General features: G+C 67.9%; 53 protein-coding genes, 1 tRNA gene, 1 other RNA gene and 2 pseudogenes (2 of these 57 cut by a window edge). 33 read left to right on the top strand and 24 right to left on the bottom strand.

Annotated elements, in window-relative coordinates:
- Nucleotides 1-511: the end of a M13 family metallopeptidase gene (locus PW843_12410; protein ID MDE1147400.1), read on the top strand. The gene continues 1,532 nt to the left of window position 1, outside the view; 511 of the gene's 2,043 nt are visible here — the last part of the coding sequence; its start codon lies off the left edge, out of view; the stop codon is at nucleotides 509-511.
- A 57-nt stretch (nucleotides 512-568) separates the two neighbouring features.
- Here PW843_12410 and PW843_12405 read toward each other — a convergent pair whose 3' ends face one another.
- Nucleotides 569-1,252: a GntR family transcriptional regulator gene (locus tag PW843_12405; GenBank protein MDE1147399.1), complete on the bottom strand. Its 684-nt coding sequence runs from the start codon at nucleotides 1,250-1,252 to the stop codon at nucleotides 569-571.
- A gap of 76 nt (nucleotides 1,253-1,328) precedes the next feature.
- Between PW843_12405 and PW843_12400 the strand changes: the two genes are divergently transcribed.
- A complete protein-coding gene (locus PW843_12400) occupies nucleotides 1,329-2,513 on the top strand; it encodes a benzoate/H(+) symporter BenE family transporter (GenBank protein ID MDE1147398.1) in 1,185 nt (394 codons plus the stop codon).
- Nucleotides 2,514-2,617: 104 nt separating this feature from the next.
- On the opposite strand, the gene ykgO is transcribed toward PW843_12400, so the two are convergent.
- Complete coding sequence (gene ykgO / locus PW843_12395) at nucleotides 2,618-2,743, bottom strand: type B 50S ribosomal protein L36 (protein ID MDE1147397.1); 126 nt, start codon at nucleotides 2,741-2,743, stop codon at nucleotides 2,618-2,620.
- 97 nt (nucleotides 2,744-2,840) lie between these two features.
- Nucleotides 2,841-3,833 (bottom strand): methyltransferase domain-containing protein, encoded by a 993-nt coding sequence (locus tag PW843_12390; GenBank protein ID MDE1147396.1) that lies wholly within the window; start codon nucleotides 3,831-3,833, stop codon nucleotides 2,841-2,843.
- 239 nt (nucleotides 3,834-4,072) lie between these two features.
- On the opposite strand from PW843_12390, the gene PW843_12385 reads away from it, so the two are divergent.
- From PW843_12385 to ggt, 3 genes are all read left to right on the top strand, one after another.
- Entirely contained in the window at nucleotides 4,073-5,506 is a 1,434-nt protein-coding gene (locus PW843_12385; GenBank protein ID MDE1147395.1) for a sigma-54 dependent transcriptional regulator, read from the top strand.
- 292 nt (nucleotides 5,507-5,798) lie between these two features.
- Nucleotides 5,799-6,374, top strand: a complete 576-nt coding sequence (locus PW843_12380) for a cold-shock protein (GenBank protein MDE1147394.1) — start codon at nucleotides 5,799-5,801, stop codon at nucleotides 6,372-6,374.
- 273 nt (nucleotides 6,375-6,647) lie between these two features.
- Nucleotides 6,648-8,471, top strand: coding sequence for a gamma-glutamyltransferase (gene ggt / locus PW843_12375; GenBank protein MDE1147393.1), 1,824 nt, complete (start codon nucleotides 6,648-6,650; stop codon nucleotides 8,469-8,471).
- Nucleotides 8,472-8,652: 181 nt separating this feature from the next.
- On the opposite strand, the gene PW843_12370 is transcribed toward ggt, so the two are convergent.
- The 3 genes from PW843_12370 to PW843_12360 form a co-directional block, all read right to left on the bottom strand.
- Nucleotides 8,653-9,618 (bottom strand): RNA polymerase factor sigma-32, encoded by a 966-nt coding sequence (locus tag PW843_12370; protein MDE1147392.1) that lies wholly within the window; start codon nucleotides 9,616-9,618, stop codon nucleotides 8,653-8,655.
- 231 nt (nucleotides 9,619-9,849) lie between these two features.
- Complete coding sequence (locus PW843_12365; protein MDE1147391.1) at nucleotides 9,850-11,148, bottom strand: methyl-accepting chemotaxis protein; 1,299 nt, start codon at nucleotides 11,146-11,148, stop codon at nucleotides 9,850-9,852.
- The gene (locus PW843_12360; GenBank protein ID MDE1147390.1) at nucleotides 11,117-11,671 is read right to left on the bottom strand and encodes a PAS domain-containing protein; all 555 of its coding nucleotides are present in this window, start codon (nucleotides 11,669-11,671) and stop codon (nucleotides 11,117-11,119) included. The genes PW843_12365 and PW843_12360 overlap by 32 nt, the downstream gene beginning before the upstream one ends.
- 254 nt (nucleotides 11,672-11,925) lie before the next feature.
- On the opposite strand from PW843_12360, the gene PW843_12355 reads away from it, so the two are divergent.
- A complete protein-coding gene (locus tag PW843_12355) occupies nucleotides 11,926-12,678 on the top strand; it encodes an enoyl-CoA hydratase-related protein (protein MDE1147389.1) in 753 nt (250 codons plus the stop codon).
- A gap of 113 nt (nucleotides 12,679-12,791) precedes the next feature.
- On the opposite strand, the gene PW843_12350 is transcribed toward PW843_12355, so the two are convergent.
- A tRNA-Val gene (locus tag PW843_12350) sits at nucleotides 12,792-12,866 on the bottom strand.
- An 864-nt stretch (nucleotides 12,867-13,730) separates the two neighbouring features.
- Between PW843_12350 and glk the strand changes: the two genes are divergently transcribed.
- Nucleotides 13,731-14,717, top strand: a complete 987-nt coding sequence (gene glk, locus PW843_12345; GenBank protein ID MDE1147388.1) for a glucokinase — start codon at nucleotides 13,731-13,733, stop codon at nucleotides 14,715-14,717.
- Nucleotides 14,718-14,720: 3 nt separating this feature from the next.
- On the opposite strand, the gene PW843_12340 is transcribed toward glk, so the two are convergent.
- Complete coding sequence (locus tag PW843_12340; protein ID MDE1147387.1) at nucleotides 14,721-15,317, bottom strand: UbiX family flavin prenyltransferase; 597 nt, start codon at nucleotides 15,315-15,317, stop codon at nucleotides 14,721-14,723.
- A gap of 256 nt (nucleotides 15,318-15,573) precedes the next feature.
- On the opposite strand from PW843_12340, the gene PW843_12335 reads away from it, so the two are divergent.
- The gene (locus PW843_12335; GenBank protein ID MDE1147386.1) at nucleotides 15,574-16,662 is read left to right on the top strand and encodes an alkene reductase; all 1,089 of its coding nucleotides are present in this window, start codon (nucleotides 15,574-15,576) and stop codon (nucleotides 16,660-16,662) included.
- A gap of 230 nt (nucleotides 16,663-16,892) precedes the next feature.
- Here PW843_12335 and PW843_12330 read toward each other — a convergent pair whose 3' ends face one another.
- Nucleotides 16,893-17,522 (bottom strand): DUF1013 domain-containing protein, encoded by a 630-nt coding sequence (locus tag PW843_12330; GenBank protein ID MDE1147385.1) that lies wholly within the window; start codon nucleotides 17,520-17,522, stop codon nucleotides 16,893-16,895.
- A 222-nt stretch (nucleotides 17,523-17,744) separates the two neighbouring features.
- Nucleotides 17,745-18,734, bottom strand: a complete 990-nt coding sequence (locus PW843_12325; GenBank protein ID MDE1147384.1) for an NAD(P)H-quinone oxidoreductase — start codon at nucleotides 18,732-18,734, stop codon at nucleotides 17,745-17,747.
- Nucleotides 18,735-18,842: 108 nt separating this feature from the next.
- Between PW843_12325 and PW843_12320 the strand changes: the two genes are divergently transcribed.
- Nucleotides 18,843-19,028 (top strand): DUF1192 domain-containing protein, encoded by a 186-nt coding sequence (locus tag PW843_12320; GenBank protein ID MDE1147383.1) that lies wholly within the window; start codon nucleotides 18,843-18,845, stop codon nucleotides 19,026-19,028.
- A gap of 139 nt (nucleotides 19,029-19,167) precedes the next feature.
- Here PW843_12320 and PW843_12315 read toward each other — a convergent pair whose 3' ends face one another.
- Nucleotides 19,168-19,956, bottom strand: a complete 789-nt coding sequence (locus PW843_12315; protein MDE1147382.1) for a methyltransferase domain-containing protein — start codon at nucleotides 19,954-19,956, stop codon at nucleotides 19,168-19,170.
- Between the two features lie 132 nt (nucleotides 19,957-20,088).
- Here PW843_12315 and PW843_12310 point away from each other — a divergent pair, with 132 nt between their 5' ends.
- On the top strand, nucleotides 20,089-20,883 hold the full coding sequence (locus tag PW843_12310) for a helix-turn-helix transcriptional regulator (protein MDE1147381.1): 795 nt from the start codon (nucleotides 20,089-20,091) through the stop codon (nucleotides 20,881-20,883).
- On the opposite strand, the gene PW843_12305 is transcribed toward PW843_12310, so the two are convergent.
- From PW843_12305 to bioB, 3 genes are read right to left on the bottom strand one after another with little or no spacing between them, the layout of a single operon-like run.
- Entirely contained in the window at nucleotides 20,876-21,088 is a 213-nt protein-coding gene (locus tag PW843_12305; GenBank protein ID MDE1147380.1) for a ribbon-helix-helix domain-containing protein, read from the bottom strand. The genes PW843_12310 and PW843_12305 overlap by 8 nt on opposite strands.
- Nucleotides 21,085-22,383, bottom strand: a complete 1,299-nt coding sequence (locus tag PW843_12300) for an adenosylmethionine--8-amino-7-oxononanoate transaminase (GenBank protein MDE1147379.1) — start codon at nucleotides 22,381-22,383, stop codon at nucleotides 21,085-21,087. Before PW843_12300 ends, PW843_12305 begins: the two co-directional genes overlap by 4 nt.
- A 2-nt stretch (nucleotides 22,384-22,385) precedes the next feature.
- Nucleotides 22,386-23,420, bottom strand: coding sequence for a biotin synthase BioB (bioB, locus tag PW843_12295; GenBank protein ID MDE1147378.1), 1,035 nt, complete (start codon nucleotides 23,418-23,420; stop codon nucleotides 22,386-22,388).
- Nucleotides 23,421-23,828: 408 nt separating this feature from the next.
- Here bioB and PW843_12290 point away from each other — a divergent pair, with 408 nt between their 5' ends.
- The 4 genes from PW843_12290 to PW843_12275 all read left to right on the top strand — a co-directional run bounded on the left by PW843_12290 (nucleotide 23,829) and on the right by PW843_12275 (nucleotide 26,427).
- Nucleotides 23,829-25,010 carry an aminotransferase class I/II-fold pyridoxal phosphate-dependent enzyme gene (locus PW843_12290; protein MDE1147377.1) on the top strand — a complete coding sequence of 394 codons (1,182 nt, stop codon included), beginning with the start codon at nucleotides 23,829-23,831 and terminating at the stop codon, nucleotides 25,008-25,010.
- Entirely contained in the window at nucleotides 25,007-25,705 is a 699-nt protein-coding gene (gene bioD / locus PW843_12285) for a dethiobiotin synthase (protein MDE1147376.1), read from the top strand. The genes PW843_12290 and bioD overlap by 4 nt, the downstream gene beginning before the upstream one ends.
- Nucleotides 25,706-25,772: 67 nt before the next feature.
- Nucleotides 25,773-26,027: an AbrB/MazE/SpoVT family DNA-binding domain-containing protein gene (locus tag PW843_12280; protein ID MDE1147375.1), complete on the top strand. Its 255-nt coding sequence runs from the start codon at nucleotides 25,773-25,775 to the stop codon at nucleotides 26,025-26,027.
- A complete protein-coding gene (locus PW843_12275) occupies nucleotides 26,020-26,427 on the top strand; it encodes a type II toxin-antitoxin system VapC family toxin (GenBank protein MDE1147374.1) in 408 nt (135 codons plus the stop codon). The genes PW843_12280 and PW843_12275 overlap by 8 nt, the downstream gene beginning before the upstream one ends.
- 7 nt (nucleotides 26,428-26,434) lie before the next feature.
- Here the strand turns inward: PW843_12275 and PW843_12270 are convergent, their stop codons facing one another.
- From PW843_12270 to PW843_12240, 7 genes are all read right to left on the bottom strand, one after another.
- Nucleotides 26,435-26,842: a type II toxin-antitoxin system HicB family antitoxin gene (locus tag PW843_12270; GenBank protein ID MDE1147373.1), complete on the bottom strand. Its 408-nt coding sequence runs from the start codon at nucleotides 26,840-26,842 to the stop codon at nucleotides 26,435-26,437.
- Nucleotides 26,843-26,867: 25 nt separating this feature from the next.
- On the bottom strand, nucleotides 26,868-27,032 hold the full coding sequence (locus tag PW843_12265; GenBank protein ID MDE1147372.1) for a type II toxin-antitoxin system HicA family toxin: 165 nt from the start codon (nucleotides 27,030-27,032) through the stop codon (nucleotides 26,868-26,870).
- Between the two features lie 65 nt (nucleotides 27,033-27,097).
- On the bottom strand, nucleotides 27,098-27,328 hold the full coding sequence (locus PW843_12260; GenBank protein ID MDE1147371.1) for a hypothetical protein: 231 nt from the start codon (nucleotides 27,326-27,328) through the stop codon (nucleotides 27,098-27,100).
- Nucleotides 27,329-27,420: 92 nt separating this feature from the next.
- The gene (locus PW843_12255) at nucleotides 27,421-27,621 is read right to left on the bottom strand and encodes a hypothetical protein (GenBank protein ID MDE1147370.1); all 201 of its coding nucleotides are present in this window, start codon (nucleotides 27,619-27,621) and stop codon (nucleotides 27,421-27,423) included.
- Nucleotides 27,618-27,905, bottom strand: a complete 288-nt coding sequence (locus tag PW843_12250; protein ID MDE1147369.1) for a hypothetical protein — start codon at nucleotides 27,903-27,905, stop codon at nucleotides 27,618-27,620. Before PW843_12250 ends, PW843_12255 begins: the two co-directional genes overlap by 4 nt.
- 63 nt (nucleotides 27,906-27,968) lie before the next feature.
- Entirely contained in the window at nucleotides 27,969-29,360 is a 1,392-nt protein-coding gene (gene fumC, locus PW843_12245) for a class II fumarate hydratase (GenBank protein ID MDE1147368.1), read from the bottom strand.
- A 53-nt stretch (nucleotides 29,361-29,413) separates the two neighbouring features.
- Nucleotides 29,414-30,496 (bottom strand): TIGR00266 family protein, encoded by a 1,083-nt coding sequence (locus PW843_12240; protein MDE1147367.1) that lies wholly within the window; start codon nucleotides 30,494-30,496, stop codon nucleotides 29,414-29,416.
- A gap of 197 nt (nucleotides 30,497-30,693) precedes the next feature.
- On the opposite strand from PW843_12240, the gene PW843_12235 reads away from it, so the two are divergent.
- From PW843_12235 to PW843_12215, 5 genes are read left to right on the top strand one after another with little or no spacing between them, the layout of a single operon-like run.
- The gene (locus PW843_12235) at nucleotides 30,694-31,482 is read left to right on the top strand and encodes a molecular chaperone DjiA (GenBank protein MDE1147366.1); all 789 of its coding nucleotides are present in this window, start codon (nucleotides 30,694-30,696) and stop codon (nucleotides 31,480-31,482) included.
- Nucleotides 31,483-31,516: 34 nt separating this feature from the next.
- A complete protein-coding gene (locus tag PW843_12230; protein ID MDE1147365.1) occupies nucleotides 31,517-33,334 on the top strand; it encodes an ATP-binding cassette domain-containing protein in 1,818 nt (605 codons plus the stop codon).
- A 54-nt stretch (nucleotides 33,335-33,388) separates the two neighbouring features.
- Nucleotides 33,389-33,742 (top strand): type II toxin-antitoxin system RelE/ParE family toxin, encoded by a 354-nt coding sequence (locus PW843_12225; GenBank protein MDE1147364.1) that lies wholly within the window; start codon nucleotides 33,389-33,391, stop codon nucleotides 33,740-33,742.
- A 7-nt stretch (nucleotides 33,743-33,749) separates the two neighbouring features.
- Nucleotides 33,750-34,058: a Fis family transcriptional regulator gene (locus tag PW843_12220; GenBank protein ID MDE1147363.1), complete on the top strand. Its 309-nt coding sequence runs from the start codon at nucleotides 33,750-33,752 to the stop codon at nucleotides 34,056-34,058.
- A 9-nt stretch (nucleotides 34,059-34,067) separates the two neighbouring features.
- On the top strand, nucleotides 34,068-34,763 hold the full coding sequence (locus tag PW843_12215) for an N-acetylmuramoyl-L-alanine amidase (GenBank protein ID MDE1147362.1): 696 nt from the start codon (nucleotides 34,068-34,070) through the stop codon (nucleotides 34,761-34,763).
- 13 nt (nucleotides 34,764-34,776) lie between these two features.
- Here the strand turns inward: PW843_12215 and PW843_12210 are convergent, their stop codons facing one another.
- Together PW843_12210 and PW843_12205 are read right to left on the bottom strand one after the other, a co-directional pair.
- Nucleotides 34,777-35,739 (bottom strand): response regulator, encoded by a 963-nt coding sequence (locus PW843_12210; protein MDE1147361.1) that lies wholly within the window; start codon nucleotides 35,737-35,739, stop codon nucleotides 34,777-34,779.
- The gene (locus PW843_12205) at nucleotides 35,732-38,752 is read right to left on the bottom strand and encodes an ATP-binding protein (GenBank protein ID MDE1147360.1); all 3,021 of its coding nucleotides are present in this window, start codon (nucleotides 38,750-38,752) and stop codon (nucleotides 35,732-35,734) included. Before PW843_12205 ends, PW843_12210 begins: the two co-directional genes overlap by 8 nt.
- A gap of 267 nt (nucleotides 38,753-39,019) precedes the next feature.
- Here PW843_12205 and rnpB point away from each other — a divergent pair.
- The 3 genes and pseudogenes from rnpB to PW843_12190 all read left to right on the top strand — a co-directional run bounded on the left by rnpB (nucleotide 39,020) and on the right by PW843_12190 (nucleotide 42,040).
- Nucleotides 39,020-39,452: RNase P RNA component class A (gene rnpB, locus PW843_12200), an RNA gene on the top strand.
- 481 nt (nucleotides 39,453-39,933) lie between these two features.
- Nucleotides 39,934-40,800: pseudogene (locus PW843_12195) on the top strand (glycoside hydrolase family 3 N-terminal domain-containing protein).
- Between the two features lie 16 nt (nucleotides 40,801-40,816).
- Nucleotides 40,817-42,040: a glycoside hydrolase family 3 C-terminal domain-containing protein gene (locus PW843_12190; GenBank protein ID MDE1147359.1), complete on the top strand. Its 1,224-nt coding sequence runs from the start codon at nucleotides 40,817-40,819 to the stop codon at nucleotides 42,038-42,040.
- A gap of 48 nt (nucleotides 42,041-42,088) precedes the next feature.
- On the opposite strand, the gene PW843_12185 is transcribed toward PW843_12190, so the two are convergent.
- The gene (locus PW843_12185) at nucleotides 42,089-42,961 is read right to left on the bottom strand and encodes a LysR family transcriptional regulator (protein MDE1147358.1); all 873 of its coding nucleotides are present in this window, start codon (nucleotides 42,959-42,961) and stop codon (nucleotides 42,089-42,091) included.
- A 95-nt stretch (nucleotides 42,962-43,056) separates the two neighbouring features.
- Here PW843_12185 and PW843_12180 point away from each other — a divergent pair, with 95 nt between their 5' ends.
- The 11 genes and pseudogenes from PW843_12180 to murG form a co-directional block, all read left to right on the top strand.
- Nucleotides 43,057-43,992, top strand: a complete 936-nt coding sequence (locus PW843_12180) for an AEC family transporter (protein MDE1147357.1) — start codon at nucleotides 43,057-43,059, stop codon at nucleotides 43,990-43,992.
- A 657-nt stretch (nucleotides 43,993-44,649) separates the two neighbouring features.
- Entirely contained in the window at nucleotides 44,650-45,135 is a 486-nt protein-coding gene (locus PW843_12175; protein MDE1147356.1) for an MraZ family transcriptional regulator, read from the top strand.
- On the top strand, nucleotides 45,132-46,100 hold the full coding sequence (gene rsmH, locus PW843_12170) for a 16S rRNA (cytosine(1402)-N(4))-methyltransferase RsmH (protein ID MDE1147355.1): 969 nt from the start codon (nucleotides 45,132-45,134) through the stop codon (nucleotides 46,098-46,100). Before PW843_12175 ends, rsmH begins: the two co-directional genes overlap by 4 nt.
- A complete protein-coding gene (locus PW843_12165) occupies nucleotides 46,097-46,714 on the top strand; it encodes a hypothetical protein (protein MDE1147354.1) in 618 nt (205 codons plus the stop codon). Before rsmH ends, PW843_12165 begins: the two co-directional genes overlap by 4 nt.
- Nucleotides 46,711-48,459, top strand: a complete 1,749-nt coding sequence (locus PW843_12160; protein MDE1147353.1) for a penicillin-binding protein 2 — start codon at nucleotides 46,711-46,713, stop codon at nucleotides 48,457-48,459. The genes PW843_12165 and PW843_12160 overlap by 4 nt, the downstream gene beginning before the upstream one ends.
- A gap of 105 nt (nucleotides 48,460-48,564) precedes the next feature.
- Nucleotides 48,565-50,031, top strand: coding sequence for a UDP-N-acetylmuramoyl-L-alanyl-D-glutamate--2,6-diaminopimelate ligase (locus PW843_12155; GenBank protein ID MDE1147352.1), 1,467 nt, complete (start codon nucleotides 48,565-48,567; stop codon nucleotides 50,029-50,031).
- Complete coding sequence (locus PW843_12150) at nucleotides 50,028-51,491, top strand: UDP-N-acetylmuramoylalanyl-D-glutamyl-2,6-diaminopimelate--D-alanyl-D-alanine ligase (protein ID MDE1147351.1); 1,464 nt, start codon at nucleotides 50,028-50,030, stop codon at nucleotides 51,489-51,491. Before PW843_12155 ends, PW843_12150 begins: the two co-directional genes overlap by 4 nt.
- A gap of 10 nt (nucleotides 51,492-51,501) precedes the next feature.
- A pseudogene (gene mraY, locus PW843_12145) lies at nucleotides 51,502-52,589 on the top strand (phospho-N-acetylmuramoyl-pentapeptide-transferase).
- Nucleotides 52,590-52,593: 4 nt separating this feature from the next.
- Nucleotides 52,594-54,012: a UDP-N-acetylmuramoyl-L-alanine--D-glutamate ligase gene (murD, locus tag PW843_12140; GenBank protein MDE1147350.1), complete on the top strand. Its 1,419-nt coding sequence runs from the start codon at nucleotides 52,594-52,596 to the stop codon at nucleotides 54,010-54,012.
- Nucleotides 54,009-55,133, top strand: coding sequence for a putative peptidoglycan glycosyltransferase FtsW (locus PW843_12135; protein ID MDE1147349.1), 1,125 nt, complete (start codon nucleotides 54,009-54,011; stop codon nucleotides 55,131-55,133). The genes murD and PW843_12135 overlap by 4 nt, the downstream gene beginning before the upstream one ends.
- Nucleotides 55,130-55,649, top strand: the start of a protein-coding gene (gene murG / locus PW843_12130) for an undecaprenyldiphospho-muramoylpentapeptide beta-N-acetylglucosaminyltransferase (GenBank protein ID MDE1147348.1). The gene runs 584 nt beyond the window's last position; only the first 520 of its 1,104 coding nucleotides appear in the window; its start codon is at nucleotides 55,130-55,132; the stop codon falls past the right edge of the window. The genes PW843_12135 and murG overlap by 4 nt, the downstream gene beginning before the upstream one ends.

Raw genomic sequence — 55,649 nt, 5'->3', positions numbered from 1 at the left:
CATCGGTGCCGTCATCGGCCATGAGATGACCCACGGCTTCGACGACCAGGGCCGCCAGTACGACAAGGACGGCAACCTGAAGGATTGGTGGACGGCAGAGGACGCGGCGAAGTTCAAGACCCGCGCCCAATGCGTGGTGGATGAGTACAACGGCTTCGTCGCCATCGACGACGTGCACCTGAACGGCCAGGCCAGCCTGGGTGAGAACCTGGCCGACAACGGCGGCCACGCCATCGCGCTGAAGGCCCTGCAAGCCACGCTGAAGGGCAAGAAGCCGGCCAAGGATGGGAAGTTCACGGAGGAACAGAAGTTCTTCCTGGGCTATGCCCAGGTGTGGTGCAGCAACGAACGGGATGACGAACGCCGCAACCTGGCCGTCACCGACGTGCATGCCCTGTCCGAGTATCGGGTCAACGGCGTCGTCTCCAACAACGCGGCGTTCGCCCAAGCCTTCAACTGCAAGGCCGGCACGCCGATGAACCGCGGCGACAAGGCCTGCAAGGTCTGGTGATCCTGTTCCCAAGTGCTGAATGAGAGAGCCCCGCCGAAGCGATTCGGCGGGGTTTTTTCATGCCCGGCTGGCGAAGAAGGCGGCGAGGGCCTCGGCGGCTGTGGCCAGATGCTGGCGCACCACCGCCACCGCCCGCTCGACATCGCGATCACGGCACGCCGCCAGCAGGGCGCGGTGTTCGTCCTGGGACATGTGGTCGGAACCGTGGGCCGCCAGGTGGAAGCGCAGGTAACGGTCGAAGGAAGCCAGTTGCCCTTCCGTCAGGGCCAGCAGCTTGGGATGGCCGGCGGCACCATACAGCGTCATGTGGAAGCGGCGGTTCAGTTCGCCCATGCGACCCGGGTCTGGTTCATTATCGATCTCGGCGATCAGATCCTCGGCGCGCTGGAAGTCGACCTCCGTCAGGTGGGGGATGGACAGGGCCAGGGCCGCCGGTTCCAGCGCCTGGCGGATGGCGTAGGTGTCGGCGGCGTCGGCCGCCGAAATCTCCGTCACCACCGCCCCCTTGTGCGGCTGGAAATCCAGCAGGGCCTGCGACTCCAGCTGGCGCAGGGCCTCGCGCACCGGCATGCGGCTGACGCCGAAGGCCGCCGCCAGATCCTCCTGCCGCAGGGGGGTACCGCCGGGCAGCCGGCCGGACAGGATGGCAACACGTAGGGTCGCCTCCACGAACTGGGTGGCGGTGCGGTGGCGCCCGCCGCTTTGCGCGATCAGGGCGTCGAGGTCGGAAAGATCGGACATCCAATATCCATTTGGCGATTGGATCCAATTCATGACATCACTGGAGTCGCTTGTCACCCCTTCCAGGATCCGGCCGATGCGCGACCCAGCCCCGCCCCCACCGTCCCGCGACCGGTTTCAGCCGCTGACGGCGGGCGTGCTGGCCGCGGTGGTCGGATTCGCCAGCACCTTCGCCATCATCCTGCAAGGCCTGGCCGGGGTGGGCGCCAGCCCGGCGCAGGCAGCGTCCGGCCTGCTGGTGCTGTGCGTGGTCCAAGGGGCTGTGGGCATCGGGCTCAGCCTGCGGACGCGCCAGCCCATCAGCATCGTCTGGTCGACGCCGGGGGCGGCCCTGCTGATGGGGCTGGGCGTGCCGCACGGCGGATTCGGCGTGGCGGTCACCGCCTTCCTGCTGACCGGGGCGCTGATCGCCGCGGCCGGCCTGTGGCGCCCGCTGGGCCGGGCGGTGGCGGCGATTCCCCTGCCCATCGCCAGCGCCATGCTGGGCGGCATCCTGATGGAAATTTGCCTGGCGCCGGTCCAGGCGGTGGCCCAGTTGCCGACGCTGGCCCTGCCCATCGTGGCGGCCTGGGCGCTGGGCTGGCGATTCGCGCGGCGCTACGCCGTGCCCATCGCCGTGCTGGTGACGGTGGCCATCGTGGGCGCCACGACGCCGATTCCCGCCGGCGCGCTGGCCCTGCCCCACCCCGTCCTTACCGCACCGGTGTGGAACCTGCTGCCGGCGGCAGGCATCGCCATCCCGCTGTTCATCGTCACCATGGCGTCGCAGAACGTGCCGGGCCTGGCCGTGCTGCGCACCAATGGTTATGAGGCGCCGGTGGGCGCGTCGTTCGTCTCGACGGGGATGGGCACCATGGCCATCGCTGCCCTGGGCGGGCACGGCATCAACCTGTCGGCCATCACCGCAGCGCTGTGTGCCGGGCCGGAGGCCGGGGCCGATCCCGCGCGACGCTATCTGGCCGCCATCGCGGCGGGGGCCACCTATATCGTGCTGGGCCTGTTCGCCGGATTCGCCGCCGCCTTCATCACGGCGTCACCGCCCCTGCTGATCCAGGCGGTGGCCGGCCTGGCCCTGCTGGGCAGCCTGGCGGCGTCGCTGCACGGCGCGCTGGCGGATGACCGGCACCGCCTGGCCGCCATCGTCACCTTCGTCACCACGGCATCGGGAATCGCCCCCTTCGGCGTGGGCGCGGCCTTCTGGGGCCTGGCCGCGGGCAGCCTTCTCCTGCTGCTGGAAAACAGCGGAAAGCGGCCAAAATGAAGCGCAGTGCCACAAAACGCCAAAACGAAAAACCGCGCCTCTGACGGGGCGCGGTTTTTAGTCCGATGGCCGGCGAGCCGGCTATCGGGCAGATAGACGCTCAATCAGCCCTGACGGGCCTTGAAGCGCGGGTTCTGCTTATTGATGACGTACACGCGACCCTTGCGGCGAATAACGCGGCAAGCCTTGTGGCGGGTCTTCATCGACTTCAGGGAGTTCACGATCTTCATGATTTGGACTCGGGCACTTGGATGGGATCACGGACGGAGGCCGGGAAAATAGTAAGGGCGGGGCCGACTGTCAACCTGAGTCATATCGTAAAAGTGATCAGCTGATATCCGCCGGCTTCAGAACGTAATAGCGATAGAGCCGAACACCGGCATCCAGCACCGCCACCCGGCGGGCCCACAGCTCCACCTCCTCCACCACCGCGACCTTGGTGGCGTGGTCCATGCTGTGCTGTTCCAGGTGGTTCACCAGGCTCTGGATGGCGGTCAGGATCAGGCTGCGCTGCAGGTCGGAGATGTCCTCGGTGATGCGGATGTCCAGGTTCCGCTGCTGCAGGCCCTGGGCGTACTGCTCGATGGTCCAGGGGTGCGGTTCCACCGGTTCATGTTCCAGCCAGCCCTTGAAGACCGGGCCGCTGGCTTTGGCCTTGTCCAGGACGTAGTCGGTGAACAGGAAATGGCCGCGCGGCTTCAGCGCCGCCTCGATGGCGTCCAGCAGCCCGTCCTTGTTGCGCACGGTGTAGAAACCTTCCTTGGCGAACACCGCGTCGACGCGCTTGGGCCAGGTGAAGGTCTCCGGATCGAACTGCTGGACGGGCGCCTGGCGCGCCAGGCCCGCCTTGTGCGAGCGGAACATGCCGGCCTCGGCCAGCACGGGATTGGCCTCCAGCCCCGTCACCCAGGCGCCGAACTGCGCCGCCATGGCGCGGGTGGACCCGCCCAGGCCGGCGGCCAGGTCCAGCACGCTCATGGCCGGGTTCAGGCCCAGGGGTTTCACCAGGGTGGGAATGTGGTCGTTGCCGCCGGGGGTGGCGTAACCGTCGCCCCAGATCTTTTCCGCCACCTGCACCCGGGTGGCGGTCCACAGGGGCTTGCCGGCACGGTTCATGCCGGCGCGCTGCTCCGCCGTGGAGCCGGGGCCGTGGGCCTGGCCGCCATAGCCACCGCCGCCATGACCGTCGGGGTCATCCTCGCCGCGCGGACGACGGCTCAGCAGGGTCGCCAGATCGTACCCTTCCCACCAGGCGACGAACCTGTCCTTGATGGTCGCCTGCGGCAGCGCCGCCCCCTTTGAGCCCTGGTGGGCAGCCATGCGTACAACCAGCCCCGTGGAACATTAATGCGGAAACATATTGTACAGACATTGCGCGGCGGTTGAAATGCCCATGCTGAATCGCGCGTGCGGCCAAGTGATGCCGTCCAACCGCGAAGAAGCCCGCCCAGCCCGTTCGGGACATTGCTTCCGTCCGTCCAATACGACACGATTCCAATGCCCTGCGTATCTTGTGCCACCCCCTTCCGCCACACCGCCGCCCAACACCGGATTGGCCCATGACCGAGTCGGACCTGAATCGGGTGCTGCTGGTGGAGGACACGGTGCCGCTGGCCCGCGTCTACACCGAATATCTGAGCACCGAGGGCTATGAGGTGGAGCACCAGGAAACCGGCACGCAGGCGCTGGCCAGCCTGCGCGCCCGGCCGCCCGGCGCCCTGGTCCTGGACCTGAAGCTGCCGGACATGGACGGGCTGGAGGTGCTGCGCGCCACGCACGAGGCCCATCCCGAGCTGCCCGTCATCGTGGTGACGGCCCACGGCTCCATCAGTGTGGCGGTGGCGGCGATGCGCGACGGCGCCTTCGATTTCCTAGTGAAGCCCTTTACCGCCGCCCGCCTGATCGTGACCGTGCGCAACGCGCTGGAGCGGCGGCGCCTGACCCGAATCGTGGCCCATTACCGCCGCGAACTGGACCGCGGCAGCTTCCACGCCTTCGTGGGCGCATCGGCGCCGATGCAGACCGTCTACCGCCTGATCGAAAGCGTGGCGCCCAGCCGCGCCAGCGTCTTCCTGACGGGGGAAAGCGGCACCGGCAAGGAGCTGGCGGCCGACGCCATCCACCGGTGCAGCCCCCGCCGCACCCAGCCCTTCGTGGCCATCAACTGCGCCGCCATCCCCAAGGATCTGCTGGAAAGCGAGATCTTCGGCCATGTGAAGGGCGCCTTCACCGGGGCGGCCGGCGACCGGGCGGGTGCCGCCCGGCAGGCCGACGGCGGCACCCTGTTCCTGGACGAGGTATGCGAGATGCCGGCGGAGCTGCAGGCCAAGATCCTGCGCTTCGTCCAGACCGGCACCTTCCAGCCGGTGGGCGGCACGCAGGTGGAGAAGGTGGACGTGCGTTTCATCTCCGCCACCAACCGCGACCCGCTGGCCGAGGTGGCGGCCGGGCGATTCCGCGAGGACTTGTACTACCGGCTGCATGTGGTGCCCATCCACCTGCCCCCCTTGCGGGAGCGGAACGGCGACATTTGCCTGATCGCCCGCCATTTCCTGACGGACATGGCGCAGGAGGAGGGCAAGGGCTTTCAACGCCTGGATGCCGATGCCGAATCGGCGCTGGCGGCCTATGACTTCCCCGGCAACGTCCGGCAGTTGCAAAACGTGCTGCGTAACGCCGTGGTGCTGAACAACGGGCCGGCGCTGACCCTGGCCATGCTGCCGGAAGCCTTGCGCACCGCCGTTCCCCCGGTGCGGGGGCCCCTGGCGACGGCCACGACGGCCCCCGTTTTCGCGCCCATTCCGACGCCCCCCGCCGCTGCCCACGATGAGGCGGGGGAAATCAAACCTTTATGGCAGCTGGAGAAGCAGGCGATTCAACGTGCGCTTGCGGCCACCGGCGACGACGTGCCGCGTGCCGCCGCGTTGTTGGAGATCAGTCCATCGACGATCTATCGCAAGCTTCAGCAATGGAAAATCAAGATAACGGGCTGATCAAAATGAAAACCCCACATTTGGGGGCCTGAGATCACCATTGCTACACGTTATTGCGGCAAATGCAGGTTGATGGCGCAATTGCCGCCACCATCGCCCCCCTACCCCTGAAACGACTTGATGGAACGGCATCGCATGGCTGGTGCAGTTACATTTTTTTAGGTATAAGCTCAAAGACAGGAGGAATTCCTGCGCACCCAAGTCCGGCTTGGGAGGGATGCGCGGCGGGTCCGTCCTTGCGACCGGTGCCCCCGGCCAAGTCACTTTATCGACTACGTTGAGTTCAAATCACATGTATGAGCGCCGTTCTCCGCAGAGCCCGCAGATCACCCGCCGGGGCGTCAACGCCACCGTCAAGTGGTACAATCCCACGAAAGGCTTCGGCTTCGTGACCCTGTCCGACGGGTCGCCGGACGCCTTCCTGCACGCCTCGGTCGTGCAGGCCTTCGGCCATGACAGCCTGGCTGACGGCACCACCATCACTTGCGACCTGTCGCAGGGCCAGAAGGGCCCGCAGGTCGCCGCCATCCACAGCGTTGACGAGTCCACGGCGGCCCCGGCCGGCGCTGGCCGTCGCGACAGCTTCGGTGGCCCGGCGCCCCGTCGCTCCGCTGGTGGCTGGGACCAGGGCGGCAGCAGCAGCAGCAGCAGCGGCCCGACCGAAACCATCGAAGGCACTGTGAAGTTCTACAGCGCCGACAAGGGCTTTGGCTTTGTGACCCCCGATGGCGGTGGGAAGGACGTGTTCGTCCACATCACCGCGCTTGAGCGTTCGGGCGTCCGCGCCCTGGCGCCGGAGCAGCGGGTGCGCCTGACGACCAGCATGGGTCAGAAGGGTCCGCAGGCCAATCGCGTGGAAGTCCTCTGATCCACCTGATCGGTAGAACGGGATTGACGGCGCCGGGCACCCCGGCGCCGGATTTCCTGTTTTCCTGATGGGGATCTGTCCTCGACCCGCTGGCGTTCATGACGCTGGCGTTGGGGAGCTTTATTTGCGGGCCGGAGACACGGAACGCGCCGTCCACATCGGGCGGCGCGTTTTGTTTTGGTAGCGGTCCCTCTTGTTGACAGCGCGTTCGCATCGCCCGCGCGTCTCGCCCAATGCGGTTCTCACCCGTTCCAGGCCATGCCATTGTCAGGCATGCACAACCCCGCCTGGCAGCACGCCCCCGCCCGCCCGTTCCGTCGCCCCCTGGCCGCCCTGCTGCTGGCCGGTGCGCTGGTTTTGCCCGGCATGGCCGGCGCGCAGATGCCGGATCCGGAACTGGCCTCGCCGTTCAATCCGCGACCGCTGGTGGAGGCCAAGTCCGACATGGTGGTGGCCGCCAATCCGCTGGCGGTGGAGGCCGGGCATGAGATGCTGCGCCAAGGCGGCAGTGCCGTGGATGCCGCCATCGCCGTGCAACTGGTGCTGGGCCTGGTGGAGCCGCAATCGTCCGGCCTGGGCGGCGGCGGATACATGATGATCTGGGACCCGGCGGCGAAGGCGTTGATCTCCCTGGATGGGCGGGAGACGGCGCCGGCCGGCGCGAAAGCCGACCGCTTCCTGGGCCCGGACGGCAAACCCATGCCCCTGATGCGCGCCTTCGATGGGGGCCGCGCCGTGGGCACGCCGGGCATCCCGGCCCTGCTGGCCGACGCCCATCGCCGCTTCGGCAAGCTGCCCTGGGCCACGCTGTTCCAGCCCGCCATCCGCCTGGCCCGCGACGGCTTCACCGTCACCCCGCGCCTGTCGCTGCTGCTGACCCAGCTGACGCCCCTGCTGAAAGACAGGCCCGACATGGTGGCCCTGTTCTTCCACAAGGGGCCCGACGGCGTGCTGACGCCCCTGCAGGCGGGGGAGACCTTCCGCAACCCCGCCCTGGCGCACACCATGGAAGTACTGGCGGCCCAGGGGGCCGACGCCTTCTACCATGGCGCGCTGGGCCACGACCTGACCCGGCATCTGGCCGACGGTGCCCTGCTGCCCACGCCGGCACGAGACGCGCCGGCCCTGGTCACCGACCAGGACCTGGCCGCCTACCAGGTCGAGGATCGCGAACCCCTGTGTGCGCCTTACCGCCAGTGGAAGGTGTGCAGCATGGGGCCCAGCAGCTCCGGCGGCATCGCCATCCTGGAGATGCTGGGCCTGCTGGAACATTTCGACATGAAGGGCCTGGGTCAGGGCTCACCCACCGCCTGGCACCTGATGGTGGAGGCCAGCCGCCTGGCCTATGCCGACCGCGACCTGTATGTCGGCGACCCGGCCTTCATAAAGGTACCCACCAAGGGCCTGCTGGACCGGGAATACCTGGCCGACCGCGCCCGCCAGATCGATCCCGCGCACGCGGCCCAGGGCCCGGTGGCAGCCGGCACCCCGCCGCAGAAGCAAGGCGCGCTCTACGGGCCCGGCTGGCAGGCGGACATCCCCTCCACCTCGCACATGTCGTTGATGGACAAGGACGGCATGTCCGTGTCCTTCACCACCTCGGTGGAGTTCGCCTTCGGATCGGGCATGGCGGTCGATGGTTATGTGCTGAACAACCAGCTGACCGACTTCTCCTTCATCCCCACGGCGGCGGGCACGGGGCTGCCGGTGGCCAACGCCGTGGCGCCAGGCAAGCGGCCCCGGTCTTCCATGGCGCCCACCATCGTCTTCGATCAGGCGGGCAAACCGGTGCTGGTGGTGGGCTCCCCCGGCGGGCCGGCCATCATCGGCTATGTCGCGGAAACCATCATCGCCGCCCTGGATTGGGGCCTGGATGCGCAGGCGGCCGTCAGCCTGCCACGCATCGTCAACCGCAACGGCACCACGGCCCTGGAGAGCGGCCCCTGGGCCCCGCCGCTGAAGGCGGGGCTGGAGGCACTGGGCCAGACGGTGGAACTGAAGTCCATGCCCAGCGGCCTGCACGTCATCAAACGCACGGCCACCGGCCTGCAAGGCGGCGTGGACCCCAGGCGCGAGGGCCTGGCAGCGGGGGATTGAAGAAAACTGATGCCTGCCGACAGGCGCCGAGGCCCAGTTCCACCTGGAACTGGGCTAGGCCGCAACTGCGGCCGCCGGAGATTTCCGGGGAGCCGCAGGCGGACTGGAAATCGAGGACAGCCAAGGGGCGGATGCCCCGCCGGCGCCTGAGGACAACAAACAAGCCTGAGGCCCTTGGGCCTCAGGCGGCCGAGCGTGCCGCCTGGACCATCAGGTCGTGGGCGTTGGGCACCCGGCCGACGCCGGACTTGGCGCGCTTGGCCGCCATGGGCAGGATGGGGGCGGCGGTGGTGCCGCCTTCCGCCGCGCGCCGCACGCACCGCGCCACCTTGCTGTAGGCACCGGTCTCGATCTGGCGGATGCGTTCCTTGCTGACGCCGTAGTGTTGCGCCAGGCATTCCAGGGTCACCGGCTCTTCCGCCAGGTTGCGCGAGATGAAGATGTGCCGCTCGCGGTCGCCCAGAGATTTCAGCGCGTCCATCATCAGGCCCTTGCGCTGACGCAGTTCACTGCCGTCGGCCAGCATGACCTCCACCGATTCGCTGTCGTCGGCCAGCAGGTCCATGGCCTCCTGGTCCCCCTCATCACCCATGGTGACGTTGAGGGAGGCGATGGGGGTGGCGAAGCGGTGCTCCATCTCCCGCACCTCCTCCACCGTGGCGGACATTTCGGTGGCGATGCGTTCCGCCTCCTCGTCCGTCATCATGCGGTCGTGGACGCCCAGGCGGCGCTGGGCCTGACGCAGGTTGAAGAACAGGCGCTTCAGGGCCGCCGTGTTGCCACCCTTCAGCATGGACCAGTTGTGCAGGACATAGGATTGCACCTCCGCCCGGATCCACCACAGGGCGTAGGTCGCCAGGCGGAAGCCGCGCGACGGGTCGAAGCGCTGCACCGCCTTCACCAGGCCGATGTTGGCTTCCGACACCAGGTCACCCACCGGCAGACCGGAGCGGGCATAGCGTGAAGCGATCTTGATGGCCAGGCGCATGTGGCTGTGCACCAGCTCATCGGCGGCGCGCTGGTCCTGGGCGTTCGCCCAGCGTAACGCCAGGTCGAGTTCGCGTTCGGGGGAAAGCATGGGGTAGCGGTTGGCCTGGGCAGTATAGGCCCGCAGCAGATCAACCGAATCGGAAGAGAATGAACCCATCGCCCGTCCCCTTTCAGTATGTCCGGGGCCGCCCGCGGCACCGGATCCGACGTGGTTTTCCGGACCGGCCCTGTCGCCGTCCCCAACACCACACTCCGATATTTTGCCGGGACCTCTAAAGATTGGGTTAACAGCCTTGAACAAGTGAACGACGTATCCAACACCCCCCTTGCCGCATTGTTCCATCAACCGCACATGGCGCAAGCCCGCGTCCCATCACACGAATTTGGCTTAAACCACCTCACGCAGGGCGGTGAGGAAAGCATTCAGGTTGCCGTTCACCGCGTCCGACTGGCGCGAAAGATCGTCAGCCGCCGTCAGCAGACGTCCGGCGGCGGTGCCGGCGCGGCTGGCGCTGTCGTTGACCGAGCCCATGCGGGTGGAGACGTCGGCCGCCCCCTGCGCCGCCTGGTCCACGTTGCGGGCGATCTCCGCCGTGGCGGCGCGCTGCTGTTCCATGGCCGACGCGATGGACACGGTGATGGCGTTGACGTCGTCGATGACGCGGGAAACGTCGGTCATCGAACCCACCGCCGCCTGGGTGGCGCTGTGGATGGTGCCGACCAGGGTGCGGATATCCTCCGTCGCACGGGCCGTCTGGTCCGCCAGGCCCTTCACCTCGTGCGCCACGACGGCGAAGCCCTTGCCCGCCTCGCCCGCCCTCGCCGCCTCGATGGTGGCATTCAGGGCCAGCAGGTTGGTCTGGCTGGCGATGCCGGTGATCAGGCCCACCATGGCGTCGATTCGGGCGGCGGCGTCCGCCAGCCCCGCCACCTGGCGCGTGGTGTCGCCGGTGCGGCGCACCGCCTGGCCGGCAATGGTGGTGGAGCGGTCCACCTGCTGCCCGATCTCGGCGATGGACACCGTCAGCTCCTCCGTCGCCGCCGCCACCATCTGGACGTTGCCGCTGGCCTGCTGGGCGGAACCCGCGACCATCAGCGACTGGTCCTGGGTGACATCGGCGGCGCGGGACATGTCGTGCGCGGCCTCCTGCACATGGCCTGCGGCCTGGGCCAGTCCCTGGCCCACGGCGCGCATGCCGGCCTCGAACCGCTCGGTGGTGGCGCGGAAGGCCGTGGCCTTGGCGCCCATGGCGGCGGTGGCGGCGTTGATGGCCTGGGCCGCCTGGCGGTAGGTGCCGGGCATGCCTTTCTCGATGACGCGGCGATAATCCTGGCGCCGGGTCACGGCCTGCAGGGCGGCCTGCGCCTCGCGGACGAAGGCGTCCGCCCGGTCGGCGGCGTCGTTCACCGCGTTCTGCAGGGCGCCCACCGGCCCCCGCTCGCGCACACCCACCACCCGACGCTCGAAATCGCCGGCGGCCAGCGCCTCCAGCACCGTACGGGCCCGCGCCATCTCGGCCACCAGCCGGCGCAGCTGCCACAGGGCCGACAGCACCAGCAGCGCGGCGGCAAGCACGATGCCATGATGGATGCCCGCTGACGGCCGCATCCACACGGCGGCTGCGAGCGCGACCAGGGCGCCCAGCGCCGCCGCCTTAGCCTTGCAGAGAGAACATGTAGCGGTCATAGTCCGTCTCCAATTCCGTAAGCGTGCGGTCCAGCAGGGCGGTGCCGGCGGCGATGGCAGCCGACAGGCTGGCCTGCCGCGCCTCTTCCTCCACCAGGTGGCGGTACAGTGGCGCCACCGACTCCGCGATGACGCGCGCGTCGGGCGCCCGCCGGTTGGAGTGATAGCCGGTGATCTCCCCCCCGGCGCCGAAGCTGGGCGTGACATGGGCGAAGACCCAGTAATGGTCGCCATGCTTGGCCCGGTTCAGCACGTAACCGAAGAATTCCCGCCCCTCGCCGATCATCCGCCACATCAGGTGGAAGGCGCTGCGCGGCATGCCGGGATGGCGCAGGATGCTGTGCGGCGCGCCCAGCGCCTCTCGCTCCGTGTATCCCGAGACGGTCAGGAAGGTTCGGTTGGCGTAGGTGATGCGCCCCTTCAGGTCGGACTTGGTGACGATGACCTCATCATCGCCGAAGCGGCGCTCGACGCCGGTAAGCGCCCTGTTTGGGGAAGGGAAAGCCGCCCTGGGCATGGACATGGGATTGTTTCTCTCCTGATTTCTTCCATCAGGCATATACCTGTCGCACAGGCCGGGAATTGATTTGGATCATGGGTGGTTCAGACGGCAAACGGCTGAATCATCGAACTTTTTGATAATTTTATAAGATTTGGTGACGGGGCCCGCCGCCGGCCTTGATGCCAACCCATGGCTGCGGCAGCATCATCGGATAAGCAATCACTAACCCCAGGGGTGTCCGCACCTCGGCCGGGGCGATAACGGGAGGGTACAAGATGAGTCACGCGGCGGTCCTGGTGGAGGATGGAAGCGGGGTGCGCACCCTGGTGTTGAACCGGCCGGAAAAGCGCAACGCCCTGACCGGCGCCATGTACACGGCCCTGGCCGACGCGCTGGCGGGTGCCGCCGGTGATGAGACCATCGGCGCCGTGGTCATCCAGGGCGAAGGCGGCAGCTTCACCGCCGGCAACGACCTGGCGGATTTCCTGGCCACCCCGGCACTGGGCGCCGACAACCCGGTGATGCGTTTCCTGCGCACCCTGGTCACCTTCCCCAAACCCATCGTCGCGGCGGTGGAGGGGCACGCGGTGGGCATCGGCACCACCCTGCTGATGCATTGCGACCTGGTCTATGCCGCCCCCACCGCCCATTTCGCCATGCCCTTCGTCAGCCTGGGCCTGGTGCCGGAGGCGGGATCCAGCGTGCTGGCCGCCCGCCTGATGGGCCACCCGCGCGCCGCCGCCATGCTGATGCTGGGGGAGGCGTTGACCGCCGACGCGGCGGAGGCCGCCGGCCTGATCAACGCCGTGGTGCCCACGGAAACGCTGTACGCCCACGCCGCCGCCAAGGCCAAGGCGCTGGCCGCCAAGCCGCGCAACGCCATGGCCCAGACCAAGGCCCTGATGCGCCACGACACACCCCAGGTGCTGGAGACCATCGCCAAGGAGGCGGCCCTGTTCGCCCAGGCGCTGTCCAGCCCGGAGGCGCGCGCCGCCTTCCAGGCCTTCCTGTCCAAGTCCAAAGGCTGAGGACCACATGTGGCAGCCCCGCGCGGCATGGCGCCGCGCGGCCGGCGACCGCGCATACGAAAAGGGCCGGCAGAACGCCAGCCCTAAAACATCAATGACTTCTGGGGGAAGGATGGTGGGCGCGACAGGGATTGAACCTGTGACCCCTACCATGTCAAGGTAGTGCTCTCCCGCTGAGCTACGCGCCCATCCTTCAAATCCACCGATTTTTGCGGGGCCTGGCGAACCAGGGCATCGGCGTGGGCGGGTGTTTAGCACCGCCCACCGTGGCTGGCAACCCTTCTGTTTCATCAATCCGAAATTTTTCCGGGTACCGCGCGGGGGGGGCGATTCCAGCGGCAGTCTTGCCATGGACGCTATCGCCTTCATGGGCCCGTAAATGCGCGCACGTGAGGGCGGAGCCATCCCGCGCACGCGCCATCAGCGCCCTTCGATAAAGGGGCACCTGGAAATGCAGTTTACGTCACCTGGGATTTTGCAAAGGCCGCGGGGTTCACCCCGGTCGGCCCGGCGCCGAATCATCGGCCGGCCCCATCCTGGAACGGGGTTCCAGGGCTGTTCCAACCCCGGAAATAAAGAAGGCCGCGCCAAACGGCGCGGCCTTGAGTTTAGGGAGGAAACGCCCAAGAAGTGCGTTACGACAGAACCACAATCGCGGCCATGTCGCACTGCACAATATGCCGATCCGACCCCGGTTGATCAAGCGGAAAATGCGTTTTAGCCAAAGAATCTTGATTAATCAGTTCATTGGAGGAAGCGCTCCCTCAACGGCTTACCCCAACCGTTGTGCGACGCAACACATTGATTCAACGAAAACTCATGTAATTGCGTTACATCGTCCGGGGTGCCCCTGCCCCTGTTTTCTTACACCAACGATATTGACAGCGCTGTCTCCGCCACGGTCTAAGACGGGTATGGAAAGCGCCCCACCGGGCTTTCCATCGAGGCATGTCCCCCTCTTTAATAAGGGGACAGACCTCCCCGGTCCTTGAACCAAGCGGCCGGGTGATCGTTGAGTCGGGAAGGAAACGGGTTAAAGGAAGGCGGTCACCATGCAGGGCCTCTCGCTCTTGGCGGATATCGGCGGCACCAACGCCCGGTTCGCCCTCTCCGAATCCAGTGACCGCGACGGCCATCCGGTCAACATCTCCGGCGTGCGCATCCTGCCCTGCGCCGACTATCCCTCGCTGGAAGCGGCGGCGGAGGCCTATCTGGCGCTGGAGGCGCCGGGCGCGCGGCCCAAGCAGGCCGCCATCGCGCTGGCGGGCCCGGTGACGGGCGATCGCATCCGCATGACCAACCTGCCCTGGGAATTCTCCATCGCCGGCGTGCGCCGCTCCCTGGCGCTGGACCGGCTGGAGGTCCTCAACGACTTCACCGCCGTGGCCCTGTCCATCCCGACGCTGGGCCCCGACGACCGCGTGCAGGTGGGTGAGGGCGCGCCCAAGGCCGATGCCCCCATCGCCGTCCTGGGTGCTGGCAGCGGCCTGGGCGTTTCCGCCTTGGTGCCGCGCAAGCGCAGCAACGGCCAGCCGGGCTGGAGCGCGCTGGCGACCGAGGGCGGCCACGTCACCATGGCCCCCATCAACGACCGCGAGTCCCTGATACTGGCCGTGCTGCGCAAGCAGTTCGACCACGTCTCGGCCGAGCGCGTCATCTCCGGCCCCGGCCTGGTGAACCTGTATGAGGCGGTGTGCCTAGCCGACGGCAAGGAGCCGCAGCGCCTGACCGCAGCGCAAGTCACGGCGGCCGGCACCACGCACGCCGGCGACCCCGCCTGTGTCGAGGCGCTGGACCTTTTCTGCGGCATGCTGGGCACCGTGGCCGGCAACCTGGCCCTGTCCATCGGTGCCCTGGGCGGCGTCTACATCGCCGGCGGCATCGCCCCCCGCATCCTGCCCTTCCTGACCCACAGCCGCTTCCGCAAGCGCTTCGTGGAAAAGGGCCGCATGCGCGAGTACCTGGGGCCCGTGCCGACCTACATCGTCACCCACCCCCTGCCCGCCTTCCTGGGCCTGACGGCCAAGCTGGACGGCTGAGCTTCAGTCGGCTTCGGTATCCCCGGCCGGTTCCTCGCCCCAGCGGCGCACGCGGCCGGTGTCGATGTCGAACAAGTCCAGCACGCGGCCCACGGTGTGATCGATCAGATCGTCCACCGACTGCGGCCGGGTGTACATGGCCGGCACCGGCGGCGTGATGATGGCGCCCATTTCCGCCAGCGTGGCCATGGTGCGCAGATGGCCCAGGTGCAGCGGCGTCTCACGCACCATCAGCACCAGGCGGCGCCGCTCCTTCAGCACCACGTCAGCCGCCCGCGTCAGCAGGCTGGACGTGACACCGGTGGCGATCTCGCTCATCGTGCGCACGGAACAGGGCGCCACCACCATGCCCAGGGTGCGGAAGCTGCCGCTGGAGATGCTGGCGCCCACGTCGGCCACGGCATGGTTCACGTCGGCCAGCGCCCGCACCTGGGCGGGTTTCAGGTCCGTCTCATGCGCCAGGGTCATTTCCGCCGACCGGCTCATCACCAGGTGGGTTTCGATGGGCAACGGGCGCAGCGTTTCCAGCAGGCGGATGCCGTAGACGGCGCCGGAGGCGCCGCTGATGCCGACGATGAGACGGGGTTTGGCGGTGGTCATGCCTGGGATCTAGCCCTGGTGCCGGCATGCCGTCCACCCGGAAATAACCGAGATGGGTGATATCGCCTGGTACGGGAACGCCGCATTTGGACAATGGCGCCGCGGAAAGGACGACCCCACCATTATTCACGAATCGCGAAGGGTGTAGACGCAAGCGCGGGCTAAAAAGGGGACCCGGTCGGCCCTATGTTGCTGAGGACCGGCGCGGCGCTGCCCCCGGCCCTGCTCCTAGCCCCCAATCAGATGGGTCCGCCACATGTCCACCACCCCCGCCCTTTTCACCCCCGGCCGCATCGGCGCCATCCCCGTCGCCAACCGCATCGCCATGGCCCCCCTGACCCGCGCCCGCGCCGGCATGGACGGCGTGCACACGCCCCTGGCGGTGGAGTACTACCGCCAGCGAGCCAGCGCCGGCCTGATCATCACCGAGGCCACCAACATCTCCCGCCAGGGTCGCGGCTATGCCTTCACCCCCGGCATCTACGCGCCCGAGCACGTGACGGCCTGGAAGGCCGTGACGGACGCCGTGCACCAGGCCGGCGGCCATATCGTGATGCAGTTGTGGCACGTGGGTCGCATCTCCCATTCCAGCCTGCAGGAGGGCGGGGCCGCCCCGGTGGCGCCCAGCGCCATCCAGGCGGGCGGCGAGACCTATGTCGAGAACGGCTTCGCCCAGCCCAGCCCGCCCCGCGCGCTGGAGACGGATGAGATCCCCGGCATCATCCAGGACTACGTCCGCGCGGCGGAGAACGCCAAGGCGGCAGGCTTCGACGGGGTGGAGGTGCACTCCGCCAACAACTACCTGCTGGAGCAGTTCATCCGCGACAGCACCAACCACCGCACCGACCGCTATGGCGGCAGCGTGGAGAACCGCACCCGCCTGACGGTGGAGGTGGCGGCGGCCGTGGCCGGGGTGTGGGGTTCCGACCGCGTCGGCGTGCGCCTGTCGCCCATCACCCAGGCGGCGGGCAACACCCCGCTGGACAGCGACCCCAACGGCACCTACGGCTTCCTGGCCGAACGACTGGGCGAACTGAACCTGGCCTACCTGCACTGCGTGGAAGGCCAGACGCGGGGGCCCAACGGCGCCCTGGACTTCGACTTCCAGGCCCTGCGCCGGAAGTTCGGCGGCGAGTACATCGCCAACAACGGCTATGACGCCGCCCTGGCCACCCGCGCCATCGCCGAGGGCCGGGCCGACCTGGTGGCCTTCGGCCGCCCCTTCATCGCCAACCCCGACCTGGTGCACCGCCTGAAGACCGGCGCCCCCCTGGCCCAGGCCCCGCAGGAGGCGTTCTACGGCGGCGGCGCCAAGGGCTACACGGATTGGCCGAGTGCGGCCTGAGTCTGTTCGTTTTCCTCAAGCGCCGGCAGGCGCATCCGCGCCTTTGGCTTGTCCTCGATTTCCGGTCCGCTAACGCTCCCCGTAAATCTCCGGCGCCCGCGGTCGCGGGCTACCACCGGTACGGAACCCCGTACCGGTGGGTTGAAGGGGGGCGTTTAGTGCAAATACAGAAACGGCGGCCTCCTTGCGGGGGCCGCCGTTTCGTTTTGCCGGATGGTAGATCGGGACGGTCAGTCCTCGATCTCCTCCTCATGTTCCGCGGCGTAGGCCTGCTGTTCGGCCAGCGCGCGGTCCTCGGCGGTTTCCAGCAGGGTGGTGGGCTCCAGCTCCGGCTCGGGCAGGCCGCGGCGGGCGCGGGACAGGGCGGCCTCCAGCTCACGCTGGCTGCACAGGCCCAGCAGCACGGGGCTGCGCGGCTTGATGTTGCTGGTGTTCCAGTGGGTCTTGTCGCGCACGGCGGCGATGGTCGGCTTGGTGGTGCCGATCAGGCGCGAGATGGCGGCGTCCGACAGTTCCGGGTGGCTTTTCAGCACCCAGGCGATGCCGTCGGGCTTGTCGCCGCGCTTGGTCACCGGGGTGTAGCGCGGGCCCTTGGCACGGGCCACCGGCTGCGGCAGGTCGTGGATGCGGATCTGCAGCTTGACGTCCTGGTTCTTCTCGCCGCGCTCGATCTCGTCCTTGGTCAACTCACCGTTGACCACCGGATCGCGCCCGACCATGCCGATCGCCACTTCGCCGTCGGCGATGGCCTGCACTTCCAGCGAATGCATGCCGCAGAATTCGGCGATCTGCTCAAAGGACAGCGCGGTGTTCTCAACCAACCAGACCGCGGTCGCCTTCGGCATCAAGGGCAGTGCCATGCTTCCTCCTAACCCGTGGCGGGGAACCTATTCCCCACCAACACGCCTGAAATCCGTCAAATACGGTCGCGAAAAGCAATATTCGCCCGTCGCGCGGGCTGAAGGCCCCACGCAGCCGGACGAAAAAACTGTGACGCGTACATCAGCTATATAGAGGCACGCGACGGGCGAGGCCATGCCTTTTTACGGACTATGACCCGGCCGCCGCTTCTATTGATCTGGCTAGGCCCGTCCATCAACCGTCAGGACGATCTTGCCCACGTGCTGGCTGCTTTCCATCAGGGCATGGGCTTTCGACGCCTGATCCAGGGGGAAGGTCTCATGGATCAGGGGCCGCACCGTACCGGCGTTCAGCAGGGGCCAGACCTTTTCAAGCAGGCTGGCCGCGATGGCGCCCTTCTCCGCCACACTGCGCGGACGCAGGGTGGAGCCGGTGAGCACCAGGCGCTTGGTCATCACCGGGGTCAGGTTCAGCGTCACCTTGGGGCCCCTCAGGAAGGCAATGGTGACGTGGCGGCCCTGGTCGGCCAGGGCCTCGATGTTGCGGGGCAGATAGTCGCCGCCCACCATGTCCAGGATGACATCGACGCCGCGACCGCCGGTCAGTTCCTTGACCACGGCCACGAAATCCTCCGCCTTGTAGTCGATGCCCCGGTCGGCGCCCAGATCCTGGCAGGCCTTGGCCTTCTCCGGCCCGCCGGCGGTGGCGAACACGCGAGCACCGAAGGCCTTGGCCAACTGGATGGCCGTGGTGCCGATGCCGCTGGTGCCGCCATGGATCAGGAATGTCTCCCCGGCCGCCAGGCGGCCCCGATCGAACACATTGGTCCAGACGGTGAAGAAGGTCTCCGGCAAGGCCGCCGCCTCCACCAGGCTGAAGCCTGCCGGCACGGGCAGGCACTGGGTGGCCGGCGCCACGGCCAGGTCGGCATAACCGCCGCCGTTCACCAGGGCGCAGACGCCATCCCCCACGGCCCAGCCGGTGACACCCTCACCCAAGGCGGCGACGGTGCCCGCCACCTCCAGCCCCGGCAGGTCGGAGGCGCCGGGCGGCGGCGGATAATAACCGGCCCGTTGCAGGCAGTCGGGACGGTTGACGCCGGCGGCGGCGACCTGGATCAGGACCTCGCCCGGACCGGGCGTGGGTGTCGGCCTTTCAACGGCTTGCAGGACGTCCGGGCCGCCGGGGGCGGTGATGGCGATGGCACGCATGGGGCGACGCTCTCCATTTGTCGGTCTTGCACCATGTAGGCCCCCGGCGGCACAGTGGCAACCGCAACGCTTAACCAATCCTGCTTCCCAGATCATCGAGTGAAGGCCATGGATACCGACGACATCGCCCCGCCGCCCCAGCGCCCCACAGGCTTCCTGGACATCGCCCGCCTGTCGGTGGGCGAGTTGCGGGAATACCGCAACAGCCTGGAGGCGGAGGTGGCGCGCGTCGACGACGCCATCAAGGCCAAGCAAGCCTCGGTCAACGCCGCCGCCGCGTTTTTCAAGAAGTAGTGCGCCCTCATACGCCGGGCGCCGCCATCCGGCGGCTTGGCTTATCCTCCCTTTCCAATCCGCCTTCGGCTCCCCGAAAAGGTCCGGCGCCCGCAGTCGCGGGCTAGCGTCATGAGGCGGCGCCTCATGACGCCTGATATCAAACCGGCACGGCCTCGAACGTTGCCGTGTCCAGGGTGAAGGTGCCGTCGGCCTCGACGGCGAAGTGGTCCGTCACCCGGGACGACATGCGCCCCTGCAGGGACCGGATGGCGGCGACATGGCTGTCCGGCGGGTTCATGCGCGCGATCCAGCTGCTGAACTCCAGCCGCAGGCGGCGTTGCGTCACGCCGGTGACGCGGAACCCCGCCCCTTCCAGCGCCGACCGCCATTCCGCCACCGCGTAGTTGCGCACGTGCGACGGGTCGCGCAGCAGTTCGATGGATTGCAGGAAGGTATCCAGCAAGGGATCGGCCGGCGTCACCACGTCCATGAAGACGGCGACGCCGCGCGGCTTCACCACCCGGCGCGCCTCGGCCAAGCCCGCCGCCAGGTCCGGCCAGTGGTGGGCGCTGTAGCGGCTGACCACGGCGCAGAAGTGCGCGTCGCCCGCCGGCACGGCGTCGGCGCGGCCGACCTCAGTCGTGATGTTGTCCAGGCCGCGCCGCCCGGCCTCCGCCGCCACAGCGGCCAGCATGTCGGGCGACAGGTCGCAGGCCGTCACCCGGCCCACATGCGGCGCCACGGTGAAGGCGACGTGGCCGCCGCCGCACCCCAAATCCAGCACTGTCTTGTACCCCTTGCCCGCCACCAGGCCGGCCAGTTGTCGCAGATCCTCACCCTGGGCATGGACGGCGCTGGCGACATAGGCGCCCGCCTGGGGCCCGAATTGGCCGGCGACCAGCGATTCCTGGTCGCGATGCCGGGTGATGGTTTCTTGAGCAGTCATTTCCTTGGGGTCTCCATTCTTCTTCCCCTTGCGGCGGGGTGGATGGACAGGATGACAGGCGCTTAAACTGGTACCAGATCCAGCTTTATACTGGTATCCAATGCTTCCCCTCTCCGCTTGGAACAGCCACCGATGGACACCCTGGACACCTCCAAACGCCAGGAACTGGGCGAGTTCATGCGGGCGCAGCGCGAACGGCTGAGCCCCGGTGCCTGCGGCCTGGCAACCGGCCCGCGCCGCCGCACCCCCGGCCTGCGGCGGGAGGAACTGGCGCAGTTGGGCGGGGTCAGCGTCACCTGGTACACCTGGATCGAACAGGGCCGCGACGTCTCCATCTCCCCATCCGCCCTGGGCCGCCTGGCGCGCGCCCTGCGCCTGTCGGCGGCGGAACGCGCCTATCTGTTCGACCTGGCGGGCAAGCGCGATCCGGAGGACGGGCCGGCTCGGCCCCCGCCGGTCGTCGCAGCGGCGCTGGACGCGCTGGTACGGGGCATCAATCATCCCGCCTATCTGCTGGACCGGCAATGGAACGCCCTGGCCTGGAACGGGGCCGCCGCCCGGCTGTTCACCGGTTGGCTGGACGATAGGGCGACGGAGCGCAACCAGCTGCGCTACCTGTTCCTGAACCCGGCGGCCCACGGCCTGATTCCCGATTGGGACGACCGCGCGCGGCGGGTGGTGGCGGAATTCCGGGTGGACTACAGCCACCATCTGGACGATCCCGGCATGCGGGCCCTGGTGGCGGATTTGAATGCCCGCAGCCCCGTCTTCGCCGATCTGTGGCATGCCCACGCCGTCACCGGCCGCGCCGGCGGCGAACGCGTCTTCCGCCATCCGGAGGACGGCCTGCTGCGCTATGAGCAGGTGACCTTCACCCTGGCGCACCAGCCGGACGTGAAGCTGGTGACGCTGGTGTCACTCAGTTGATTTGAGCCTTCACCCACAGCAGTGCGGCGACGCGCAGCGCACTGGACAGGTTGCCGTCACGGTTGCCGTCGATCTCCTCCACCAGGGCGTTGATCGACAGGCCCCGGGCCGAGGCCATGTCCTTCAGGGTTTCCCAGAAGGGTTCCTCCAGCGTCACGCTGGTGGGATGGCCGGCAATGAGGACGGAACGCTTGCGCAAGCTCATGGCGTCGCCCGCAGATGGTCGGCGACGGCCTCCACCACCGCGCGGCTGAGGAAGGCCAGATCGTCGCCGTCCATGGTGAAGGACGGCGTCAGGTAGACGATGTCGCGGAAGGGCCGCACCCAGACGCCCCGGTCGATCAGGCGCTGCTTCAGGCCGTTGAGGTCACGCATAGCCTCCAACTGCACCACACCGATGGCGCCCAGGGTGCGCACATCCTTCACGCCCTTGAGATCGCGTGCGGGCTCCAGCCCCGCCGCCAGGCCGGCGGAGATCGCCGCCACCTGGTCCAGGCGCGGTTCGCGCTCGAACAGATCCAGCGAGGCATTGGCAGCGGCACAGGCGAGGGGATTGGCCATGTAGGTGGGGCCATGCATCAAGGCGGCCATGGCGTTGTCCGACCAGAAGGCCTGGAACACGCGATCCGACGCGATGGTGGCGGCCAACGCCATGGTGCCGCCGGTCAAGGCCTTGGACAGGGTGACGATGTCCGGCACCACGCCCGCCGCCTCACACGCGAACAGCGTGCCGGTGCGGCCGAAGCCGGTGAAGATCTCATCGAAAATCAGCAGCAGGCCGTGACGGTCGGCGGCGTCCCGCAAACGGCGCAACACGGCGGCATCATGGAACACCATGCCGCCCGCCCCCTGCACCAACGGTTCCACCAGGATGGCGGACAGGGTGTGGGCCTGGGCGGCCAGGTCACGATCGAACCGCGCGGCGGCTTCCTCATCCACCGGCAGGTCCAGGATCAGATGTTCGGGCAGAAGGCCGGCGAACAGGCTGTGCATCCCCTCTTCCGGGTCGCACACCGCCATGGTGGCGATGGTGTCGCCGTGATAGCCGCCACGGAAGGCCGCCAGCTTGGTGCGGCCGGGCACGCCCCGGTTCAGCCAGTATTGCGTCGCCATCTTCATGGCGATCTCGACGGAGACAGAGCCGCTGTCGCAGAAGAACACCCGATTCAGATCACCGGGCAGCATCGCCGCCAGGCGGGACGCCAGGGTGTAGGCCGGCTCATGCGCCAAGCCGCCGAACATGACGTGCGGCATGCGCGCCATCTGCTCGGCCACCGCCTCACGGATGTGCGGATGGTTGTAGCCGTGACAGGCGGTCCACCAGCTGGCGACGCCGTCCACCAGCTGCCGGCCGTCGGCCAGGGTCAGGCGCACACCCTCCGTCGCCACCACGGGCAAGGGCGGCAGGGCCGTCTTCATCTGGGTGTAGGGCAGCCAGATGTGCCGGCCGCCCTGCCCGAACCAGTCGTTCCGATTAAGGAACGATCCAGCGCCACTCATGATTACGCGCCGCAGCTGTCGTCGGAACAGCCTTCCTCGACCACGTCCATGGAGGTCATGCCCAGGCGGACCAGCAACTGCTTGTCATGGTCGGCCACCGGGTTGGCGGTGGTCAGCAGCTTGGGGCCATAGAAGATGGAATTGGCGCCGGCCAGGAAGCACAGGGCCTGCGTCTCATCGCTCATGCCCTCACGGCCGGCCGACAGGCGCACCATGGAGGCCGGCATGGTGATGCGGGCGACGGCGATGGTGCGCACGAACTCGATGGGGTCCAGCGCCGCCTCGCCGTCCAGCGGCGTGCCGTCCACCTGCACCAGCATGTTGATCGGCACGCTTTCGGGATGCTGCGGCAGGGTGGCCAGGGTGTGGATCATGCCCACGCGGTCCGTCAGATCCTCCCCCATGCCGACGATGCCGCCGCAGCAGACGTTGATGCCGGCCTCACGCACGTTGGACAAGGTGTCCAGCCGGTCCTGGTAGGTGCGGGTGGTGATGATGTTGCCGTAGAACTCCGGCGAGGTGTCGAGGTTGTGGTTGTAGTAGTCCAGGCCGGCCTCTTTCAGGCGCAGGGCCTGGCCGGAATTCAGCATGCCCAGCGTGACGCAGGTTTCCATGCCCATGGCCTTCACGCCCTCAACCATGGCGCAGACCGATTCCAGGTCCTGGTCCTTAGGCGACCGCCAGGCGGCACCCATGCAGAAGCGGCTGGCGCCGGCGTCCTTGGCGGCCTTGGCCTCCGCCAGCACCTTCTGCACTTCCATCAGTTTGCTGGCCTTCAGACCCGTCTCATGATGCGCGCTCTGCGGGCAATAGGCGCAATCCTCCGGGCAGCCGCCGGTCTTGATGGACAGCAGGGTGGAGATCTGGACCTGCGTCGGGTCGAAACGCTGGCGGTGCACGGTCGCGGCGCGGAACACCAGTTCGGTGAAGGGCAGGTCGAACAGTGCCTGGATCTCGCCCCGTGTCCAATCGGTGCGCACGTCGTCGCTTTCCAGGATGGCGGCGGCGGGGAAGGCGGCGGGACGGCTGATGTCGATGGCGGTCACGGGATAACATCCTTGGAATATCGGGGCGGGGCCGGAGCCCAAGGCCAGCCCGCACCTAACGGCAGGCGTGGGAACCGGTCAAGAAAAACCGGGGCGGCGCCTGGTGGGGCCGAGGGTGGTGAAAAGGTCCAGTCGTACGGGGCCCCGGCAGCGACAGATGATTGCGCGTCAGAACGGCATGCTGATGAGGCCGACAAAAAGATCAGCCACCAACCATCTCTTCCAAGACCGCCCCTGTCGGCGTCGAAAAAGCAACATCGCGTTCCCCCGTCATTCTTACTCGCGCTGTGTAGATGGCGGGTGAAAAGCGCCCCCGCAACCCAGGCGCCGCACTTTCGCACGCATCGTGTCGCCGCTTGCCGCTAAGCTCCCGCCGACCTTCCCCGACGGATAGCCCCCATGCAGTCCCTGACCGAATTCGCCGAGGCCAAGCTGGCCGAGATGGACGCCGCCTCCCTGCGCCGGCGGCTGGTGGACAGCGACCGGGGCGGCGACGGCGGCCTGTGGATCACGCGCGACGGCCGGCGCCTGCTGTCCTTTTCCTGCAACGACTATCTGAACCTGGCCCACGACCCGCGCGTGAAGGCGGCGGCCGTGGCGGCGGTGGAGCGGTATGGCGCGGGTGCCGCCGCCTCGCGCCTGGTCACCGGCAACCACCCGCTGTTCGATGTGCTGGAGGGCAAGCTGGCCGCCCTCAAGGGCACGGAGGCGGCGTGCGTCTTTGGGTCCGGCTATCTGGCCAACACCGGCATCATCCCGACCTTCGTGGGCCCTAAGGACCTGATCGTGGTGGATGAGTTGGCGCACGCCTGCATCTGGGCCGGCGCCAAGCTGTCCGGTGCCACCCTGCGCATCTTCCGCCACAACGATGTGGCCCACGCGGCCCAGGTGCTGGAAACCTATCGCGGCCGGTACGCCCGCGCCCTGCTGGTGACGGACGGCGTCTTTTCCATGGATGGCGACCTGGCGCCCCTGCCCGCCTTGGCCGATCTCTGCGCCCAACACGACACTTGGTTCATGACCGACGACGCCCATGGCGTGGGCGTGCTGGGCGGCGGCCGGGGGTCCAGCTTCGCCTTCGGGGACAAGCCCGCCATCCCCTTGCAGATGGGCACGCTCAGCAAGGCGGCGGGCGGCTACGGCGGGTACCTCTGCGGGTCCCAGGCGGTGATCGACCTGGTGAAGACGCGCGCCCGCACCTTCATCTATTCCACCGGCCTGCCCCCGGCCGCCGTCGCCGGCGCCATCGAGGCGCTGGACATCATCGCGACCGATGCCGATCTCTGCGCCCGGCCGCTGGCCAAGGCCCGGCGTTTCACCGAACAGGTGGGCCTGCCCCCGGCGACAAGCCCCATCGTGCCCGTCATCCTGGGCACGGCCGAGACCACCCTGGCGGCCCAGCGCCTGCTGGCGGAAGAGGGCCTGCTGGTCACCGCCATCCGCCCGCCGACCGTGCCGGACGGCACCGCCCGCCTGCGCATCACCTTCACCGCCCGCACGCCGGACGCCGAGATCGACCGCCTGGCCGGTCTGATCCGCACCCACGTCCTGCCGCTCAAGACCATTGAGACCGCCCCATGACCGCCACCGCCTTTTTCGTCACCGCCACCGGCACCGACATCGGCAAGACCTTCGTCACATCCGGCCTGGTCCGCCGCCTGCGGGCCAAGGGCGTGCCCGCTACCGCGCTGAAGCCTATCGTCAGCGGCATCGACCTGGATGATGCGGCCAGCCTGGCCGCCAGCGACCCCGCCCAGTTGCTGACCGCCATGGACCGGCCGGTAACAGCGGCAGAGGTGGCGCGCATCAGCCCACACCGCTACGCCGCCCCCCTGTCGCCCGACATGGCGGCGGCGCGCGAGGGCCGGCCGCTGGACGTGGACGGCATGATCGAATGGTGCCGCGAGCGGGCCGCCTTCGCCGGCGCGCCGATCTTCGTGGAGGGCGTGGGCGGCGCCATGGTGCCGATGGACGACAGCCGCACGGTGCTGGACTGGATGGTGGCGCTGGACCTGCCGCTGGTGCTGGTCACCGGCAGCTACCTGGGCACGCTCAGCCACACGCTGACCGCCCTGGACGTGCTGGCCCGCCGCGGCCTGAAAGTCGCCGCCATCGCCATCAGCGAAACCCCCGGCGCCACCGTGCCGATGGAGGAGACCCTGGCCACCCTGGCCCGCTTCGCCCCCGGCATCCCGCTGGCGCCCGTGCACCGCGTGGCGCAGGTGGATGAAGCGGACGCGGCGTTCGACGCGCTGCTGGCGATGCTGGGGCTGTGAAAGGCATCAATTGCCCATTCGCCCTCACGGTGGCATAGTTTCCAGGTAATGCCATCGGAGAAACACGGTGACACGGAAATCCCAACCCGCCACAATGGCGGCCAACGGCCGCGTGGTCGTCCCGTTGGAAGTGCGGCGGGCGGCGGGCCTGGAAGCCGGCGGCAAGCTGTTGGCCCGTGTCGAAGACGGCCGCATCATCCTGGAAACAGTTGAGGCCGCCGTCGCCCGCGTACAGAAGCTGGCCCGACAGTACGGATCGCCCGATGGCAGCCCGGTCGATGAACTGATCGCCGAGCGCCGGGCGGAAGCCGCCCGTGAGTGAGGGCGCCGTTGTCTTGGACGCCTCTGCCGTTCTTGCCCTGGTATGGGCGGAGCCGGGCGCCAATGTGGTTATGGGCGAATTGCCCGGCGCCCTCATCACCAGCGTCAATTTCGCCGAGGTTTTGACCAAGCTGAGCGACAAGGGCTGGCAGGTCGATGCCGCCGCAGAGGCCATATTGTCGTTAGGCGTGATCCCCGTGGATTTCTCCAACGATCACGCCATGCTGGCGGCACAGATGCGCCACGTCACAAAGTCCGCCGGACTGTCCCTGGGGGATCGGGCGTGCTTATCCCTGGGCCAACAGCTTCGGGCCAAGGTCCTGACGGCCGATCTCGCCTGGCTGAAGGTGAGAGACGCGCTTGGGATTGATGTCGTCGCCATCCGCCAGCCCCGCAGTTGACGACCGCTCAGGCACGCTGGCGCCCCTCATCCCGCAAGGTCAGGGATGAGATATAGCCCGAACGCGTTTCCCCCGCCGCCTTGGCCAGACTGTCCAGGCGGCGCAGGACACGGCGCGGCAAGGTGATGTTCACCCGTTCCACTTTGTCGTCCAGCACGGCGGGATCGACCTCGATCATGGCGAAGATCCAGCCGGTGTAGTCGGGGTTGGCCCGCAAGGCTTCAAGGGTGGTGGCCGGCGGCACGGCCCCGCCCTCATCCAGCATGGCGTCTAGCCAAGCGGCGGCGGCTTCCTCCGCCGCCTTCAGCGCCTCATCCAAGGTGTCACCGGCGGAAAAGCAGCCGGGCAGATCGGGCACGATCACGCCATAGGCCGTGTCGCCGTCACCCGGCTCGATCACTACGGGATACCGCATCCTGACCTCCGCCATCGCATGCGCCCTACAGACCAGCCTGCTTGCGTATGGCCGCCACCAAGCCCATGCCCAATTCCTTCTTGGGATGCGGAACCACGATGGTGCCCACGCGGTGTGGATGCTTGAAAACATGGTGCGATCCCCGCACCCGGTCCAGCACCCAGCCGATCGCTTGCAATTCCCGAATCAAGTCAGCGCTTCTCATGTGTATGATACACACCAAGCGAAGAAGGGAAAAGAGCGGTTGCGCGACGATCAGCTCAGCGCCGTTTCCGCCCGGATTTCCTGGATCAGGTTTTCCATACGGCGCAGCAGCGCCTCCGCCACTTTCAGCGGCATGACCACCACATCATCCTCGGCATCAAAGCTGCCTTGGCGGCGGATGACGATTTCATCCCTGGGGTTGGCGTAGACCGCCACGGCGGTGGCCATGTCGGCCACGATGTTCCCCTGGTCCAGATGCCCCCATTGAAACGCGGCAGCCATATCGCCCTCCATCGCCAGAAATGCGAAAGAACAAACTAGGAACAATGAAGGCACAAATCAGGAATTCAGGCAAGCGGTTTCTTGATTGGGATTCAGGTATCGTCGCGTGCGATACGCAGCACCGATCCGTCGGGGCGGGCAATCTCGATAATCGTCTCCACCCGCACCAAGCGGCGGTCCAAATTGCGCACGTCCTTGGTCAGTTCGGAAACGGCATTGCTCACTGACACGACCTTGGTGTTCAACTCGATCGTCGTCTTGAGGCCACTCAAAATGTCCTTGATCGCACTCATGCGCCAGCCCCACCGCGGAGTTGCCGCCGGGTCAGTTCAATATCGGCAAGCGCCTTGTCGAGAGCGTCCGAGGCATCACGATTGCTACGATCCAATTCGGTGGCCAGCGCCGCCAACTGCGTGAGCAACGTCGCCTCCTCCGGATCGAATGCATCAACGGAACGGCGTACGAATTCGCCGACCGACACGCCCACCTTTTGAGCCTTCGCCTCAAGGTTGGCCTTCTCGGACGGTGTCATCAAGGTGGTGACCCGTTCGGTCGCCAGTTCCTGCCCACCAAACATGGATCACCTCATTATCATGACCTGCACATGATAATGAGGTGAGCATGTCCGTTCCACAAGCCCTCAGCTGGGATGGATCATGTCTTCCGGCTTCACCCAGGCGTCGAACTCCGCCTCGGTCAGGAAGCCCAGGGCCAGGCCGGCCTCTTTCAGCGTCGTGCCTTCGGCGTGGGCCTTCTTGGCGATCTTGGCGGCCTTGTCGTAACCGATGTGGGGGTTCAGGGCCGTCACCAGCATCAGGCTTTCGTGCAGGGACTTGGCGATGCGGTCCTCGTTCGCCGTGATGCCCACCACGCAATTGTCGGTGAAGCTGACGGCGGCGTCGGCCAGCAGGCGGATGGACTGTGCCACGTTGTAGATGATCACCGGCTTGAACACGTTCAGTTCGAAATGGCCGGTGGCGCCCGCGATGGTGACGGTGGTGTGGTTGCCCATCACCTGGGCGCAGACCATGGTCATCGCCTCCGACTGTGTCGGGTTGACCTTGCCCGGCATGATGGAGCTGCCGGGCTCATTCTCCGGCAGGCTCAACTCGCCAATGCCGCAGCGGGGGCCGGAGCCCAGCAGGCGGATGTCGTTGGCGACCTTCATCAACGAGGCGGCCAGGGTGTTCAGCACGCCCGACACCTCCACCAGGCTGTCGTGGGTGGCCAGCGCCTCGAACTTGTTCGGCGCGGTGACGAAAGGCAGGCCGGTGAGGTCCGCCACCTCCGCCGCGAAGGCGGTATCAAAGCCCTTCCTGGCGTTCAGGCCGGTGCCCACCGCCGTGCCGCCCTGGGCCAGGCGCAGCAGGGCCGGCAGGGCCGCCTTCACCCGCTCCACCCCATAGGCCAGTTGCTGGGCGTAGCCGGAGAATTCCTGGCCCAGGGTCAGCGGGGTCGCATCCTGAAGATGGGTGCGGCCGATCTTGACGATGGCCTTGAAGGCGTCGGCCTTGACCGCCAGCGCGTCGCGCAGATGTTCCAGCGCCGGCACCAGGGTACGGTGCAGTTCCACCGCGGCGGCGATGTGCATGGCGGTGGGGAAGCTGTCGTTGGACGATTGCCCCCGATTGACATGATCGTTGGGATGGACCGGCTTTTTGCTGCCCATCTCCCCGCCCAGCAGCTCGATGGCGCGGTTGGAGATGACCTCGTTGGCGTTCATGTTGGTCTGGGTGCCGGAACCGGTCTGCCACACCACCAGGGGGAAATGGTCGTCCAGCTTGCCCACCGCCACCTCCGCCGCCGCCTGGATGACGGCGCGGCCGATGGCATCGTCCAATTCGCCCAGTTTCACGTTGGCCTGGGCCGCCGCCTGCTTCTGGATGCCCAGGGCGTGCACCAGGGCCGGCGGCATGCGCTCCCCCCCGATCTTGAAGTTGCCCAGCGACCGCTGGGTCTGGGCGCCCCAATAACGGTCGGACGGCACCTCCAAGGGGCCGAAGCTGTCGGTTTCGGTGCGGGTGGCGGTCATGGGAACACTCTCCAGGCTTGGGAACGGACGCTCAGTCTAGCGCCGTCCCGATGTCAGCGCTTGTCGAGGATGTTGCCTATGGCGCCGAACACACCCCCCTCCTCCCGCGTTCCCACCAGGGATGAGGCCAGCATGCGGCCGGCCAGGCGCGAGAACGGCAGGCTTTGCAGCCACACCTTGCCGGGGCCGCGCAGCCGGGCGAAGAACAGACCCTCGCCGCCGAACAGCATGGACTTGATGCCGCCCACCTGTTCCACGTCGAAATCGATGTCGGCGGTCATGGCGGCCAGGCAGCCGGTATCCACGTGGATGACCTCACCCGGCGCCAGGGTGCGTTCCACCAGGGTGCCGCCCATGTGGATGAAGACGATGCCGTCGCCTTCCAGCTTCTGCATGATGAAGCCGTCGCCGCCGAATAGGCCGGTCAGGATGCGGCGCTGGAAATAGATGCCGATGGCGACACCGCGCGCGGCCGCCAGGAAGCTGTCCTTATGGCAGATCAGGCGCCCGCCATAGTCGGACAGCTTCAGGGCCGAGATGGTGCCGGGATAGGGGGCGGAGAAGGCGACCGTGCCCTGCCCCACACCGCGCTGGGTGAAGACGGTGGTGAACAGGGTGGAACCGGACAGTACGCGCTTGCCCGCCCCCCACAGCTGGTCCAGCACGCCGCCGCCGTCACGGGCCGAGCCATCGCCGAAGATGGTCGCCATGTCCACGCTGGCGTCCTTGTAGAGCAGGGCGCCGGCCTCGGCGATGGCGCTGTCGCCGGGGGCCAGGGCCACCTCGACATACTGCATCTCATGGCCGTGGATGGTGTAGGCCAGCGGGTTGGCGGGACCGGGACCGGTGCTGAAGGGATTGCCCCCGGACGCCGCCTGGTTGAAGGCGCTGGTGGCGCTGTCGATGGCGCTGCTGAAGGCGCCCCAGATGCCGGCGGCGCCACCAGGCGGCGGGGGTGGGGGCGGCGGGGATGCGGTGCCGCCGTAAAGTTCCGCCACCTGGCCCACCGGCAGCCAGTCGGTGAACCCTTCGCGCCAGCAATGGGCGCCGGGGTTGGCACGGGCGAAGTCCCTCGCCGCCGCGTCCTCCAGCGGGCCCGCCTGCTGCTGGCCATTGTGGAAAAACCATTGCGCCATGGCCGACCCCTTCCCGGTATCGTTCGCGGTTGCGGCCCCTTTTTTACCAAGATTGGCGGGCCGGCGACAGGCCGGCCAAAGGGGTGGTCCAGGGCACCGGCGCCAATTGGCCCCCCCGGCCAACCGCCGGTGGCCATTGGCGTCCGCGCCCGGTGCCGCTATGGTGCGCCCCGCGACGGCGGATCGGGACCAAGCGGATGAGCATCTGGGGCAAGGTGGTGGGTGGTGTCGCGGGGTTCGCGCTGGGTGGCCCGCTGGGCGCCTTGCTGGGTATTGCCGCCGGCCATGCCGCCGACGCCTGGGCCGCCGGGACCACCGGTTCCAACCTGCCGCCCGGCCCCGACGGCCGGCCGGACCAGACCCACAGCATGGCCTTCACCATCGGCGTCATCGTCCTGGGCGCCAAGATGGCCAAGGCCGACGGCACGGTGGACCGGGTGGAGATCGACGCCTTCAAGCGGGTGTTCCACATCCCGCCCGATGAAATGCGCAATGTCGGCCGCGTCTTCGACATCGCCCGGCGCGATACCGCCGGGTTCGAGATTTATGCCCGCCAGTTGGCCATCCTGTTCCAGGATCGGCCTGCGGTGCTGGAGGATCTGCTGGGCGGCCTGTTCCATATCGCCACCGCCGACGACCACCTGCACCCGGCGGAACTGTCCTTCCTGGCGGAGGTCGCGCGCATCTTCGGCATCCGGGAGACCACGTTCGAGGCCCTGCGCCACATCCATGGCGGCAAGCCCGGCGGCCACGACGCCCCGCCGGACGACGCCTACGCCGTGCTGGGCGTGACCCGCGATGCCAGCGATGCCGAAATCAAGCTGGCCTGGCACAAGGCCTTGCGCGACAACCATCCCGACACGGTGATGGCCCAGGGCCTGCCAGCCGAGTTCGTGGCCATCGCCACGCGGAAGACGGCCGCGCTGAACGCCGCCTACGACACCATCCAAAGCCGGCGGGCAAGCACGCCCGTGCCGCGCCGCTGACACTTAACACCCAGATATCGAGTACATCGCTTCCATGGCCCCCACCCCGCCTATCGTCGCCCTGAAGGGCGCCCAGATCACCCTGGGCGCCACCACGCTGTTTGAGAACGTGGATGTCGCCATCGGTCGTGGCGACAAGGTGGCCCTGGTCGGCCGCAACGGCAGCGGCAAGTCCACCATGCTGAAGGCCCTGGCCGGCATCGTCGACCTGGACAAGGGTGAGCGCTACATCCAGCCGGGTGCCCGCATCGGCTACCTGCACCAGGAACCGGACTTCAGCGGCTACGCCACCGTGGCCGACTTCGTCAGCGCCGGCCTGGTGGAGGATGCGCCCTATCGCGTGCAGGCCGTGCTGGATGAACTGAGCCTGCCGGGCGACCGCGCCGCCAACACCCTGTCGGGCGGTGAGGCCCGCCGCGCCGCCATCGCCCAGGCCCTGGTCAGCAACCCCGACGTCCTGCTGATGGATGAGCCGACCAACCACCTGGACCTGCCCACCATCGAGTATCTGGAAAAGGCGCTGCAATCCTTCCGCGGCGGCCTGCTGCTGATCAGCCATGACCGCACCTTCCTGAACAATCTGGCCCGCAAGACCATGTGGCTGGACCGCGGCACCATGCGCGAGACGGAGCGCCCCTTCGCCGAATACGAGGCCTGGCGGGATGAGGTGTTCGCCGCCGAGGATACGGCCTTCGCCAAGCTGGACCGCAAGATCGCGGTGGAGATGAAGTGGCTGCGCGAAGGCATCAGCGCCCGGCGCACCCGCAACATGGGCCGCGTCCGCGCGCTGCAGGGCCTGCGCCAGGACCGCGCCGACCGCAACCGCCAGGGCCAGGTCAAGCTGGCGGTGTCGGAGGCCGAGGGCTCCGGCCGGCTGGTGATCGAGGCGACCAACGTCGCCAAGAGTTTCGAGGGGTCGGAAGGCACGCGGATCATCGCCCGCGACTTCTCCACCCGCATCCTGCGCGGCGACCGGGTGGGCCTGATCGGCCCCAACGGTGCGGGCAAGACCACCATCCTGAAGATGCTGATGGGTGAACTGGCGCCCGACAGCGGCACCATCCGCCTCGGCACCAACCTGGAAACCGTGGTGTTCGACCAGCGCCGGGCGCAGCTGGATCCCAACCAGAGCATCCGCCAGGTGCTGCTGCCCTTCGGCGGCGACAGCGTGGTGGTGGGCGGCACCCCACGCCACGTGGCCTCATACATGCGCGACTTCCTGTTCGATCCCGGCATGCTGGAACAGCCCACCCGCGCGTTGTCGGGTGGCGAGCGCAACCGCCTGCTGCTGGCCAAGCTGTTCGCGCAGCCCAGCAACCTGATGGTGCTGGACGAACCGACCAACGATTTGGACATGGATACGCTGGACCTGCTGGAAGAGGTCCTGACCGACTATCCCGGCACCCTGCTGCTGGTCAGCCACGACCGTGATTTCCTGGACCGGCTGGTCACCTCCACCATCGCGGTGGAGGGGGACGGCGTGGTGGAGGAATACGCCGGCGGCTACAGCGACTACCTGACCCAGCGCCCGGCACGCGCAGCCATCAACGGTGGCGCCACCGGGGGCTCAAATGCAGCACCCAAGGCGGCGGAAGCCCCCAAGGCCAAGCGCAAGCTGGGCTACAAGGAACAGCGGGAGCTGGACCAGCTGCCGGCCCTGATGGACAAGCTGACGGACCAGGCGAAGAAGCTGGAGGCCAAGCTGGCTGACGCCAATCTCTACGCCCGCGATCCGGCCGCCTTCCAGAAGGCCAGCGCCGACCTGGAAAAGGCCCACCAGGACCTGGCCACGGCGGAAGAACGCTGGCTGGAACTGGAGGCGCTGAAGGAGGAGTTGGAGAGCGGGGGCTGAAGGGAAAGGCTGGAAAGCTTTTCAGGTCGCACCACATAAGGTACAGTCCGACCAATGAAACGACTGCGCGCCCACTTCTTCCGGTCCGATAGTGGCGCGGAGCCGGTGCGTGAATGGTTGTTGGCCTTGCCTGCCCCAGATCGGACCATCGTGGGCAAGGACATCGCGACGGTTGAATTCGGCTGGCCGGTGGGCATGCCGATCTGCCGCGCCCTGGGGGATGGACTTTGGGAAGTCCGATCAACCATCGCCAAGGGCAAGGTGGAGGCCCGCGTCTATTTCGGCGTGGATGATGGTCTGGCCGTCCTGCTTCACGCCCATGACGGCAAAGGCAAGCAGGACCACCACATCCGAACGGCCCGCAAACGTTGGGCGGAGTATTTGTCGAGTGCCCCCGAGAAACGGTGACGTACCCATGACGACCCGCGACCATGACCATTTGGGCAGCAGCTTTGAGTCCCTCCTAATCGCGGAAGGCACGCGGGATGAGACTTACGCCGAGGCCATCAAACGTGTAGTCGCCTGGCAGTTGGAGGATGCTCGCCGGCAAGCCGACCTCAGCAAGAGCGCCATGGCGGAAACCATGCGCACCAGCCGCACCCAACTGGATAGGGTGCTGGATCCCGATAATGTTGCTATTTCCCTGGACACGTTGGCCCGCGCCGCCCGTGCCGTGGGCAAGACCCTGAAGATCGAACTGATCGATGACATCACCCCGTCGTGATCCCCGCCCATGACCATCCGCCACCGCCCCTCCCCCAACCATGGCTCCCGACCCGAGGGTACCGCCGTCGATATCCTGGTGCTGCACTACACCGGCATGGCATCGGCCGAGGCGGCGCTGGATCGGCTGTGCGATCCGGAGGCGCAGGTCAGCGCCCATTACCTGGTGGAGGAGGATGGCGGCGTCTGGCAGCTGGTGGATGAGGATAGACGGGCCTGGCATGCCGGCCGTGGCGCCTGGGGGCCGGCCGGCGATGTCAACAGCCGCTCCATCGGCATTGAGGTCGTCAATCCCGGACACGAGTTCGGCTATCGCCCCTTCCCCATGATGCAGATGCGGGCGGTGACGGCGCTGTCCCTGGGCATCCTGGCGCGGCACGCCATCCCGCCCGGCAACGTCATCGCCCATTCCGACATGGCGCCCGACCGCAAGCAGGACCCGGGCGAGTTGTTCGACTGGCCGGGCCTGGCCGCCGCCGGTGTCGGGCTGTGGCCGGATCCGTCCCATCCCGGATCGGCCTGGGACGGCGTCACCCAGGACATTGATGCCCTGCTGGCCCGCCTGGGCTATGACCTGACGGCGGTGACAGGGCCCCAGGCCCTGACCGCCTTCCAGCGCCATTGGTACCCGGAAGCCCTGGGCCAGGCGGTGGATGGCGAAACGGTGCGGCGGCTGCATAGCCTGCTGGCTCAATCGGGGCGTTGAACAGGCGGGGTGCTTAGGCGGATGGGGCCGAGCTTCCCGCCCCTTCGTCTTCCACGACGGTCTCCAGGAACAGGCGCACAAGGTCGGGGTCGAAGTGCCGGCCGGCCTGTTCCCGCAGGTAATCGATCACCTCTTCCCGCGGCCAGGCGCTTTTGTAGGGGCGGGGGGACAACAGCGCGTCGTAGACATCGACCAGGGCGACGATCCGGCCCTCCATGGGAATCTCGGTTCCCGCCAATCCGCTCGGATAACCGCTGCCGTCCCATTTCTCGTGATGCGTCAGCGCGATGCGGGCGGCCATACGCATCAGGGCCGATCCGCCATTGCCGATGATGGCGGCCCCTTGCGCCGCATGGGTGCGCATGATGGCCATCTCTTCCTCATCCAGCCGGCCGCCTTTCAGCAGGATGCGGTCGGGGATGGCGATCTTGCCGATATCATGCATGGGGGCCGCCAGCCCGATGGCGCGGCAGGCGTCCGGCGCCCACCCCAGGGCCTGGGCCAGTTGTTCCGCATACCGGCCGATGCGGCGCACATGGTCGCCCGTGTCCTGGTCCTTGAACTCCCCCGCCACGGACAACCTGTCCAGGATGGCCGCCTGGTCCACCAGGGCGACATGGGTCCGGACCCTGGCCTTCACCAAGGGCGCCGACACCGGCTTGGTGACATAGTCGACACAGCCGGCCTCGAAGCCCTTGGCCTCCTCCGCCTGTTCGCCCAGGGCGGTCACGAAGATCACGGGGATGTGCCGGAGGTTCGCGTCCGCCTTGAGCCGCCGGCACACCTCATACCCGTCCATGTCCGGCATCATGATGTCCAGCAGGATGAGATCCGGGTGGTGCCTTGCCGCCACCTCAAGCGCCTGCGGGCCGGTCTTCGCGAAAACCAGCGCGTAATCGGCGCCAAGAATCTCCCGCAACACCTGGAGGTTCGCGGCTTCGTCATCCACGACCAGGATCTTCCAAAGCTTATCCATGGGCCAGCCGTCCCTGTTCCATGTCCGTGGGCGCTTGCCGACCAGCGCCCATGTCCTCCAGCATCAGGTCGGTGAGGACCCGGGCCTGGTGGAATTCGAACTCCGCCACCAGGCGGCCCAGCTTGGCCACGCCATAACCACCACCGGCCATGGCCGCGAGGGGCGCCAGGGCCGGCTCGATCACGTCAGGATCATCGGTATCGAGCGCCTGGCGGAGCGCCACCAGGAACGGCCGAATTTCAGGAAGAGCCTGGACGGTGTCCACCAGGCATTCCGTGCCGGCGCCATCCCCCCCTGGGACCAGGTGCTCCATCAGGGCGGCCAATTGATCGAAGTCCACCGGCTTCGACAGCCAGGCGGAGGCGCCGGCCAGGGCGCATTCGCGTTTTTCCTCCGCCTCCATGTTGGCGCTGAGCGCGATGATGGGAATGGCGCAGTTCCGACCGTCATCCAGGGCGCGGATCCGCCGGGTGGCGCCCAGGCCGCACAGCCGTGGCATCTGGATGTCCATGAGCGCGATGTCGAAGGGCTGCCGGCGCGCCAGGGCCACCGCCTCTTCACCATCACGGGCCGCCATCACGCGGTGCCCCCGCTTCTCCAGCCGGTGGCGCATGATTTCGAGGCTCTCAGGCCTGTCGTCGGCCACCAGGATGGAAAAGGCGCGATGGGCCGCCCATCCCGATCCAGGGACACGATCATTCGGCAGCGGAACCACCTTCGCCGCCATGGGCACCGTGGCCACCGCCGCCGGCAGCCACAGACGGACATGGAAGGCGCTACCCTTGCCGGGTTGGCTTTCCACGCGGATATCGCCCCCCATGAGGGTGACAAGCTCGCGGCTGATGGAAATGCCCAGGCCCATGCCGCCGTGCCGCCGCGTGGCGGTGTCGTCGGCCTGGAAGAACGGGTCGAACAGCCGCTCGATCTGTTCCGCCGTCATGCCGATGCCGGTGTCGGTGACGGACAGTTCCACCATGCCGGCCTCCGCCGCGGGATGCAGGGAGACGGTCACCGCACCGGCGTCGGTGAACTTGATGGCGTTTCCGACCAGATGCTCCACCAGTTGGCGGACGCGCGCGGGATCACCGATGCGGCTGGGGCCGGCATCGGGGGCGTAATGGACCGTCAGCGCCAAACCCTTGTCACCGGCCTTCTCATTCAAGGGGGCGAGGGCCGCGTCCAACAGGTCGCGAAGATCGAACACCACCGGGTCCAGCGAGGTCAGCCCCGTTTGCAGGCGGCACAGATCCAGGATGCCGCTGATCATGCCCAGCAGCGTTTTCGCCGCCTTCTGGGCGGCGCTCAATTGGCGCCGGGGCTCCGCCGGCAATTGCTGTTCCAACGCCAGCCCGATGAAACCCATGACAGCGTTCATGGGCGTGCGGAGTTCGTGCCCCATGTTGGCGAGGAACACGCTTTTCGCCTGGTTGGCCTTGTTGGCCTCCGCCAGCGCCACCTCCAGCTTGCGGTTGGTGGCGACGATCTGCGCCGTGCGGACCTCCACCAGTTCCTCCAGGTCCTGCCGGTGGCGTTCCAGTTCTTCCGCCACCCGCTTCCGGTCGGAAATGTCGCGGGCGATCTTGGACGCGCCGACGATACGTCCTTCACCGTCCAGGATGGGCGACACGGTGATGGACACGTCGATCAGGCGCCCGTCCTTGTGGCGCCGCACGGTGTCGAAATGACCGACCGTCTCACCGCGCCGGATCCGGGCCAGGATCAGGTTCTCCTCAGCCAACTGCGCCGGCGCGAACAGCACCGTCACGGGGCCGCCGATCATCTCATCCGCCCGATAGCCGAACAGCCTTTCAGCGCCGGGGTTCCAGCTGGTGATGACGCCCGACGAGGTCTTGCTGATGATGGCGTCGTCGGAAGACCGGACGATGGCGGCCAGGATGGCGCTGGCGCGCTGGGCCTCTTCCAGTTCCGCCACCCGCTGGCTTTTTTCCGCCGCGCGGGTTTCGGCGGCGGCCACCAGTCCCAGCGCCTGTGCGCGGGCATAGGACCGGCTGGCGATATGCCAGCTCATCAGCCCCAGAATCAGCGACAGTCCGGCACCGGCGGCGACGGTCGGCACCCAGACCCCGGCATACAGGGCGATCACCCGCGCTCGCGACCGATATGACGCCACGATCCAATGCGGCTCGCCCGAACCACCGGGGGGCAGGCCGGCAACGGCGGGATCTATCGTCCGCCAGGTCCAGAGGCCGGAGCCATCGCTCCACCCGCCGAATGGCGACTGGGCCATCCGTCCCCAGACCATGGGGAAGCGCGCGGCAAAACCCGATTGCCGCCCATCACCCGGCGGCAACGGATGGATCGGTTCCATGCCACCCAGCGGGCGCCCCGCCCTGTCCAGCAGCAAAAGGGCATCCGTATACCCCGGGGTATGGACCAGATCGGCGAAAAGGGCGTCCTGCTTCAGGGCGAACGCCAGGACGCCCCGACGCGCCCCCGCCGCATCGGCCAGCGGCATGGCCATCCACATATGAGGGCCGTCGATGTCCGGCTCTGCCGCGATCAGGGGGGAGACATAGACCTGGCCGGGCATCATTTGGAACGCCGCCGCCAGGCTGGGCCTCGGCGCCTTGAGCCCGGGGGCTTGCGGGGTGGTCGCGACGGGGTCGCCATCACCCGGAGCGGCCACGACACGCACCGCCTCATGCCCGTCCTGGTCTATCCACAGTGCTGCGGCGTACTGGGAATCGCGCCGGACCAATGTCCACAACGATTGCGCCATGTCCCGGGGAGGTATGGACGCCGCATCGGCCCGCAACGCCGCCAATGTGGCCGCTTCCGTCGCCACGGAATGAAGGTGACGCCACGGTTCGGCGAACTGGTCGTCCAGCCGTGCCATGGCCACGTCGACCCGGTTGCCTTCCTGTGCCCAAAGCCGATCCAGATCCGACGTGACACGTGCGTTGCCGAACAGCAGCGCGGCCGCAAGCACGAACGCCATGGTGGGCAGGAACAGGCTCAGGAATTGCCGCTTAACCGCCTTGTCGCTGGCCATGGTCGCGCGCCTTGGATCGAAAGAATATCGCATGACGGAAAGCGCGCGCCCTACAGCCCGCCGCCCCGATAACGGACATTCATAAGCCGCCTTCCTTAATTAACTCTTTTCACGGCCGTCATCGGCACCTGGAACATGGGTGCAAACGGTCAGGGGGCCGCTGGGGCCCGTGCCGATGTCCAGGATCCGGGCGGGGAATGGGATTGCCCCGACACTACGCCATCGGCGCTTGCATCCGCAGGACGATGCGCCTAGGTTCGCCGCCTGCCAGACGGCCGGATGGCCGCCTTCCGGCAATGGCGAAAGCCGCCGGGGGGAGGAAAGTCCGGGCTCCACGGAAGAACGGTGCCAGGTAACGCCTGGCGGGGGCGACCCTAGGGAAAGTGCCACAGAAAGCAAACCGCCAGCCGCCCGCCCCTTTCGGGGGAACGGGGGGAAGGCAAGGGTGAAAGGGTGCGGTAAGAGCGCACCGCGCCCCTGGCAACAGGGGCGGCACGGTAAACCCCACCGGGAGCAAGATCGAATAGGGGCGGCATGGCCGGGCAACCGGTCAAGGCATCTTCCGAGCCGCCGCCCGGGTAGGTCGCGCGAGGCGCCTGGCGACAGGCGTCCCAGATGAATGGCCATCCCACGGCCGCTGCCCCCTTTATCGGGGGGACGGGCCGGAGGACAGAACCCGGCTTACAGGCCGTCTGGCAGATTAATTTTTTCGCCCTCAGACGCCGGGCGCCGGCTTTTTTGTTCCCTCACGCGCCGGGCGCCGCCATCCGGCGGCTAGGCTCGCGGACCTTCCGGTCCGGGCCGGCGGTCGCCGGCCTTTAGGCATCCGGGTAGCCGCGCCGCCGCCGTGTCCAACATGTGAGCGCTAACAAAAAAAGCGCCAAACGCCGCCGCTTGGGCTATATCGGACACTCCCGCCCGCTGCTACCAGGGTGGGGGAACCGCCAAAAATAATGTCCGACGGAGAGAAACTCGTGCCCAAAGTCCGTACCCGCCCGGCCCTTGCCGCATTGATCGCGACCACCGCCCTGGTCAGTGTCGCCACGTTGGCGCCCGCCCTGGCGCAGACCACGAACAACGCGCCCCAGGCGGCGGCGGCCCGGACCGACGTGCCCAAGGACCGCCCGTGGATGGACACGGGCCTGAGCCCCGACGCCCGCGCCGACCTGGTACTGAAGGAGATGACGCTGGCGGAGAAGCTGCAGCTGACCTTCGGCTATTTCTCCACCAACGCGCCCTGGCTGACCACCCTCACCAAGAATTCCACCTTCCCCAAGGACGGCCTGCCGGATTCCGCCGGCTACGTCCCCGGCATCGCGCGCCTGGGCGTCCCGGGCCAGTGGCAGACCGACGCCGGCGTCGGTGTCGCCAGCCAGCGCACGCCCACCCCGCGCCTGCGCACCTCGCTGCCCTCGGGCCTGGCCACCGCCGCCACCTGGAGCCCGGAGGTCGCCCACGCCGGCGGCGCCATGATCGGCAATGAGGCCTTCATGTCCGGCTTCAACGTGCAGCTGGCCGGCGGCATGGACCTGATCCGCGAGCCGCGCAACGGCCGCAACTTCGAATACAGCGGCGAGGATCCGCTGCTGGCCGGCATCATCACCGGGCATGAGATGATGGGCATCCAGTCCCAGCACGTCATCAGCACGATGAAGCACTATGCCTTCAACGACCAGGAGACCAGCCGCTTCACCATCGATGTGCAGGTGGACGAGCAGGCCGGCCACGAGTCCGACCTGCTGGCTTTCCAGATCGCGCATGAGGTGGGGCAGCCGGGTTCGGTCATGTGCTCCTACAACCGGGTCAACGGCGCCTTCAGCTGCGAGAACGACTGGCTGCTGAACCAGGTGCTGAAGCATGATTTCGGCTTCAAGGGCTATGTCATGTCGGATTGGGGCGGCACCCATTCGACCAGTGAGGCCGCCAACGCCGGCCTGGATCAGCAGTCCGGCTGGGCCTTCGACCGTTCCCCCTATTTCGCCGGTGCCCTGCGTGAGGCCGTGAACAACGGCCATGTCAGCGAGGCGCGGGCCACCGACATGGCCCACCGCATCCTGCGCGCCAATGTTCGCGGTGGGGCTGTTCGACCATCCGGTGGCCGGCGACCAGGCCGACAAGATCGACTATGCCGCCCACGCCGCCGTCACCCAGAAGGACGCCGAGGAAGGCATCGTCCTGCTGAAGAACGAGGGCGGGCTGCTGCCGCTGGCCAAGACGGCCAAGTCCATTGTGGTCATCGGCGCCCATGCCGACGCCGGCGTGCTGTCAGGCGGCGGCTCGTCCCAGGTTTATCCGCACGGCGGGCCGGTGAACGGCCTGGTGGTGCCGGACGAATACCCCAAGGGCTTCCCCGGCCCGAAGCTGTACCATCCCTCCTCCCCCTTGAAGGCCTTGCAGGCCCGCAGCGGCGCCACCTTCACCTATCTGGACGGCAAGGATGTGAAGGCCGCGGCGGCCGCCGCCAAGAAGGCCGACATCGTCATCGTCTTCGGTGAGCAGTGGACCGGCGAGTCTCTGGACGCGCTGGACCTGAACCTGCCTGACGGCCAGGACGCCCTGATCGAGACGGTGGCCAAGGCCAACAGGAAGACCGTGGTGGTGCTGGAGACCGGCGGCCCGGTGGTCATGCCCTGGCTGTCCAAGGTGGGTGCGGTGGTCGAGGCCTGGTACGCCGGCACCTCGGGCGGTGAGGCCATCGCCCGCGTGCTGACCGGTGAGGTCAACCCCTCCGGCCACCTGCCGGTGACCTTCCCGGCCTCGCTGAAACAGATCCCGCGCCCGGTGATGGACGGCGATCCCAAGTCGGACGAGGACAGCCACCCCTACACCAGCTACAAGATCGAAGGGGCGGCCGTCGGCTACAAGTGGTTCGACAAGAATCACAGCACGCCCCTGTTCCCCTTCGGCTACGGCCTGTCCTACACCAGCTTCAGCCTGGGCGGCCTGACGGCCGAGCCGGCGGGCAAAGGCATCAAGGCCGCGTTCACGGTGAAGAACACCGGCGCCGTCCAGGGCCAGGACGTGGCCCAGGTCTACGTCGCCGGCGACGGCTGGGAAGCGCCCAAGCGCCTGGGCGCCTTCCAGAAGGTGGATCTGGCGCCGGGTGCCGGCCAGGACGTGTCGGTCACCATCGACCCGCGCCTGCTGGCGACGTACGACGTGCCCACCCACGGCTGGAAGATCGCGGGCGGCACCTACAAGGTGATGCTGGCGACCTCCGCCACCGACATCGTGCAGACCGTGACCGTGACCCTGCCGGCCCAGGCGCTGGACGTCAGCGGCAAGTAAGCCCGCATAAAGATACCCCCCCGGCGGAACACCGCCGCCGGGGGGTTTTTATGCCTCGGCGACGGCCAGGAAGTGTGGCAGCGCGGGATTCAGATTGTCCTCCCGCCAGGCCAGGATGTGTTCCACCATCGGCGGATCGGCCAAATCGCGGAAGCGGACGCCGCCCATGCCCAGCTTTTCCAGCGAGCGGGGCACCAGCGCCACGCCGATGCCCTCCGCCACCAGGCTGACGATGGTCTGTTGCAACTGGGTTTCCAGGCGGATCACCGGCGTGGCCCCGACCCGCGCGAAGTAGTCGGCGATGGAGCGGCGCAAGGTCGGCGTGACCGACATTGGTGCGGCGATCAGCGGTTCACCCACCAGCATCTCCGCGGAGATGGGAGCAACGCCGGCAAGCCGGTGATCGGCCGGCACGGCCAGGCACATCGGCTCACGATGGATGACCCGCATCACCAGGCCGCGCACCGGGCCGGGGTTGAAGGTGATGCCGGCATCGAACGTGCCGTCCAGGATATCGTCCAGCAGCGTGGCGGGGATGACCTCGCGCAAATGCAGTTGCACGTTGGGCTTCGCCGCCATGAAGCGCCGGGTCAGCGCCGGCACACTGCTGTAGGCGGCATGCATCATGAAGCCGATGCGCAGATCCCCCAGTTCGCCCTGTTGCGACAGCTGTGCGTTGCGACAGGCTTGGTCGAAGGCGACCAGCACAGCCTTGGCATCGGCCAGGAAGCGTTCCCCGGCATGGGTCAGGCGGGCCCGGCGCGAATGCCGTTCCAGCAGTTGCACCCCCAACTCCTTTTCCAGGGCGGCGACCTGGCGGCTGAGCGGCGGCTGGGTGACGTGCAGGCGCTCGGCGGCGCGGCTGAAGTGCAGCGTCTCGGCCACGGCCACGAAATAGCGCAGCTGGCGGATGTCGATCATACCGAACCAGAATGGATTGATGGAATTAAAGGCATTAGATCGCATCAATCTGGCGCTGTATAGGCTGGCACGCCTTGCCGTGCCGGAGTTTCCCAATGCTGTCCATGCTGTCGACCATCCTGCCCATCTTCGCGCTGATCCTGGCGGGATGGACGGCGCGGCGGACCGGCGCCCTGGGCCCCAACGCCACACGGGAACTCAACCGCTTCGTTGTCTACCTGGCCCTGCCGGCCCTCTTGTTCAGCATCGTCGCCAACGCCCACTGGGCCGACATCTGGCAGCCTGGATTCGTCGCCGCCTTCGGCCTGGGCTCCGGCGCGGTGTTCATCCTGACCATCGTGGTGCGGCGGCGACGGCCGCGCCATCTGGCGGACGCCGCCATCGACGGCCTGAACGCCGCCTATGCCAACACCGCCTTCATCGGTTTTCCCCTGACGCTGGCGGTGATGGGGCCGGCGGCCCGGACGCCGACACTGATCGCCAGCCTGCTGACCGTCTGCGTGCTGTTCGCCGCCGCCCTGATCCTGATCGAGGTGGGCTTGCAGACCGAACGCCATCCCCGCCGCATGGCCAGGAAGGTGACCCTGTCGCTGATCCGCAACCCCCTGCTGGTGGCCCCGGCGCTGGGCGCGCCGTTCCTGGCCTTCGGCATCCCGGTGCCGGCACCGGCGGAACATTTCCTGGACCTGCTGGGGGCTGCGGCGTCGCCCTGCGCGCTGGTCGCCCTGGGCCTGTTCCTGGCGGAAAAGCGGCCGAACGCCGAACCGAACCTGGGCGCCACCGGCCTGCTGGTGGGCCTGAAGTTGGTGGCCCAGCCGCTGCTGACCTGGGTGCTGGCCACCTGGTTCTTCCACCTGCCGGTGCCGGCCGGCCGCGCGGCCGTCCTGCTGGCGGCATTACCCACCGGCACCGGGCCCTTCATGGTGGCGGAGTTCTATCGGCGGGAGGCGGGCCTGACCTCCCGCGCCGTCCTGGTCTCCACCATCCTGTCGCTGCTCACCATCACCCTGTATCTGAGCGTCGGGACCTGACGGTTTCCAGTCGGGCGGTTGGCTGACGGGGCGCCTCGGGCGCCCCTTTTTGCGTCCGGGTCCGGAGCGGATTTGGGACGGCATGGGATTCTGGGCTGGATTGGGCACGCCCATGGGATTCCATGGGCGGCGGCCGCAAAAATGGGACGGTATGGGAAATCGCCATTTCCAGGAACCACGGCCCTATATATGGCGGCCTATGCCCTGAGCATCCCTATATTTGGTAGTCCACCCTAAACCGATGAGTACTTGGGTGCACTGCGGTCGCCAGAATAACCAATGCGACATATCCAAAAGATTTGGCGGGCCCTTAACTATCGGCCGCAACCATTGGCCCCTTATCCACAGGATAGGTACACCCTGTCCGAAGGCTATTAGATTCGGCTGAATCCTGCGATTATATGGGGCGAATACCTACCCGTTCGAATTAGAAGACGGCGCGAAGAATTGAGCTTGTCCACAACTGTGGAAAAACACTTTGTGGACAAGCATTCGGCCCGCGGTCCCATTGACGCCCATAAGTTCCCATGGTACCCCATAAGCACCCAAAAAGAGGGCGCGTCCGTCTATCCGGCTTAACCGGACGGAGGGCGCGTTCCGAAGATGGGACTAGTGCCGGATTGTTGGGGCGCGGAGGCGCTGGAGACGCGGGGATCGATGGGCTTGTTCCTGTCCACATACGTGAACAAGGTCGACAAGAAGGGTCGGGTTTCAGTCCCGTCTTCCTTCCGGTCGGTCTTGGGTGGACAGGCGGAGCTGATCGTCTTCCGGTCCCTGCAGGCCAATGCCATCGACGCCTGCAGCGTCGATTACATGGATCGCCTGTCCGAGGCGCTGGATAACCCCAATATGCCTGACGACATGCGCGACCTGATCGAGACCACCGTGTTCGGCGGCTCCGTCCGCCTGGCCATCGATCCCGAGGGGCGCATCGTCCTGCCCGAACAGTTCCTGTCCTTCGCCGGCATCACCGAGGGCGCGTCCTTCGTCGGCCGCCGCCACACCTTCCAGATTTGGGAGCCCGACGCCCTGACCGCCCATGAGGCCGCCAGCCGCGACCGCAGCCGCGCCCAGAACATCTCGCTGTCCACCATCCTGGCCCGCACCAATTCCGTGCTGGCGAACGGCGGGGGTGTGCAGTGAGCAATCCTGAGCAAATCCACATCCCCGTCCTGCTGGCTGAGGTGCTGGACGCCCTGGCCGTGCGTGACGGCGGCGTCTACGTCGACGGCACCTTTGGCGCCGGCGGCTACACCCGCGCCATCCTGGAGGCGGCGGATTGCCAGGTCGTGGGCATCGACCGCGACCCCGCCGCCATCAAGCGGGCGGAGCCGCTGCTGGCCCGTTTCCCCGGCCGCCTGCGCATCGTCGAGGGCCGGTTCGGCGACATGGCCGAGCTGCTGGCCGCCAACGGCATCGGCCCGGTGGACGGCGTGGCGCTGGACATCGGCGTCTCCTCCCCCCAGATCGACGATCCGGCGCGGGGATTCTCCTTCCGCTTCGACGGCCCGCTGGACATGCGCATGAGCCTGAGCGGCCCCAGCGCCGCCGACGTGGTCAACGATTATGCCGAGGCCGACATCGCCACCATCCTGTGGCGCCTGGGCGAGGAACGCATGTCGCGGCGCGTGGCCCGTGCCATCGTGGCCGCCCGCGCTACCGCCCGAATCGAGACCACGGCGCAGCTGGCCGACATCATCCGTGGCGTCGTTCCCCGGTCCCGCAAGGACGGCATCGACCCCGCCACCCGCAGCTTCCAGGGCCTGCGCCTGCACGTGAATGACGAGTTGGGGGAGCTGGACCGCGGCCTGGCCGGGGCCGAGCGGGTACTGGCGCCCGGCGGCCGCCTGGCCGTCGTCTCCTTCCATTCCCTGGAGGATCGGCGGGTGAAGGACTTCCTGCGCCAGCGCGCCGGGGCGGAGGGCGCGCCCTCGCGCCACATGCCCGCCGCCGCCGCCGGCCCGGCGCCCAGCCTGCGCCTTCTGGGCCGCAGCGGGGTCACCCCGGGCGAGCCTGAACTTCGCCATAATCCGCGCGCCCGATCTGCCCGGTTGCGCGCCGCCGAACGCACCGACGCCCCCGCTTGGTCCTTGGGAGAAGCCGCATGATTGGCAAGTCCACGATTGTCTGGCTGTGCCTTGCCACGGTCGCCAGCGGCATCCTCTACCACACCAGCTACCGCGTGCAGGAGGAGCAGGAGCACCTGACCAGCCTGAACCGGCAGATCGCGCAGGAGCAGCAGTCCATCCAGGTGCTGCGCGCCGAATGGGCCTACCTGAACGACCCCTCGCGGCTGGAGCGCCTGACGGGCGAGCACACCAACCTGCGCCCCACCAAGGCGGAGCAGATGGTGGCCCTGGCCGCCATTCCGGCCAAGCCCGAGGCGCCCGCCGCCCCGGCAGATCCCGCCACGCCCGCGCCCAAGGCCCCGTCGGTGGAGTCCACCTACGTCGCCAGTGCCGCCCCGGCGCGCCCGCAGGTGCAGACGGTCGCCCTGAAGGCGCCGGCGCCCAAGGCCGTGCCGGTCCAGGTCGCCCAGGCCAAGGCCCCGGCCGCCAAGCCGGCCGAGCGCCCCGCCGCGCGTGAAGACAGCATCGGCGCCCTGGTGGCCAGCCTGGATGCGGGCAAGGTCACGCTGGCCTCCGCCCAGGGCAAGAAGGCCAAACCCACCCTGCTGGTGGCGGAACAGACCCTGAGCGCCAAGATGGGGGCGGCCCGATGAGTGACGCGCCCTTTTCCCTGACCGGGTTCGACATCGCGGGCATGGAGCGCATCCAGGCCCCGCGGACGGAGGGCAGGGTGCGCCTGAACAACCCGTCATCCCACGCCCTGGAACAGGGGCGGTCGCGCCTGGTGGTGACGGCCGCCCTTTTCGCTTTGGTGCTGGGCGCCATCTGCGTGCGCCTGGCTGACACCATGGTGTTCAGCCGCGAGGCGCCGCCGGTGGCGGAGAACAACACCGCCCGCCCCGCACCCATGGCGCGGGCGGAGATCACCGACCGCAACGGCGTGCTGCTGGCAACCTCGCTGGCCACGGCGTCGGCCTATGCCGACCCCAAGCTGGTGATCGATGCCGAGGATGCGGCCCGCCGCCTCGCCGCCACCCTGCCCGACCTGGACGCCCGCCAGGTGCTGAAGGATCTGAAGAGCGACAAGCGCTTCGTCTGGATCCGCCGCAACCTGACGCCTAGGGAAGAGTTCGAGGTCAACAAGCTGGGCATCCCCGGCGTGTTCTTCCAGCAGGAGGAGCACCGCATCTATCCGCAGGGCAGCCTGACCGCCCACCTGATCGGCCTGACCGGCATCGACAACAACGGCCTGATGGGCATCGAGCAGTCGTTCGACAAGCGCCTGCGCGACCAGTCGGAACCGCTGCGCCTGTCGATCGACGTGCGCCTGCAGCACATCGTGCGCAAGGAAATCACCCAGGCCATCCAGGATTTCAACGCCATCGGCGGCGCTGGCCTGATCATGGACATCAAGACGGGCGAGATCCTGTCGATGGTCAGCCTGCCCGACTTCGACCCCCAGGACCCGGGGGAGATGAAGGACGAATCCAAGTTCAACCGCGCCACCCTGGGCGTGTACGAGATGGGCTCGGTCTTCAAGATCCTGAACACGGCCATCGCCCTGGAAACCGGGTCGGTGAAGCTGCACGAGACGTTCGAGACCAACCACCCGCTGAAGATCGGCCGCTTCACCATCCATGACGACGAACCCGTCAATTACTGGATGGACGTGGTCGACATCTTCCGCAAGTCGTCCAACATCGGGTCCGCCAAGATGGCGGAGAAGTTCGGCATCGACGCGCAGCGTGAGTACATGGGCCGCTTCGGCATGCTGAAGGCCCCGTCGCTGGAGATCCCCGAGGTGGGCGCCCCGCTGGTGCCCAACCCCTGGCGCCAGACCACGCTGCTGACCGTCGCCTTCGGCCACGGCATCTCCGTCAGCCCGGTGCAGATGGTGTCGGCCGTGGGTGCGGTGGTGGATGGCGGCCTGCTGCGCCCGGCCACCCTGCTGAGGCGCGACCCCGGCGCGGACATCCCCGAGACCCGCGTGATCTCGCCCCAGACCTCCACCATCCTGCGCAAGCTGATGCGCCTGGTGGTGACGGAGGGTACGGGCAAGACCGCCTTCATGACGGGCGAGTTGAAGGCCCCCGACACGCTGGACTATCTGGTAGGTGGCAAGACCGGCACGGCCGAGAAGGTCAGCGGCAAGGGTTACGCCCACAAGTCGCTGCGCACCTCCTTCGCCGGCGCCTTCCCCATGAACGATCCGCGCTATGTGGTGTTCGTCATGGTGGATGAGCCGCACGGCAACAAGAAAAGCTTCGGTTTCGCCACCGCCGGCTGGGTTGCGGCCCCGCCCGTCCAGCGCATCGTCTGGCAGATCGCCCCCCTGTTGGGCGTGAAGCCGGTGGTCCGCAACGACCCCGAGGTGTTGCAGGCCTTCACCATCAACTAAGCACCCCGACACCGCGCCCGGTGGGGGTCGACGGATGCCGGGGCGGTAGGCTACACCGCCCCGGCATCACGCGTATGAGAGGGACCCTTGCGTCTGACCGATCTGATGGCATCGCGCACAGAAATCGCCGTATCGGCGCTGGCCCTGGAACGGGACCCCGAGATCACCGGCCTGACCGCGGATAGCCGCGCCGTCACGCTGGGCACGCTGTTCGCTGCGCTGCCGGGCACCGCCCGCGATGGCCGCGACTTCATTCCCCAGGCGGTGGCCGCCGGCGCCGTGGCGGTGCTAGCGCCCAAGGGCACGACCCTGCCCGAAGGCTTGCCCCACCCGGTCACCCTGATCGAAGACGCCAACCCCCGGCGGCGTTTCGCCCTGCTGGCCGCCGCCTTCTACAAGCAACAGCCGGCCACCATCGCCGCCGTCACCGGCACCAACGGCAAAACCTCCACCGCCCAGTTCACCCGCCAGATGTGGTCGCTACAAGGCCATGCGGCCGGCGCCATGGGCACGCTGGGCCTGATCGCCCCCGGCTTCCCGCGGGAAGACAGCCTGACCACGCCCGACCCGGTGGCCCTGCACGGCACGCTGGCCCGCCTGGCCCAGGGTGGGGTCACCCACCTGGCGATGGAGGCGTCGAGCCACGGCCTGGACCAGTTCCGCCTGGACGGCGTGCTGGTCACGGTCGGCGGTTTCACCAACCTGACCCGCGACCATCTGGATTACCACGGCACCATGGAGGCCTACTTCAAGGCCAAGGCCATGCTGTTCGACCGGGTGATGCCGCGTGGCGCCACCGCCGTGGTCAATGCCGACATCCCGGAATTCCAGGCGCTGGCCGATCTGGTGCACGCCCGCAAGCAGACGCTGATCGGCTTTGGCGCGCAAGGCCGCGAGTTGGCGGTGAAGGCCCTGCGCCCCCTGCCCCACGGCCAGGCCTTGACCCTGGAGGTCATGGGCACGAATCACGAGATCGTCCTGCCCCTGGTCGGCCGCTTCCAGGTGTGGAACGCGCTGTGCGCCCTGGGCATGGTCATCGGCAGCGGGGCGGAGCCGCAGGCGGCGGCCGGACTGCTATCGCAGCTGGACGGCGTGCGCGGCCGGCTGGAACTGGTGGCCACGCTGGACAATGGCGCCGCCATCTATGTCGATTACGCCCACACCCCCGACGGACTGGAAACGGTGCTGAACAGCCTGCGCCCGCATGCCGAGGGTAAGCTGTCCGTCGTCTTCGGCTGTGGTGGTGACCGCGACCGGGGCAAGCGCCCGATGATGGGCGCCATCGCCGCCAGCTTGGCCGACCGCGTCATCGTCACCGACGACAACCCGCGCACGGAGGTGCCGGCAGCCATCCGCGCCGAGGTCATGGCCGGCTGTCCGGATGCGACGGAGGTGGACGACCGCGCCGCCGCCATCGCGCTGGCCATCAACGCGTTGAAGGCCGGCGACGTGCTGGTCATCGCCGGCAAGGGGCATGAGCAGGGCCAGATCGTGGGCCGGGAGGTGCGTCCCTTCGACGACGCCGCCGTCGCCCGTGGCGTGCTGGGTCTGGCCGGGGGGACCGCGCCATGACCGTGTCCGCCAAGCCCGTCCTCTGGACCGCCGCCGATGCCACCGCCGCGGTGAACGCCCGCACGCAAGGTCCCGCCTGGGCCGCCACCGGCGTGTCCATCAACACCCGCACCCTGGCCCCGGGCGATTTGTTCGTGGCGCTGAAGGGCCCGACCTTCGACGGCCACGCCTTCGTGGCGACGGCGTTGCAGCGCGGTGCCGCCGCCTGCCTGGTGTCCCACGTGCCGGACGGCGTGCCCGCCGACGCCCCGCTGCTGATCGTGGAGGACACGGTGGCGGCGCTGGAGGACATGGGCCGGGTCGCGCGCCTGAACACCAAGGCCAAGGTCATCGCCGTCACCGGATCGGTCGGCAAGACCAGCACCAAGGAAATCCTGCGCGCCTGCCTGTCGGCCCAGGCGCCGACCTTCGCCACCGAAGGCAACTTCAACAACCATCTGGGCCTGCCGCTGTCGCTGGCCCAACTGCCGGCCGACGTCCGTTACGGCGTGTTCGAGCTGGGCATGAACCACGCGGGCGAGATCGGGCCGCTGTCGCGCATGGCGCGGCCGGACATCGCCATCGTCACCACGGTGGAGGCCGTGCACCTGGAGTTCTTCGCGTCGGTGGAGGCCATCGCCGACGCCAAGGCGGAGATATTCGAGGGCATGTCGCGCCAGGGCACCGCCGTGCTGAACCGCGACAACCCGCAATACGCCCGCCTGCTGGCCGCCGCCCGCACCCAGGGCGTCGGCCATGTGCTGAGCTTCGGCGCCACGCCCGGTGCCGACGCCCGCCTGATCGACCTGGATCTGGGCGCCACCAGTAGCGATGTGACGGCGGAGATTTTGGGCCAGGTGGTGCGCTACACCCTGGCCATTCCGGGCCGCCACCAGGCGCTGAACAGCCTGGCCGTGCTGCTGGCCGTCTCGGCCGCCGGCGGCGACATTGAATTGGCCGCCCGATCGCTGGGCACCCTGGCACCTGTCAAGGGCCGGGGCGTCCGCCAGACGGTGCCCCTGCCCCAAGGCGGCACGGTCACCATCATCGACGAAAGCTACAACGCCAGCCCGGTGTCGGTCGCGGCCACGGCCGCCGTCCTGGGGCACACCCAGCCGGGCCCCGGCGGCCGCCGCCTGGTGGCGCTGGGCGACATGCTGGAACTGGGTGCCGAATCACCCAAGCTGCACGCCGGCTTGGCCGACGCCCTGCTGGCGGCGCGGGTGGATTTGGCCTTCACCTGCGGCCCCAACATGCGCCATCTGTTCGACCAGTTGCCGCCGGCCCATCGCGGCGCCCACGCCGACACCAGCGCCGACCTGGCCCCCCTGGTGGCAGCGGCCGTGCGTGGCGGCGACGTCATCATGGTCAAGGGGTCCGCCGGCAGCCGCATGGCCAAGGTGGTCGAGGCCCTGAAGGCCATGGCCCCCGATTCAACCAACCCGTCCCCTGCAACAACCGCCGCCGTCTCCGGGAGCTAAGACCCGTCCCATGTTGTTCAACCTGCTGTTCCCGCTGGCCGACGATTTCCAGCTTTTCAACCTGTTCCGGTACATCACCTTCCGGACGGGCGGGGCCATGGTGACGGCGCTGATCATCAGCTTCCTCATCGGGCCCGGCGTCATCCGCTGGCTGAAGTCCATGCAGGGCGCCGGACAGCCCATCCGCACCGATGGGCCGGAAACGCACCTGAAGAAGAAGGGCACGCCCACCATGGGCGGCCTGATGATCATGATCTCGGTCCTGGTCTCCACCATCCTGTGGGTGGACGTGACCAACGCCTATACCTGGATCGTGCTGCTGGTCACCGTGGGTTTCGGCCTGGTGGGGTTCGGCGACGACTTCCTGAAACTGACCAAGCGCAACACCAAGGGCCTGTCCGGCCGGGGCAAGATGGTCGCCATGATCGCGGTCTCCGGCATCGCCACCGCCTGGTACCTGCAGGTGGCGCAGGGGCCCCTGGACACCAGCGTGGCCGTGCCCTTCCTGAAGGATGTGCTGATCCCGCTGGGTTTCCTGTTCGTGCCCTGGGCCATCTTCGTCATCGTCGGGTCCAGTCATTCGGTGAACCTGACGGACGGCCTGGACGGCCTGGCCATCGTGCCCATCATGATCGCCGCCGCCAGCTTCGGCCTGATCGCCTATCTGTCGGGCAACGCCGTCTTCGCCAACTACCTGCAAATCCACCATGTGCCGGGTACAGGTGAACTGGCCGTGTTCTGCGGCGCGCTGGTGGGCGCCGGCCTGGGTTTCCTGTGGTTCAACGCCCCGCCGGCCATGGTGTTCATGGGCGACACCGGCTCTCTTTCGCCATGGGCGGCGCCTTGGGCACCATCGCCGTCATCACCAAGCACGAGATCGTGCTGGCCATCATCGGCGGCCTGTTCGTACTGGAAACCGTGTCCGTCATGGTGCAGGTCGCCAGCTTCAAGATGACGGGCAAGCGGGTGTTCCGCATGGCGCCGCTGCACCATCATTTCGAAAAGAAGGGCTGGTCGGAACCGACCGTGGTGATCCGTTTCTGGATCATCGCCGTCATCCTGGCGCTGGCCGGCCTGTCCACCCTGAAGCTGCGTTGACCCCATGACCACCGCCCAGCCCATCCTGATCCCCCCCTTCAAAGGCCGCCGCGTGGCGGTGATGGGCCTGGCGCGGTCCGGCCTGGCGGCGGCCCGCGTGCTGGCCGCCGGCGGGGCGGAGGTGCTGGCCTGGGACGATGGCGCTGGCGGGCAGAAGGCCGCCAGGGACGCCGGCATCCCCCTGACCAATTTGCACGACGCCGATCTGTCGGGCGTGGCGGCCCTGGTGCTGTCGCCCGGCATCCCGCACACCTTCCCGCAGGCCCACCCCGTAGCGACACGCGCCAAGGCGGCCGGTATGCCCATCATCGGCGACGTGGAACTGCTGCGCCTGGCCCAGCCTGACGCGGCCTATGTCGGCATCACCGGCACGAATGGGAAGTCCACCACCACCGCGCTGACCGGCCACATCCTGGCCCAGGCCGGCCGCACCATCGCCGTGGGTGGCAATCTGGGCATCCCGGTCCTGACCTTCCCGGCCCTGGGTGCGGATGACGTCTACGTGCTGGAGATGTCCAGCTATCAGCTGGAACTGACGCCGTCGCTGGGCTTCGATGCCGCCGTGCTGCTGAACATCACGCCCGACCATCTGGACCGCCACGGCGGCATGGATGGCTACATCGCCGCCAAGCGCCTGATCTTCCAGCCGGGCGCCCGCGATCCGAACAAGGCGCTGCCCGTCGCCATCCTGGGCGTGGATGAGCCCAACACCGCCGCCATGGCCGACAGCCTGGAGGCGGAAGGCGGCCGCAAGATAATCCGCATCTCGTCCGAGCGCGCGGTGCCGGGCGGCGTGTATGCGGCCGACGGCACGCTGGTGGACGATACCGACGGCCAGGCCCGGGCCGTGGTCGATTTGGCAGCCTGCGCGGCATTGCCCGGCCGCCACAACTGGCAGAACGCCTGCGCAGCCTATGCCGCCACCCGCGCCGTCGGCGTGGCGCCCGCGGTGATCGCGGAGGCCATGCGCAGCTTCCCCGGCCTGGCCCACCGCCAGCAGACGATCGCCACCCTGGATGGCATCCGCTTCGTCAACGACAGCAAGGCCACCAACGCCGACGCGGCATCCAAGGCGCTGGGCTGTTACCAGGACATGTACTGGATCGTCGGCGGCAAGGCCAAGGAGGGGGGCTTGAGCGGCCTGGAACCCTTCATGGGCCGGGTGCGCCACGCCCTGCTGATCGGGGAGGCGACGGAAGAGTTCGCGCCCTGGCTGGAGGGCAAGGTCAGCTATGGCCGGTACGGGACGCTGGACCGCGCCGTGCCCGCCGCCTTCGCCATGGCGAAAGCGGCCGGCGGCGGCACCGTGCTGCTGTCCCCGGCCTGCGCCAGCTTCGACCAGTATCCGAATTTCGAGGTGCGGGGTGACGCCTTCGTGCGCCTGGTGCGGGAACTGGAAGCCGGGAAGGACGGATCGTCATGATCACGCTGTCGCGCACCGACCAATCCGTCATCGGCCGCTGGTGGTGGACCGTCGATCGCTGGACCCTGGCCACCGTCTTCCTGATCGCCACCATCGGCGTCGTGCTGATCCAGGCCGCCAGCCCGCCGGTGGCCGAGCGCATCGGCCTGGATAACTTCCACTTCATCCAGCATCACGTGATGATGCTGATCCCCACCCTGCTGGTCATGGTGGCGGTCTCACTGCTGTCGCCCAAGGGTGTCAGGCGCATGGCGCTGATCATGTTCCTGCTGTCGCTGGTGGGCGTGGCCCTGACCCTGGTGTCGGGCGTGCAGATCAAGGGTGCGACCCGCTGGATCCACCTGCCCGGCCTGTCGGTGCAGCCGTCGGAATTCATCAAGCCGGCCTTCGCCGTGGTGGCCGCCTGGCTGTTCGCCCAGGCGCGCCACACCAACAACGTGGTCTATTTCGGCGTCTGCATCGTCTTTTACCTGATGATCGTGGCCCTGCTGCTGATGCAGCCGGATCTCGGCATGACCTTCGTGGTCAGCGCCGTGTGGTTCGGCCAGTTCTTCATCGCCGGCCTGCCCATCCTGCTGGTGGCGGTGCTGGTGGTGGCCGGCCTGTCGGGCCTGGTGGGCGCCTATTACCTGTTCCCCCACGTGCAAAGCCGCGTGAACCGCTTCCTGGATCCGGCGGCGGGCGACAACTACCAGGTCCAGCGCGCGCTGGACGCCTTTCAGCACGGCGGCCTATGGGGCACCGGCCCCGGCCAGGGCACCGTGAAGATGACCATCCCCGACGCCCATGCCGACTTCATCTTCGCCGTGGCGGGGGAGGAACTGGGCATGCTGTGGTGCATGTTCATCGTGCTGCTGTTCGGCATCGTCGTCATGCGCAGCTTCGCCCGCGCCTATGGCGAGCAGAGCCTGTTCGTCATGCTGGGCGCCGCCGGCCTGGCCATGCAGTTCGGCCTTCAGGCCTGCATCAACATGGCGTCCAGCCTGCACATGATGCCGACCAAGGGCATGACCCTGCCCTTCATCAGCTACGGCGGCTCATCCCTGATCGCGCTGGGCATCGGTGTCGGCATGCTGCTGGCCCTGACCCGCAAGCGCTTCGGCCAGGGGGACCTGCCATGACGGGCCCCATCGTCCTGGCGGCCGGCGGTACCGGCGGCCATCTGTTCCCGGCGGAGGCGCTGGCCCGCAGCTTACGCGCCCGGGGGCTGCCCGTGGTGCTGGTCACCGACACGCGCGGCCATGCCTTCGGCGAAGGGCTGTCCGACATTCCCGTCCACCGGGTCAGCGCCGGCACGCCCGGCCGCGGCCTGGTATCCAAGGCGCGTACCGCCCTGTCGCTGCTGGTGGGGGCCATGCAGGCGCGCCGCATCCTGAAAGATCTGAAGCCGGCGGTGGTGGTCGGTTTCGGCGGCTATCCCTCCGTCCCCACCGTGTTCGCGGCCCAGCGCTTAGGCACGCCCGTGCTGCTGCACGAACAGAACGCCGTGCTGGGCCGGGCCAACAAGCTGCTGGTGGGTGGCGCACGGGCCATCGCGACATCCTTCCCCGGCGTGGCCGGCCTGCCCCGCCATGTGCCGCAGATCCGCACCGGCAATCCCGTGCGCCCCGCCATCCTGGCCCTGGCCGACCGGCCCT

The organism is Azospirillaceae bacterium, assembly GCA_028283825.1.
Classification (GTDB): domain Bacteria; phylum Pseudomonadota; class Alphaproteobacteria; order Azospirillales; family Azospirillaceae; genus Nitrospirillum.
This window is presented reverse-complemented; position numbering and strand designations above follow the sequence as displayed.

Bases quoted from the DNA above. Each gene is read 5' to 3' on its own strand.
- PW843_12290 (MDE1147377.1), top strand. From the start codon at position 23,829: ATGCAGTCCCTGACCGAATTCGCCGAGGCCAAGCTGGCCGAGATGGAC.
- PW843_12150 (MDE1147351.1), top strand. From the start codon at position 50,028: ATGACCGTGTCCGCCAAGCCCGTCCTCTGGACCGCCGCCGATGCCACC.
- PW843_12380 (MDE1147394.1), top strand. From the start codon at position 5,799: ATGTATGAGCGCCGTTCTCCGCAGAGCCCGCAGATCACCCGCCGGGGC.
- PW843_12310 (MDE1147381.1), top strand. From the start codon at position 20,089: ATGGACACCCTGGACACCTCCAAACGCCAGGAACTGGGCGAGTTCATG.
- murD (MDE1147350.1), top strand. From the start codon at position 52,594: ATGACCACCGCCCAGCCCATCCTGATCCCCCCCTTCAAAGGCCGCCGC.
- PW843_12300 (MDE1147379.1), bottom strand. From the start codon at position 22,383: ATGAGTGGCGCTGGATCGTTCCTTAATCGGAACGACTGGTTCGGGCAG.
- PW843_12320 (MDE1147383.1), top strand. From the start codon at position 18,843: ATGGATACCGACGACATCGCCCCGCCGCCCCAGCGCCCCACAGGCTTC.
- fumC (MDE1147368.1), bottom strand. From the start codon at position 29,360: ATGACCGCCACCCGCACCGAAACCGACAGCTTCGGCCCCTTGGAGGTG.
- PW843_12360 (MDE1147390.1), bottom strand. From the start codon at position 11,671: ATGTCCATGCCCAGGGCGGCTTTCCCTTCCCCAAACAGGGCGCTTACC.
- PW843_12340 (MDE1147387.1), bottom strand. From the start codon at position 15,317: ATGACCACCGCCAAACCCCGTCTCATCGTCGGCATCAGCGGCGCCTCC.
- PW843_12160 (MDE1147353.1), top strand. From the start codon at position 46,711: ATGAGTGACGCGCCCTTTTCCCTGACCGGGTTCGACATCGCGGGCATG.
- PW843_12385 (MDE1147395.1), top strand. From the start codon at position 4,073: ATGACCGAGTCGGACCTGAATCGGGTGCTGCTGGTGGAGGACACGGTG.
- PW843_12330 (MDE1147385.1), bottom strand. From the start codon at position 17,522: ATGGCACTGCCCTTGATGCCGAAGGCGACCGCGGTCTGGTTGGTTGAG.
- PW843_12400 (MDE1147398.1), top strand. From the start codon at position 1,329: ATGCGCGACCCAGCCCCGCCCCCACCGTCCCGCGACCGGTTTCAGCCG.
- PW843_12260 (MDE1147371.1), bottom strand. From the start codon at position 27,328: ATGGCTGCCGCGTTTCAATGGGGGCATCTGGACCAGGGGAACATCGTG.
- PW843_12215 (MDE1147362.1), top strand. From the start codon at position 34,068: ATGACCATCCGCCACCGCCCCTCCCCCAACCATGGCTCCCGACCCGAG.
- bioD (MDE1147376.1), top strand. From the start codon at position 25,007: ATGACCGCCACCGCCTTTTTCGTCACCGCCACCGGCACCGACATCGGC.
- PW843_12135 (MDE1147349.1), top strand. From the start codon at position 54,009: ATGATCACGCTGTCGCGCACCGACCAATCCGTCATCGGCCGCTGGTGG.
- PW843_12250 (MDE1147369.1), bottom strand. From the start codon at position 27,905: ATGTTTGGTGGGCAGGAACTGGCGACCGAACGGGTCACCACCTTGATG.
- PW843_12325 (MDE1147384.1), bottom strand. From the start codon at position 18,734: ATGCGTGCCATCGCCATCACCGCCCCCGGCGGCCCGGACGTCCTGCAA.
- ykgO (MDE1147397.1), bottom strand. From the start codon at position 2,743: ATGAAGATCGTGAACTCCCTGAAGTCGATGAAGACCCGCCACAAGGCT.
- PW843_12240 (MDE1147367.1), bottom strand. From the start codon at position 30,496: ATGGCGCAATGGTTTTTCCACAATGGCCAGCAGCAGGCGGGCCCGCTG.
- PW843_12190 (MDE1147359.1), top strand. From the start codon at position 40,817: ATGTTCGCGGTGGGGCTGTTCGACCATCCGGTGGCCGGCGACCAGGCC.
- PW843_12365 (MDE1147391.1), bottom strand. From the start codon at position 11,148: ATGACCGCTACATGTTCTCTCTGCAAGGCTAAGGCGGCGGCGCTGGGC.
- PW843_12315 (MDE1147382.1), bottom strand. From the start codon at position 19,956: ATGACTGCTCAAGAAACCATCACCCGGCATCGCGACCAGGAATCGCTG.
- PW843_12185 (MDE1147358.1), bottom strand. From the start codon at position 42,961: ATGATCGACATCCGCCAGCTGCGCTATTTCGTGGCCGTGGCCGAGACG.
- PW843_12355 (MDE1147389.1), top strand. From the start codon at position 11,926: ATGAGTCACGCGGCGGTCCTGGTGGAGGATGGAAGCGGGGTGCGCACC.
- PW843_12370 (MDE1147392.1), bottom strand. From the start codon at position 9,618: ATGGGTTCATTCTCTTCCGATTCGGTTGATCTGCTGCGGGCCTATACT.
- ggt (MDE1147393.1), top strand. From the start codon at position 6,648: ATGCACAACCCCGCCTGGCAGCACGCCCCCGCCCGCCCGTTCCGTCGC.
- PW843_12220 (MDE1147363.1), top strand. From the start codon at position 33,750: ATGACGACCCGCGACCATGACCATTTGGGCAGCAGCTTTGAGTCCCTC.
- PW843_12175 (MDE1147356.1), top strand. From the start codon at position 44,650: ATGGGCTTGTTCCTGTCCACATACGTGAACAAGGTCGACAAGAAGGGT.
- PW843_12230 (MDE1147365.1), top strand. From the start codon at position 31,517: ATGGCCCCCACCCCGCCTATCGTCGCCCTGAAGGGCGCCCAGATCACC.
- PW843_12235 (MDE1147366.1), top strand. From the start codon at position 30,694: ATGAGCATCTGGGGCAAGGTGGTGGGTGGTGTCGCGGGGTTCGCGCTG.
- PW843_12210 (MDE1147361.1), bottom strand. From the start codon at position 35,739: ATGGATAAGCTTTGGAAGATCCTGGTCGTGGATGACGAAGCCGCGAAC.
- PW843_12180 (MDE1147357.1), top strand. From the start codon at position 43,057: ATGCTGTCCATGCTGTCGACCATCCTGCCCATCTTCGCGCTGATCCTG.
- PW843_12155 (MDE1147352.1), top strand. From the start codon at position 48,565: ATGGCATCGCGCACAGAAATCGCCGTATCGGCGCTGGCCCTGGAACGG.
- PW843_12305 (MDE1147380.1), bottom strand. From the start codon at position 21,088: ATGAGCTTGCGCAAGCGTTCCGTCCTCATTGCCGGCCATCCCACCAGC.
- glk (MDE1147388.1), top strand. From the start codon at position 13,731: ATGCAGGGCCTCTCGCTCTTGGCGGATATCGGCGGCACCAACGCCCGG.
- PW843_12255 (MDE1147370.1), bottom strand. From the start codon at position 27,621: ATGAGTGCGATCAAGGACATTTTGAGTGGCCTCAAGACGACGATCGAG.
- PW843_12270 (MDE1147373.1), bottom strand. From the start codon at position 26,842: ATGCGGTATCCCGTAGTGATCGAGCCGGGTGACGGCGACACGGCCTAT.
- PW843_12405 (MDE1147399.1), bottom strand. From the start codon at position 1,252: ATGTCCGATCTTTCCGACCTCGACGCCCTGATCGCGCAAAGCGGCGGG.
- PW843_12205 (MDE1147360.1), bottom strand. From the start codon at position 38,752: ATGGCCAGCGACAAGGCGGTTAAGCGGCAATTCCTGAGCCTGTTCCTG.
- PW843_12390 (MDE1147396.1), bottom strand. From the start codon at position 3,833: ATGGCTGCCCACCAGGGCTCAAAGGGGGCGGCGCTGCCGCAGGCGACC.
- PW843_12335 (MDE1147386.1), top strand. From the start codon at position 15,574: ATGTCCACCACCCCCGCCCTTTTCACCCCCGGCCGCATCGGCGCCATC.
- PW843_12225 (MDE1147364.1), top strand. From the start codon at position 33,389: ATGAAACGACTGCGCGCCCACTTCTTCCGGTCCGATAGTGGCGCGGAG.
- PW843_12165 (MDE1147354.1), top strand. From the start codon at position 46,097: ATGATTGGCAAGTCCACGATTGTCTGGCTGTGCCTTGCCACGGTCGCC.